Annotated in this window: 41 protein-coding genes, 1 tRNA gene and 1 pseudogene (2 of these 43 cut by a window edge); 19 read left to right on the top strand and 24 right to left on the bottom strand. The window is 68.1% G+C overall.

Features of this window, described 5'->3' with window-relative positions; genetic code table 11:
* The 5 genes in view from G6O54_RS10340 to G6O54_RS10320 are tightly spaced (at most 39 nt apart) and all read left to right on the top strand, a layout consistent with a single transcriptional unit that may run on beyond the window.
* Positions 1 to 24, top strand: the final stretch of a protein-coding gene (locus G6O54_RS10340) for a 2-oxo acid dehydrogenase subunit E2 (RefSeq protein WP_165224267.1). 1032 nt of this gene lie to the left of the window's left edge; 24 of the gene's 1056 nt are visible here — the last part of the coding sequence; the start codon falls outside the window, past its left edge; it ends in the stop codon at positions 22 to 24.
* Positions 25 to 54: 30 nt separating this feature from the next.
* Complete coding sequence (locus G6O54_RS10335; RefSeq protein WP_165224265.1) at positions 55 to 1062, top strand: thiamine pyrophosphate-dependent dehydrogenase E1 component subunit alpha; 1008 nt, start codon at positions 55 to 57, stop codon at positions 1060 to 1062.
* A gap of 13 nt (positions 1063 to 1075) precedes the next feature.
* Entirely contained in the window at positions 1076 to 2092 is a 1017-nt protein-coding gene (locus G6O54_RS10330) for an alpha-ketoacid dehydrogenase subunit beta (protein WP_165224263.1), read from the top strand.
* Between the two features lie 27 nt (positions 2093 to 2119).
* Entirely contained in the window at positions 2120 to 4195 is a 2076-nt protein-coding gene (locus G6O54_RS10325) for a hypothetical protein (RefSeq protein WP_165224260.1), read from the top strand.
* A gap of 39 nt (positions 4196 to 4234) precedes the next feature.
* Positions 4235 to 6841: an alpha-mannosidase gene (locus G6O54_RS10320; protein ID WP_165224257.1), complete on the top strand. Its 2607-nt coding sequence runs from the start codon at positions 4235 to 4237 to the stop codon at positions 6839 to 6841.
* Here G6O54_RS10320 and G6O54_RS10315 read toward each other — a convergent pair.
* Both G6O54_RS10315 and G6O54_RS10310 read right to left on the bottom strand, forming a co-directional pair.
* Entirely contained in the window at positions 6801 to 7652 is an 852-nt protein-coding gene (locus G6O54_RS10315; protein WP_165224254.1) for an SDR family oxidoreductase, read from the bottom strand. The two genes, G6O54_RS10320 and G6O54_RS10315, sit on opposite strands and share 41 nt — an antisense overlap.
* Complete coding sequence (locus tag G6O54_RS10310) at positions 7653 to 8033, bottom strand: cupin domain-containing protein (protein ID WP_165224251.1); 381 nt, start codon at positions 8031 to 8033, stop codon at positions 7653 to 7655.
* Positions 8034 to 8229: 196 nt separating this feature from the next.
* On the opposite strand from G6O54_RS10310, the gene G6O54_RS10305 reads away from it, so the two are divergent.
* Positions 8230 to 9396 (top strand): Gfo/Idh/MocA family protein, encoded by a 1167-nt coding sequence (locus G6O54_RS10305; protein ID WP_165224248.1) that lies wholly within the window; start codon positions 8230 to 8232, stop codon positions 9394 to 9396.
* Positions 9397 to 9421: 25 nt separating this feature from the next.
* Positions 9422 to 10138, top strand: a complete 717-nt coding sequence (locus G6O54_RS10300) for a Uma2 family endonuclease (protein ID WP_165224246.1) — start codon at positions 9422 to 9424, stop codon at positions 10136 to 10138.
* A 178-nt stretch (positions 10139 to 10316) separates the two neighbouring features.
* Here G6O54_RS10300 and G6O54_RS10295 read toward each other — a convergent pair whose 3' ends face one another.
* From G6O54_RS10295 to nuoB, 12 genes and pseudogenes are all read right to left on the bottom strand, one after another.
* On the bottom strand, positions 10317 to 13163 hold the full coding sequence (locus G6O54_RS10295) for a sigma-70 family RNA polymerase sigma factor (RefSeq protein WP_165224244.1): 2847 nt from the start codon (positions 13161 to 13163) through the stop codon (positions 10317 to 10319).
* Between the two features lie 288 nt (positions 13164 to 13451).
* Positions 13452 to 13859 (bottom strand): hypothetical protein, encoded by a 408-nt coding sequence (locus tag G6O54_RS10290; protein ID WP_165224242.1) that lies wholly within the window; start codon positions 13857 to 13859, stop codon positions 13452 to 13454.
* 92 nt (positions 13860 to 13951) lie between these two features.
* Entirely contained in the window at positions 13952 to 15949 is a 1998-nt protein-coding gene (locus G6O54_RS10285) for an NADH-quinone oxidoreductase subunit N (RefSeq protein ID WP_205678730.1), read from the bottom strand.
* Positions 15950 to 16035: 86 nt separating this feature from the next.
* Positions 16036 to 16371 (bottom strand): NADH-quinone oxidoreductase subunit NuoK, encoded by a 336-nt coding sequence (nuoK, locus tag G6O54_RS10280; RefSeq protein ID WP_165224240.1) that lies wholly within the window; start codon positions 16369 to 16371, stop codon positions 16036 to 16038.
* A gap of 75 nt (positions 16372 to 16446) precedes the next feature.
* Entirely contained in the window at positions 16447 to 17124 is a 678-nt protein-coding gene (locus G6O54_RS10275) for an NADH-quinone oxidoreductase subunit J family protein (protein WP_165224238.1), read from the bottom strand.
* 73 nt (positions 17125 to 17197) lie between these two features.
* Positions 17198 to 18493 carry an NADH-quinone oxidoreductase subunit NuoH gene (gene nuoH, locus G6O54_RS10270; protein WP_250846805.1) on the bottom strand — a complete coding sequence of 432 codons (1296 nt, stop codon included), beginning with the start codon at positions 18491 to 18493 and terminating at the stop codon, positions 17198 to 17200.
* On the bottom strand, positions 18484 to 18843 hold the full coding sequence (locus G6O54_RS10265) for an NADH-quinone oxidoreductase subunit A (protein ID WP_165224236.1): 360 nt from the start codon (positions 18841 to 18843) through the stop codon (positions 18484 to 18486). Before G6O54_RS10265 ends, nuoH begins: the two co-directional genes overlap by 10 nt.
* Positions 18844 to 18957: 114 nt before the next feature.
* A complete protein-coding gene (locus G6O54_RS10260; protein ID WP_165224234.1) occupies positions 18958 to 19230 on the bottom strand; it encodes a hypothetical protein in 273 nt (90 codons plus the stop codon).
* 190 nt (positions 19231 to 19420) lie between these two features.
* Complete coding sequence (locus G6O54_RS10255; protein WP_250846807.1) at positions 19421 to 20830, bottom strand: Calx-beta domain-containing protein; 1410 nt, start codon at positions 20828 to 20830, stop codon at positions 19421 to 19423.
* Between the two features lie 378 nt (positions 20831 to 21208).
* Positions 21209 to 21916, bottom strand: coding sequence for a 4Fe-4S binding protein (locus tag G6O54_RS10250; protein WP_165224230.1), 708 nt, complete (start codon positions 21914 to 21916; stop codon positions 21209 to 21211).
* Positions 21917 to 22000: 84 nt separating this feature from the next.
* On the bottom strand, positions 22001 to 23092 hold the full coding sequence (locus G6O54_RS38765; protein ID WP_369432133.1) for an NADH-quinone oxidoreductase subunit D: 1092 nt from the start codon (positions 23090 to 23092) through the stop codon (positions 22001 to 22003).
* A gap of 234 nt (positions 23093 to 23326) precedes the next feature.
* A pseudogene (nuoB, locus tag G6O54_RS38760) lies at positions 23327 to 24688 on the bottom strand (NADH-quinone oxidoreductase subunit NuoB); the annotation flags it as partial.
* Between the two features lie 279 nt (positions 24689 to 24967).
* Between nuoB and G6O54_RS10240 the strand changes: the two are divergent.
* From G6O54_RS10240 to G6O54_RS10230, 3 genes are all read left to right on the top strand, one after another.
* Positions 24968 to 25240, top strand: coding sequence for a hypothetical protein (locus G6O54_RS10240; protein WP_165224225.1), 273 nt, complete (start codon positions 24968 to 24970; stop codon positions 25238 to 25240).
* A gap of 79 nt (positions 25241 to 25319) precedes the next feature.
* Positions 25320 to 25841: a response regulator transcription factor gene (locus tag G6O54_RS10235; RefSeq protein ID WP_165224222.1), complete on the top strand. Its 522-nt coding sequence runs from the start codon at positions 25320 to 25322 to the stop codon at positions 25839 to 25841.
* Positions 25842 to 25960: 119 nt separating this feature from the next.
* Entirely contained in the window at positions 25961 to 26485 is a 525-nt protein-coding gene (locus tag G6O54_RS10230) for a hypothetical protein (RefSeq protein WP_165224219.1), read from the top strand.
* A gap of 158 nt (positions 26486 to 26643) precedes the next feature.
* Here the strand turns inward: G6O54_RS10230 and G6O54_RS10225 are convergent.
* Positions 26644 to 26717, bottom strand: a tRNA-Ile gene (locus tag G6O54_RS10225).
* Positions 26718 to 26859: 142 nt separating this feature from the next.
* On the opposite strand from G6O54_RS10225, the gene G6O54_RS10220 reads away from it, so the two are divergent.
* Complete coding sequence (locus G6O54_RS10220) at positions 26860 to 27294, top strand: putative signal transducing protein (protein WP_165224217.1); 435 nt, start codon at positions 26860 to 26862, stop codon at positions 27292 to 27294.
* Between the two features lie 224 nt (positions 27295 to 27518).
* On the opposite strand, the gene G6O54_RS10215 is transcribed toward G6O54_RS10220, so the two are convergent.
* Positions 27519 to 28253 (bottom strand): Uma2 family endonuclease, encoded by a 735-nt coding sequence (locus G6O54_RS10215; RefSeq protein WP_165224215.1) that lies wholly within the window; start codon positions 28251 to 28253, stop codon positions 27519 to 27521.
* Between the two features lie 237 nt (positions 28254 to 28490).
* On the opposite strand from G6O54_RS10215, the gene G6O54_RS10210 reads away from it, so the two are divergent.
* A complete protein-coding gene (locus tag G6O54_RS10210; RefSeq protein WP_165224213.1) occupies positions 28491 to 31481 on the top strand; it encodes a RecQ family ATP-dependent DNA helicase in 2991 nt (996 codons plus the stop codon).
* 607 nt (positions 31482 to 32088) lie between these two features.
* Here the strand turns inward: G6O54_RS10210 and G6O54_RS37315 are convergent.
* The 5 genes from G6O54_RS37315 to G6O54_RS10185 all read right to left on the bottom strand — a co-directional run bounded on the left by G6O54_RS37315 (position 32089) and on the right by G6O54_RS10185 (position 42788).
* A complete protein-coding gene (locus G6O54_RS37315) occupies positions 32089 to 32814 on the bottom strand; it encodes an EF-hand domain-containing protein (protein ID WP_205678732.1) in 726 nt (241 codons plus the stop codon).
* Between the two features lie 170 nt (positions 32815 to 32984).
* Positions 32985 to 34769, bottom strand: coding sequence for a single-stranded-DNA-specific exonuclease RecJ (gene recJ, locus G6O54_RS10200; protein WP_165224211.1), 1785 nt, complete (start codon positions 34767 to 34769; stop codon positions 32985 to 32987).
* Positions 34770 to 34967: 198 nt separating this feature from the next.
* Positions 34968 to 37631, bottom strand: coding sequence for a protein kinase domain-containing protein (locus G6O54_RS10195; protein ID WP_165224209.1), 2664 nt, complete (start codon positions 37629 to 37631; stop codon positions 34968 to 34970).
* A gap of 24 nt (positions 37632 to 37655) precedes the next feature.
* Positions 37656 to 38723: a Gfo/Idh/MocA family protein gene (locus tag G6O54_RS10190; RefSeq protein ID WP_165224207.1), complete on the bottom strand. Its 1068-nt coding sequence runs from the start codon at positions 38721 to 38723 to the stop codon at positions 37656 to 37658.
* A 162-nt stretch (positions 38724 to 38885) separates the two neighbouring features.
* Positions 38886 to 42788, bottom strand: a complete 3903-nt coding sequence (locus G6O54_RS10185) for a hypothetical protein (protein ID WP_165224206.1) — start codon at positions 42786 to 42788, stop codon at positions 38886 to 38888.
* Between the two features lie 215 nt (positions 42789 to 43003).
* Here G6O54_RS10185 and G6O54_RS10180 point away from each other — a divergent pair, with 215 nt between their 5' ends.
* From G6O54_RS10180 to G6O54_RS10165, 4 genes are all read left to right on the top strand, one after another.
* Positions 43004 to 43456, top strand: a complete 453-nt coding sequence (locus tag G6O54_RS10180) for a hypothetical protein (RefSeq protein ID WP_165224204.1) — start codon at positions 43004 to 43006, stop codon at positions 43454 to 43456.
* A gap of 158 nt (positions 43457 to 43614) precedes the next feature.
* On the top strand, positions 43615 to 44028 hold the full coding sequence (locus G6O54_RS10175) for a hypothetical protein (protein WP_165224202.1): 414 nt from the start codon (positions 43615 to 43617) through the stop codon (positions 44026 to 44028).
* Between the two features lie 153 nt (positions 44029 to 44181).
* Positions 44182 to 46545: a DUF1592 domain-containing protein gene (locus G6O54_RS10170; RefSeq protein ID WP_165224200.1), complete on the top strand. Its 2364-nt coding sequence runs from the start codon at positions 44182 to 44184 to the stop codon at positions 46543 to 46545.
* Positions 46546 to 46596: 51 nt separating this feature from the next.
* Positions 46597 to 47943: a DUF1552 domain-containing protein gene (locus G6O54_RS10165; RefSeq protein WP_165224197.1), complete on the top strand. Its 1347-nt coding sequence runs from the start codon at positions 46597 to 46599 to the stop codon at positions 47941 to 47943.
* Between the two features lie 190 nt (positions 47944 to 48133).
* On the opposite strand, the gene G6O54_RS10160 is transcribed toward G6O54_RS10165, so the two are convergent.
* The 3 genes from G6O54_RS10160 to G6O54_RS10150 all read right to left on the bottom strand — a co-directional run bounded on the left by G6O54_RS10160 (position 48134) and on the right by G6O54_RS10150 (position 53077).
* Positions 48134 to 50458, bottom strand: coding sequence for a serine/threonine-protein kinase (locus G6O54_RS10160; protein WP_165224194.1), 2325 nt, complete (start codon positions 50456 to 50458; stop codon positions 48134 to 48136).
* A 17-nt stretch (positions 50459 to 50475) separates the two neighbouring features.
* Complete coding sequence (locus G6O54_RS10155) at positions 50476 to 51117, bottom strand: sigma-70 family RNA polymerase sigma factor (RefSeq protein WP_165224191.1); 642 nt, start codon at positions 51115 to 51117, stop codon at positions 50476 to 50478.
* Between the two features lie 145 nt (positions 51118 to 51262).
* The gene (locus tag G6O54_RS10150; RefSeq protein ID WP_250846804.1) at positions 51263 to 53077 is read right to left on the bottom strand and encodes a MutS-related protein; all 1815 of its coding nucleotides are present in this window, start codon (positions 53075 to 53077) and stop codon (positions 51263 to 51265) included.
* Positions 53078 to 53270: 193 nt separating this feature from the next.
* Between G6O54_RS10150 and G6O54_RS10145 the strand changes: the two genes are divergently transcribed.
* The 3 genes in view from G6O54_RS10145 to G6O54_RS10135 are tightly spaced (at most 2 nt apart) and all read left to right on the top strand, a layout consistent with a single transcriptional unit that may run on beyond the window.
* The gene (locus G6O54_RS10145; protein WP_165224185.1) at positions 53271 to 53939 is read left to right on the top strand and encodes a hypothetical protein; all 669 of its coding nucleotides are present in this window, start codon (positions 53271 to 53273) and stop codon (positions 53937 to 53939) included.
* Positions 53940 to 53941: 2 nt separating this feature from the next.
* A complete protein-coding gene (locus G6O54_RS10140; protein WP_165224182.1) occupies positions 53942 to 54181 on the top strand; it encodes a hypothetical protein in 240 nt (79 codons plus the stop codon).
* A protein-coding gene (locus G6O54_RS10135; RefSeq protein WP_250846803.1) for an FtsK/SpoIIIE domain-containing protein crosses the window boundary here: on the top strand, positions 54178 to 57671 show its 5' portion. The gene runs 508 nt beyond the window's last position; the window shows 3494 of its 4002 coding nt (coding positions 1–3494); the start codon lies at positions 54178 to 54180; its stop codon lies beyond the right edge, outside the window. Before G6O54_RS10140 ends, G6O54_RS10135 begins: the two co-directional genes overlap by 4 nt.

Raw genomic sequence — 57671 nt, 5'->3', positions numbered from 1 at the left:
GTCCGCGAGCTGGAGTCGTTCTGACCGTCCGAAACGGCAACCACGAGGCGCCGCATGCCCCACTCCATCGAGACACCCGAGCGTACAACGCCCCGCGAGTTCGGCCGGTACCCCGAGGGATTCCTCCTGGGACTATACGAGCGGATGGTCACGATCCGCGAGTTCGAGGACGGGGTGAAGTTCCTCTTCCTGGAAGGCTCGATGCCCGGCACGATCCACCAGTGCCAGGGCCAGGAGGCGACCGCCGTGGGCGTCTGCTCCGCCCTCAAGGAGACGGACTTCATCACCTCGACCTTCCGCGGCCACGGCCATGCGCTGGCCAAGGGGCTCTCGGTCGAGTCGCTCCTCTTCGAGCTCTTCGGCGCCTCGACGGGCTGCTGCAAGGGCAAGGGCGGCTCGATGCACGTCGGCGACATGGACAAGGGGATGGTGCCCGGCATCGCGATCGTCGGCGGCGGGATCCCGCTGGCGGCGGGCATGGCGCTCGCCTACAAGATGCGGAAGCTGCCGACCGTCGTCGCCTGCTTCTTCGGCGACGGGGCGGTCGCCGAGGGCGCCTTCCACGAGGGCGTGAACCTGGCGGCCATCTGGGACCTGCCCGCGATCTTCGTCTGCGAGAACAACCTCTACGGCGCCTCGACCCGGGTGGACCTGGTGATGCGGAACACCCGGATCGCGGAGCGGGCCGCCACCTACGGCATCCGCGCGGAGACGGTCGACGGGAACGACGTCCTGGCCGTCCACGAGGCGGCTCTCGCCGCCGCGGCCGATTGCCGGGCCGGCCGGGGGCCCGTCCTGCTCGAGCTCCTCACCTATCGACGGACCGGCCACTCCCGCCGCGACCCGTGCCACTACCAGCCCAAGGACGAGCGCGAGGCATGGCTGCAGCGCGATCCGATCGAACGGTTCGGGACCCAACTGATCGAGGCCGGGCTCGCCGACGCCGCGCGCCTGGAATCGATCCGCCGCGAGGTTCGGGAGGACTTCCAACGGGCCGTGACCGAGGCCAAACGCCAGCCCCTGCCCACGACGGACGACCTGACGACCGACGTCCTCGCCTAAGGACACGCCGAGAATGAGACGACTCAGCATCGCCGAATCGCTCCGCGAAGGGATCGCCGAGGAGATGAGACGGGACCCGACCGTCTTCTGCCTGGGCGAGGACATCGCCGTCCCCGGCGGCTGGGGAGGCGCCTTCACCGTCACGCTCGGGCTCGAGGAGGAGTTCCCGGACCGCCTCCTGAACACGCCGATCGCCGAGCTCGGCTTCTTCGGCGCGGCGGTCGGGGCCGCGATCGCCGGCATGCGGCCGATCGCCGACGTCCAGTACGGCGATTTCCTCTTCCTGGCCATGGACCAGATCGTCAACAACGCCGCCAAGCTCCGCTACATGTCCGGCGGCACGGTGAAGGTCCCGCTGGTGATGCGGGCCCCGGTGGGGGCGACGGGCCGCGGCTCGCAGCATGCCCAGAGCATGGAGCGTTACTTCACGGGCGTCCCCGGCATGAAGGTCGTCGCCGTCTCCAATGCGTTCGACGCCAAGGGGATCCTCAAGGCGGCCGTCCGCGACGACAATCCCGTCCTGATCTTCGAGCACAAGCTCCTGTACGGCTCGAAGGGGGCGCGGACCGAGCCGGGTGCCGTCGACGCCACGAGCGACATCCCGATCGAGGACTATACGGTCCCCCTGGACACGGCGGCCGTCCGTCGCGAGGGCTCGCACGTCACGATCCTCGCCTGGCTCCTGATGGCCCACTACGCCAGGCAGGCCGCGGAGGCGCTCGCCGACGAGGGGATCGACGCGGAGGTCATCGACGTCCGCAGCCTGGCGCCCATCGACTACGCCACGATCGGCGAATCCGTCCGCAAGACCGGCCGCGTCGTGATCGTCGAGGAAGGCCCGAGGACCGGCGGCGTCTCGGCGGAGATCGCCGCGGGCCTGATGGAGCATTGCGGCTCCGACCTGATCGCCCCGGTCGTCCGCGTGGCCTCGGCGGACGTCCCCGTGCCCTTCACGCCCGTCCTGGAGGACGCCTACCGCCCCGACGTGGCCAGGATCATCGAAGGCGTGCGGAAGGTCGTCCGCGATTGACGAAGGTGTCCAGGGGAGGGAACTGCGATGAGGACTGCCATTTTCATTCTCCTGTCGGCCGGGCTCTGGCCTGCGTCGGGCAGCCTGGGCGACGAACCCGCCGCGCCCCGGATCGTGGTAAGCCTCCAGCAGCCTCATCCGTGGCGGCCCCCGTTCGGCCTGAATCGCGTAGGCCGTCGCGCGGAGGTCCGGATCGAGGCGAGCGCGCGGCCCGCGGGCACCGTTCGGATCTCCGAGCAGGTCGATGGCGAGGCCACGCCGGGTCGCGAGGTCCGATTCCCCGACCAACCCCCGTTCGTTGCGATCGTCCCGATCGGCCATCGGGCGACCGAGGTCTCGATCCTGGCGGAGCGACGAGGCTCTCCGGTGATCGACAAAACGGTCCTGGTCATCGACCGGCCCCCCTTCGAGGCCGAGGCCGTCGCCGAGCCATCGAGCGTAATCAATCCGGTCGATCTCGGGACGATCCTCGTCCCCGAGGGCTGGCTCCTCCTCGGGCCGGGTCAACAAGCCAACCTGGATGTCGCCGCGATGTCCCGCGCCGGCGACCAGCCACGCGCCCGGCTCTCCGCGCGATTCGCGTCGCAGTCGGTGGAGACCGTGGCGCTCTTGCCCTTGACGCGAGGCGAAACGGCGACCGCTCATCTACGGCTGAACGGCCCCGCGGCCGACCGGGACCGCGACACGCTCGTCGTCGAGATCGTCGATGGTAAGGGCGCGCGACTCTGGTCGAAGGACATCCCCGTGATGATCGTCCGCAAGCCGCCGGCGTTCCCCGCCTTCGGCGCGACCTACACGACGCTCCGCTACGACGCGCCGATCTCGGTCCGTGATCCGGCCACCGGGGCCCATTCCTCGCTGGCCTACGAGAAGGGCTGGGACCCGTCCCTGCGGGACGTCGTCGTGACGCTCCCGAACGGCGGCCGGTTCGTCTTCTGGCGTGGCTCCAGCTACATCCCGTTCTGGGCCGGCTTGCACAACACGGGCGCCTGCTACGAGTGGGCCGAGGTCATCACCCGCCGCGAGGGGGCGGTGGACTGCGTCGAGCCGCTGATGGACAAGGAGCTGAAATACAGCCGGGTGGAGATCGTCGAGTCCACGGCCTCGCGGGTCCACGTCCGCTGGACGTACGAGTCGACCGACCTGAACTACAAGGTCTGGGGCGACCAGGCCGTCGAGGATTACTACTTCTATCCCGACGGTTTCGGCACCCGCGTCGTGACGCTGAAGACGGACGCGACGACGGATTACGAGCTCTGCGAGTTCATCGTCCTCACGCCCCAGGGGACTTACCCGTTCGACGTCCTGCCCGAGAACCTGGTCGACGCGCTCTCGCTCGACGGCTCGAAACGCTCGTACCGGTTCCCGCTCCGCGGCGACGTCGATGCGCCGAAGGGAGGGACCCCGCCCTCGATTTACCGGCTCCGCTTCAACCGGCACGAGGATCAGGCCGCCATCGCATTCAACCCCGGCGATCGCGCGTTCCCGAAGGTCGTCTACGGCCCGTTCGAGGACCAGGGGCAGCGAGTCACGCCCTGCTACTGGGGCAGCCACTGGCCGCTCGCCCGCGGGAATGCGACCGGCTCCAAGATCGACGACCGGGTTGCGCTGACCCCCTGCCACAACAGCGTCATGAGCTGGGCATCGGACCGACCGGAGCCGATCGACGAGCGGCATGTCGCGTCGATCGACACCCTCGGCAGGTCGCGCCCCATGGTCGTCCGCCGCTGGGCCTGGCTGATCGGGATGACGAACGAGGACGACGATCACCTGCTGGGGCGTGCCCGCGGCTTCGCCTCGGCTCCGTCGCTGAAGCTCGATGGGGCGGAGGTCGCCTTCGACGGCTACGCCATCGAACGACGGGCGACGCAGCTCCGCGTCCGTCGGCCCGACGTCGCGGTCACCATCCAGCCGGCGGTCGCCTGCGTCGATCCGGTCTTCGAGCTGGAGGATGCGCCTCGCGGCAAGCTCTCCCTCCGTCGCGATGGGATTCCCTGCCCCGATTTCGCCTGGGACGGCCGGACGCTCTGGCTCCCCGGGACGTACGCGAAGCCTACACGAATCGACCTGCATTTCGAGACCTCCGCGGCCGCGTCGAACTGATCCTTCCTCCCGCTCTCACCCATCCCGGGAGCCCGCACCATGACGTTTCGAAGCCTGGTAGCCCTGGCCGCCGCGATCGGAGCCGCGGCACTGCTCGCTCCCGGACCGAGCCACGCGGGGCCCCCCGACGACGGCCGGCCGACCTTCTGGGTCATCCCGCATTCCCACTGGGAAGGCGCCGTGTTCAAGACCCGCGAGGAGTACCTGGAGATGGGGCTCCCCAACATCCTCCGGGCGATGCGGCTGCTCGGCGAGCAGCCGGAGTTCCGGTTCGTCCTCGACCAGGTCGCGTATGTCCGCCCGTTCCTGGAGCGGTATCCGGAGCAGGTGCCGGCGTTCCGACGCTATCTGGCCGAGGGCCGGCTCCAGATCGCTGGGGGAGTGGACGTCATGCCGGACGTGAACATGCCCGGTGGCGAGACGTTCGTCCGCCAGATCCAGTATGGCAAGGGCTACTATCGAGAGAAGCTCGGCATCGACGTGACCACGGGATGGCTCATCGACACCTTCGGCCATCACGCCCAGATCCCTCAGCTAATGGCCCAGGCCGGATTCCAGTCCTACTGGACCCAGCGCGGGGTTTCTCGCCGCGACCATCCGGCCGAGTTCCTCTGGGAGGGGATCGACGGGACCCGGCTGCCGGTCTACTACCTGCCGGCCTCGTACGCGGTGATGTATGGCGCGCCCGGCGACCCGGCGAAGTTCCGTGACTTCGTCATCGACCGCTTCCACAAGCTCGACGCCAACGCCCCGGGCAAGGACCGGGCCGGTCCGGCCGGCGTCGACGTCGGCCTCCCGGAGCCGCAGCTCGTCCCGATGGTCCGGGCCTTCAATCAGCTCGCCGATCGGCCCTTCAACCTGAAGATCGCCACCCCCGCGGATTTCGAGAAGGTGATCTCGCCCCGGACCGATCGACCGGTCTTCCGCGGCGAGCTGAACCCGATCTTCCAGGGGACTTACAGCAGCCGGATCGAGCTGAAGTCGTGGATGCGGCGGATGGAGACCCGCCTGCTCACGGCCGAGAAGCTGACGTCACTCGCACGACTGCTCGGCGGCGACGTGAACGATGAGGGCCTCTGGCGGGCCTGGGAGCCCGTGCTCTTCAACGAGACGCACGACCAGGCCTCCGGCGTCATGACCGACCACGTCTACGACGATGCCATCCGCGGCTATGAATTCGCGGACCGCCTGGCCGGCGAGATCATCGACGACGGCTGGAACGCCCTGGCGTCGCGGATCCTCACCCGCGAGGAAGGAACTCACGTCGTTGTTTTCAATCCCCTGAGCTGGACTCGGTCGGACGCGACCGAGGTCACGGTCGGTTTCGCCGAGCCGGGAGCCCTCGGGATCGAGATCGTGGACGGGCCCGGCAAGACGCGCCCCGCCCAGCTCGTCGAGGCGACCTACTATCCGGACGGCGGCCTCTGTTCCGCCCGGGTCGCCTTCGTCGCGGCCGAGGTCCCCGCGTTCGGCTATCGGACCTACCAGGTCCGTCCCACGAAAACTCCGCTGAAGCCCCCGGCCCCGGCCCCGGCCCCGCCGTCGATCGAGAATGCGTTTCACCGAATCACGATCGACAGCCGCACCGGTGCCATGACCTCGCTCCGTTCCCGGCAAGGCGACTGGGAGGCGCTCCGGGGGCCGGCCAACGTCGTCGCTCGCCATCAGGACCGGGGGGACGTCTGGGAGCTCTACCGCGGCCTCGACGGCGGCAGCAACGTGGCGATGAGCAACAAGCAGCCGGTCCCGGCACGCGGCGATGCGAAGTTCAGCGACGAGGAGAAGGCGGAGCCGGCGACCCTGATCTCCGGTCCGGTCTTCACGGAGTACCGCGTCTCTCATCCGTTCGCGGGCGGGACCTACGCCGCTACGGTTCGGCTCTACGCGGAGCTCCCGCGAATCGACTGTGCGACGACCCTCGTCAACAACGAGAAATACGTCCGGTATCAACTCCTGTTCCCCACCGCGATCAAGGGCGGCAAGCGCTTCGACGAGATCCCCTTCGGCGCGATCGAGAGGCCCGAGGGGATCGAGTTCCCGTCCCAGAACTGGGTGGACCTGGGGGACGGCACGCACGGCCTGGCCGTCCTCAACGCCGGCCTGCCGGGCCATGTCGTCAGCGACAACACCCTGATGGTCTCAATCCTGCGCTCGCACAACCTTGGGGCCTACGGCTTCGGCGGGGGCTATGAGCCCGGGATGAGCTCGGAGGGGGCCTTTCAGATCGGCAAGGAGCGGACGGCCCACTATGCCCTCCTGCCCCATCTCGGCGACTGGCGAGATGCCGGGCTGGCGCGGGCCGGGCTGGAATTCAACCATCCCCTGGTCGCCCGCCTCATCGATTCTCACGCGGGCGACTTGCCCCTGTCGAAGGGCTTCCTCGAAGTCTCCTCGCCATCCGTGATCGTTTCCTCGATCAAGCCGGCGGACGACGGCGGGATCGCCCTCCGCCTCTACGAGTCGACCGGACGCCCCGCGCCCGGGACTCGGATCCGGCTCTCGGCCTTCGAGGCCGAGGCATCGGACGCCGACCTGCTCGAGACCGCGAGGAAGCCGCTGGCGATCGTCGACGGGGCACTCAGCGCGGACTTCGCCCCGTTCCAGATCAGGACGATTGTCCTGAAGCCGAAGTCAGCTCCTCGCTGACGTGCCAGAGTCGTTTCGCGGCCTCGTCATCGCGGGCGGCCGAGGATGTCTCGATCGGCCGCTTGCGATCGAAGTACTTGCCGCTGACACCTTCAACGTCGGGCGAAACGGCCAGGTAGATCGACGTCTCGGCGCCTCGTTCCGGCGTGATGGCGAAGAGCTCGGCGGCTCGGCGGAGGATCCATCCTCGAATCCCGTCCGCGCGGAAGATCTCCGTCTTCACGTATCCGGGATGGAGCGCGTTCACGGTCACGCCCGAGCTGTCGAGTCGACGGGCCAGCTCCCGCACGAACAGGAGGTTGGCGAGCTTGGATCGCTGGTAGGCCCGCCAGGGGCTGTAGCGTTTCTCGCCGTTCAGATCGTCGAACTCGAGCCGGACTCCCCGATGCGCGGCGGACGCCACGCAGACGATCCGCGCCGGGGCGTTCGCCTTCAGGTGATCGAGCAGCAGGTTCGTCAGCAGGAAGTAGGCCAGGTGGTTGAGTGCGAACGTCAACTCCAGGCCGTCGACCGTCGTCTGCCTCGTCAGGAAGATCCCGCCGGCGTTGTTGACCAGGACATCGAGCCGCGGGACCTTCGCCCTGATCTCGGACGCCAACCGGCGGATGTCCGCCTGCGAGGAAAGATCGGCGATGAGGTACTCGATCGCCCGGGAGCCCGTCTCCTCCCGGATCCGCCGGGCCGCGGCCTCGCAGCGTTCGGGGGAGCGGCCGACCCCGATGACCCTCGCGCCCTGCCGGACCAGCTCGCGGGCGGTGATGAAGCCGATTCCGGCGCTGGCGCCGGTGACCACGCACACCTTGCCTTGCATTCAGGACCCCTTGGCGACGGCCTCGTCGCGATGGACCGATTCCATGGTGAAGGCCGGCAGGCAGATGGCGACGTACTCTGCCCCGTCCGGATCCGGCGTGCTGTAGCGGACCCACTCGCCGCGGTGGACGACCACGGCCTGTCCGCCCCGGACGTCGATCGACCCGTCGCGATGCTCGACCCGCAGGAGCCCGCGCAGGACCAGCGTGTATTCGTCGAATTCCGGCGTCTGTCCCGGTTCGATCCAGCCTCCCGGGCTTCGCATGTGAGCGACGCTCAGCCTCGACTCGCCGGAATTGACGACCCCGACGTACTCGTCGATGAGCTTCGGCTTGGTCCCGGCGGCTTCCACGCGGCTTGGTGCGGGGATCAGTGTCGGCATTCGAGTTCTCGGTAAGTCTGGAGCTCCCTGAGGCTGTCTCGACCGATGCTAGGCCCCTCGCGAGAGGCGGTCAAGGCCCTCGGATCGCCCCGAATGCCGGTGCGCGCCTCGCTCCGGCGGCCGATTGGCGATAGAATGAGATGAGTTGCGGGGTCCTCCTCCGCGGCCGCGACGTCAAGACCCGGAGCGCATTCCAATGCCCCCGATCACCGTGAACCGCCGTCGATTCCTCGGCTGCTCGGCGGCGGCGAGCCTGGCGATCTCCCAGGCCGCGACCGAGGCCGCCGCGGCCGATGACACGGCGGCGGTGGTTCGGGTCGGACTCGTGGGCGTCGGCAACCGCGGGACGGCCCTGCTGCGGTCTCTGCTCGAGCTGCCGGGCGTCAGCGTGCCCGCGGTCTGCGACCCGGAGCCGCGGCATCGGCTTCGCGGTCAGGGAATCGTGGAGAAGGCAACCGGCCGCCGCCCCGAAGCCATCGAGGATCCTCGGCGGCTGATCGAACGCAACGATGTGGACGCCGTGGTCGTCGCCGTCCCGTGCGACCTGCACGAGTCGATCGGCAGCGACGCGATCCGTGCGGGCCGGCACCTGTACGTCGAGAAGCCCCTGGCGCTCACGCTCCCGGGCTGCGATCGACTGATCCTCGAGTCGGCTCGTCGTCCCGAGCTTGCCGTCCAAGTTGGCTTTCAGCGGCGGTCGAATCCGCGGTTCCGCGAGGGGGTGGAACGTGTCCGCTCCGGTGAGCTCGGCCCGCTCATCGAGGCGAGGGCCACCTGGACCAGCAGCAACGGCCCGCTAGTTGGCCACGACGGCTGGCTCGGCCGCCGCGACCGCTCCGGTGACTTCATGGTGGAGCAGGCCGTTCACGTCTGGGACATCCTCCACTGGCTCCGCGGAGGGCCCCCCTCGAAGGCCGAGGGATGGGGCCGGAAGGGCCTCTTCGCCCGGGTCGACTCCAGCCGGGATGTGACCGATCATTACTCCGTCGAGCTAGAGTGGCCCGACGGCTTCCGTGCCTCGTTCCTCCAGAGCTGGGTCTCGCCGGCCGACGATGGCTTCACGGGCACCACGCTCCGGGTCCTTGGCGAGGAAGGCGGTCTCGATCTCTCGACCGGCTCCCTCTCCTTCCGTGACCGCGGCCGACCCCGGCAGTCGATCCACCCCGGGCCGCAAAACGACACGAGGCTCGCCCTCATGGACTTCCTGGCCTCGATCCGGGCCGAGCGCCGGCTGCCTCCGCCGGTCACCCTGGCGGAGGCCCGCGAGGCCACGCTGACGGGGCTGCTCGTGCGGAAGGCGGTGGATGAGAGGCGAGCCGTGACGATGGGCGAGATCGTCGCGGGCCCGACCGACGTGGCCTGACGAATCCGACGAAGGAGGCCTTGCCATGGCGACCGTCGAGGATCTGGAGAAGAGCCAGGATCCGGGCGACGATCAGCCGCCCCCTCTGGAGAATGGCGATCAACTTTCGCGCGCGGAGTTCGAGCGTCGCTACGAGGCGATGCCGGGGCTGAAGAAGGCCGAACTCATCGAAGGGATCGTTTTCATGCCCTCTCCCGTTCGATTTCGACAGCACTCCGAACCGGACAGCCGGGTGAACTGGTGGCTGCAAAATTACGCGATCGCCACGCTCGGTATTCTCTCGGGTCAGGGCGCAAGCATACGACTAGACCTCGACAATGAACCCCAAGCCGACGCCGTGCTGATGATCGCTCCGGAACACGGGGGTCAGGCGAGCTTTTCCCCGGACGACTACATCGAAGGCGCCCCGGAGCTGGTCGCGGAGATTAGCGCCAGCACGGTTAGCATGGACCTCAATCTGAAGTTCCATGTCTACCTTCGGAACGGCGTTCGGGAGTACATCGTCTGGCGGATCCGAGATCGCGCCATTGACTGGTTCGTCCGTCGAGACGCCGATTACGTCCGACTCGAACCGGACGCCGAGGGTTGTTACCGCAGCGTGACCTTCCCCGGTCTTTGGCTCGACCCGAAGGCCCTTGTGTCCGGTGACATGGCTCGGGTGAAGATCATGGCCGAGCAGGGCCTGGCGAGCCCGGAGCATGCGGACTTCGTACGAAAGCTCGCCGAACGGGTGATCAGATAACTGCGGGTGGGCCGCCTCTTGCAGGGTGCGTCAAGCGCAGCGCGGACGCACCGGAGCGGCTCGTCCTCACCGGTTGCCGCTGAGGTACACGAAGGGGGGAGCTTTCCTTTCTTTCCTCTCATTCCCCATGACCCAGCGGTCCGGTGCGTCGGCGCTGCGCTTGACACACCCTACGAGATCACTCCCGGATTCGAGCCTCGCCCCAGTCCTGGGTCTCCCCGGGGGCGACGGTCCATTCATGCCTCGGCTTGCCTTTCGCATCACGGAAGTCGGCGGCCTTCTTGCCAAAGCTGAGGAAGCGGTAGGTGATCCCGGGGACCAGGTAGGGGATCCGGAACCGTCCGTCGCCATCGGTCGTCAGGCCCTCGGCAAGCGAGTATTTCAGCCAGCTCTCGCCCCAATCCTCATTCCTGCGTCCATACTCGAGAGCCATCGGGAAGCCGGCCAGGGGGCTTCCCTTCTCGTCCACGAGTCGGCCGACGATCGTCCCGGTCGGCCGAAGGGCGAGGTCCATGCGCTCGGGAGTCTCCGCCGTGACGTCCTGAAATCCCCCCAGCGCCCGTCCCCGGTGGATGAAGAGAAGCGTCCGGGCCCGGTCCTGCTCGGACCGAATGTAAGGAATCTCCGCCGTGGCCAGGTGCTCGATCGCATAGCCTCCCCCGACGACGCCAAGACCTTCCGCCCCCTCGACGGGCTGGCCGGCCCCGTCGACCAGCCGGATGAACCGCTTCTTGCCCGGGTTGAGTGCGATCGTGATTTCTGGAGCCTCTGTGTCGGCTGCAGGGTTGATCTCCTGGAATGCCGTCGCTCTTACCGAGAGCCAGCCCGAGGCTACCGGATTGACGAGTGTCTCCACCTCGTCGGGCCCCAGTCTCGCCCGCGAATAGCCGCGGGTCTGTCCCATGACGGCGAGCATCCCGGGGCCAGGAAGAACCACGGCGCGAAACCGCCCCTGCTCGTCCGTCCGAAACGAAGGCCCGTCTCCCGACAGCTCGTTCCGCCAGGTCTCATCCGCGGGCTTCTGCGCCGCGGGATTGTCGATCCGGGGGAGATACTCAACGAATGCCGAGAGCGGTTGACCCGTCTGACGATCCACGACCTTGCCCCGGAGCCAGACCCCACGCTTGAGACGAAAGTCCGTCCGCAGCGGACCGCCCGGTATCGCGCCCATGACCGTACGCCCAGCCTTGAGGTAAGGCTCATCCGGTGTTTCGACGAAGACATGTACGCCGCGCATCGGTTGGCCCGACAGGCGATACCGCCCCTTCGCGTCGGCCGTTATCCAACCGACTGTGCCGGAGAAAACCCGCGCCCCGGCGATCGGCGTCCCGCTCTCGAGGTCGAGGACCGCTCCCTCGATCACGCGTCCTGGCGACACCTTCAGCTCGAACCGCGGCCCGAGCACGAGTAACGCCGGCTCGATCTGCCGGCCGGGCTCCGGGCGATAGATCGGCCCGGCCTTGGTGAACACGAGCCGGTAATCGGTCTCGATCGTCGACCCCTCGAAGCGAACGCTTGCGACGCGATCCCGCCCGACGCCTCGAAGGGTGAATCGGCCGTCGGGGTCTGTCTTCGCACGGGCGATCAGCGCCTCCGGAATGGGCCGGAAAAAGTCCGTCAACTTTTCCAGAATGTCCCGGGTGGCTCGCCCGGAGGTCTTGCGAAGGTCGCGGGCGAAGTCCGCCGGATTCGCCAGGGCATAGATCTCTTCTGCAACAACCGAGGCGCCGGCCACGGGCTGGCCTTCCTGATCCAGGAGCCTGCCGACGATCGGCACATCATCCGGGCAGAGCGTGATCTTCAGGTCGTGATCGGCCGCCGTGGTATCCAGCGGGATCCAGGCCGGGCCGAATCCCTGGGCCTGCGTAGTGAGTCGGACTCCCGGGGCCTTTCCCCAGGGAGCGGCCCTGCCCCCGGCAAGCTCTTCGCGACTCGCGGGACATTGAAACCGGCCCTCCGCATCGGTTGTAGCCCGGACCTGCCCGTCGGGCCCCGTCGGCTGGCGCCGCGATTTCTCCGAGAGAGACACCCTGGCCCCTGCCACGGGCTTGCCCGAAGGATCGACGACTTGCCCGGTCAGGTTCACTTCCGCGACGACCTTTTTCGATTGGTCGGGCCCGGAAGGGGCTGCGACCTGCGATGCGGGAGTGGCGAGCAGCCAGAGTCCCCCCATCGCGGCGGGGACGGCGGCCGCGAGCAGGAATGCTCCGAGAACCTGGTGGCGAATCCGAGAGAGCCCATTGAGGGTCGCCGCGGCAAGTGTTGCCGCCCTGACAGACGCCAAGTCGCCGTTCAGGGATTCCGCCAGCCCGAGTGACTTGCAGGCGCGGACCGCGTTCGCCGCCAGGTCTCGAGGCAAGGCTCGACGCCGGAGACCTTCAAGGCCCGGAATGAGAATCCGCGATCCCAGCCGATTTTCCAGACGCGTTTTCAGCCGCTCTCGGGCCCTGGCGAGCCGGGAGAGGATCGTCCCCCGCCGACAACCGGTCCGCGCGGCGATCGCCTCGGTGGTCAGTCCCTGGAAGTAGTGGAGGACGATCGCCGAACGGAACGGATCGGGGAGACCCTCCACCGCTTCGAGAAGCTCGGTGGATCGCGATTCCGTCGCCTCGACGGGATCGGATCGTTCGGCCGCCTCGGATCGCTCCTCCAGCCTGGCCATCGCCGATCGATTCGCCTCAGCTTGCTTCCGGGACTGGCGCGCCACCCGCAACGCGATCCCGTAGAGCCAACTCCCCAGCGAATCGGGCTTGCGGATCGTCGAGGCCCGCTGGACCATCACCAGGAACGTGGCCTGGAACGCGTCCTCGGCGTCCGGCGTACGCCGAAGCACCTGACGGCAGACGTCCAGCACCATCGGTCCATGCCTCTCGACGATCGCCGCGCAGGCCGCATTCGATCCCTCGGGATCGTCGCGGTCAAGCAGGCGAGCGAGAAGTTCGCGATCCGACCACAGTCCGATCGTCCCCTGGCGTTGCAGGGTCCGAATCCCGTAAAGGACGCCCGAAGCTGTTCGAGGCCCCATGGCATGACTCCCCACAAACCGGATCACTCATCCTTAGAGGATGGTGGCGAGTCGAGCCGTCGCGATTCCGTGATAATCGATCGCCGATGTAATTTCCTCTTCAGCGAGGGGGAATGTGTCGATCCGATTCTCCGGAGTTGCAGGCTCTGCGGGCAAGCCTTGAGGGTGAACGGAGATCCTGGGGCATGCCCGGGGACGGCGTGGATCGGAATGCTGAAGCCGGTCCAAGGCGGCCTGAGAGGTGGCCCTGCGTCTTGCGACCTCACCGAGTCGGCTCGCCGCGGTTGCCTACTGGCCCAGCAGCTCGAGCGTTCGCTTTACGAAACCGGACGCCGCGGCGACGGCGTCGGCGGGCGAGAGTTTCAGGCGCTGGGCCAGCTCGAACTTGCGGAGATGGTCGGCGTCGAGATCGCCGGGCTTGACGTAAAGCCCCTCGCAGGCCAGCAGGAGGCAGCGAAGACCGTACTCGCGATAGCCCTTCGAGTAGACGAGCGCGCGGAGGCAGCAGAACATCGCCTCGTAGGCCAGGAAGACGATGTCCGCCGGATCGCCCTGGCCGGTCGTCTGGATGTTCACCGAGGCCTCGAGGCGATCGCCGGCCTTGGCGAGCAACTCGCCGATCTTCGCCTTCGCGTCCGCGTCCTCGACCAGGTACGGGCTTTCCAGGCACTTCTGGAGCGTGTTGATGATCGCCATGACTGTCTCTTCAGGTGTCGCTCGCGATGGGCGGAAAGCCGATGGAATCCCTGGTCAACGTCTCGAGTCGTGCCGACGGCCGAGGCGTCCGACTACCGAGGCGCCGCCTTCGGCGTGGCACCTGTGCCCGGTGGAGGTCCGCCGCCGGGTGGAGGTCCGCCGCCGGGTGGAGGTCCGCCGCCGGGTGGAGGTCCGCCGCCGGGTGGAGGTCCGCCGCCGGGACCGCCTGCCGCCTTCCGGGGCGCCCCCGGAGACTGGCCGGGTGGGAGCCCCTTCATCTGGTCCATGTTCTTGCTGTATGCGGCTCGCTCTTCGGGCGTCATCGCCTTCCGTTTGCGAATCGCGTCGGCGTCCCGGCCCGAGACGAACTCACGCCGATCTTGCTTCAGGGGCCTGTAATCGGTACCCGTGGGCGCGGAGACCGTGGCCGCGAACCCGCCTCCCGTGGCGGTGAGCATCGGCACGGCCGCGGCCTGCATGATCGACATCAGGCCCCCCTCGAAGGCGCTGCCGACGCCGCCCGGGAAGATGCCGACAATGATGGCGACGAGCGCCCCGACGACGATCGGGACCTGGATCGGGCCTCCCGCCGCGCGAAGCGGCTCGGTCTCCGACGGTTGGCGAAGGAACATCGCCTTCAGGACGCGGACGTAATAGAACGCCGACACCACGGAATTCATCAGGCCGAGCGCCACGAGCGAGATCAGCGTCACGCGGGTCCCACCGTGCGGCTGATTGAGGGCTTCCATGAACATGTAGAGCTTGCCGAAGAAGCCCGCGAATGGCGGCAGGCCGATCAGCGAGAGCATCAGGACGAGGATCGAGACGGCCAGCAGGGGCGACTGATACGCCAGGCCGTTCAGGTCGTCGATCTCCTCCGTCTTGCGGTCGCGGACGAGCCACGCCGCGACCGCGAAGGCCCCCACGTTGGTGAAGGCGTAGACGACCAGGTAGAAGAGGACCGCCCCGGCCGCCTCGGCGCCCCGGGTCGACACGCTCGCCGCGGCGACCCCCACGAGCATGTAGCCGGCGTGGGCGATCGAGGAGTAGGCGAGCATCCGCTTGAGGTTCCGCTGGCCCAGGGCGGCGAAGTTGCCGTAGGTCATCGTCACCGCGGCCACCACGGCAATCACGCCCAGCCAGCCGGGGCCCAGCAGGCTCGTGGACGGATACGACCACGGCTGCAAGGCGTGGATGAAGACCTTCATCAGGGCGATGAAGCTGGCCAGCTTCGACCCGGTGGCCACCCAGGCTGTGACGCCCGCGGGGGCACCTTCGTAGGCATCGGGCGCCCACTGGTGGAACGGCACCGCGGCGACCTTGAAGCCGAAGCCGACGAGGAGGAGCAGGAGCGCGGCCGCGCCGGCCACGTTGTGAGAAAGCCCGCTGGCCGACGGCGCCGCGCCGTCCAGGGCCCGGCGGATGGCCTCGAACTGGGTCGTCCCGGTGAGGCCGTAGAGCAGGCTGAGCCCGTAGAGGAAGAGGGCCGAGGAGACCGATCCGTAGACGAAATACTTGAGCCCCCCCTCCGCGGACCTCCGCCGCGTCTTCTCGAACGCGGTCAGCAGGTAGAGGCAGATGGTCATCGTCTCGAGCGTCAGGAAGAGCGTGACCAGGTCCTCGGACGCGGCCAGGAGCATCATCCCCACCGTGGCCCACATCATGAGGGCGAAATACTCGCCCCAGTTCTCGGTGAACGTCCAGGCCATCGAAAGCCAGGTCACCAGGGCCAGGAGGGCGAGGAAGAGGATGTTGAAGATCGCCGTCTGGTCATCGATCGAGATCGATCCCAGGAAGGCCACGCTCCCCGCATCGCGGAAGTAGGCCGCCAGGGAATCGCCGAGCCAGGCGGGAGGATTCTCGGACTGGGCCAGGCGGTGGACCGTGCCGACCCCGATCTGTGCGACGAGGGCGAGCACCACGCCCACGAGCGAGAGCTTGCCGATCCGGTCGCGGCGGTCGTCCAGCGACCATCGCCGGGCCGCTGCGAGGTCGGCGATGAGGACGACCAACCCCCAGACCGACAGCACGATGGCCGGCGACAGGAACCAGAAATCGCGAGGATCCACCGCGGGTAGGGGAGAGTCCATGGGGCGTCACCAGGTCGTTCGGCGGGGAAGGAGCGGTTCGAGGAGCCCGGCCCCGGCGATCGCGGCCGGGACGGAAACCATGATCATCAACCCGAGAGCGTGTCGTACTGGTCCACGTCGGCGACGCGCCAGCGGCGATAGCAAAGGAGGATCATGCCGATGCCCACGGCGACCTCGGCCGCGGCCACGGTGATCACGAAGATGGCCATCATCACGCCGGGGATCGGCCCCGCCGACGCGACGGTCGCGGGCGTCCCGTATCGCCAGAACGCCACCAGGTTCACGTTGGCGGCGTTGAGCATGATCTCGATCGCCATCAGCACGGCGATGGCGTTCCTCCGCAGGAGCACGCCGATGAGCCCGATCGAGAACGAGGCCGCGGCGAAATAGAGGAACCAGGTCAGCGGGATGTCATTGCTCATGATCGGCTCGATTCCCTCGCGATTCCGTCTGCCGTCCCCATCGTCCTCGAACGCCAGCCACCACGTCCGCCCGGCTCAGCTCGACGCCCGCCCGCCGCTGGCGGCGAGGCCGGCCTCCGCAGCAGCAGCCGCCGCCGGTTCAGTGCGGTCGGCGGCCCGGTCGCCGGAAGCGGCGGCACCCGGCTCGTCCTCATCCCGGTGCGCCAGCGCGATCGCCCCGACCAGGGCGGCGGTCAGGAGCAGCCCGGCGACCTCGAACCCCACGACGTACCGTTTCATCAGCTCGAGGCCGACCATCCGGCCCATGTTGTTGATCGAATCGCGACGGGCGGCGGTCCCCGGGGGGGACGTCATGTCCTCGACGATCGACGGACGCTCGGCCCGGCCCTGCCAGCTCGGCTGGCCGGGCGGGGTCACCGCGTTGTTGATCCCGAAGACGAGCACGCCGAACAGGAGCAGGCCCGCCACCATCGCCGGGGCCCGCCATCGGCCGACGAGGATGGTCGTGTCGTCCCCCTGGATATTCCGGGTCAGCATGATGCCGAACATCAGGATGATCGCCACGGCGCCGATGTAGACGAGCACCTGAAGCGCCGCCAGGAATTCCGCCTCGAGCAGCACGAAGACCGCGGCCACCGCGAAGAAGTAGCCGACCAGGAACAGGCCGGCGTGGACGAGATTGCGCGCGAGCACGGCCCCGAGCGCGGCGAGGAGCCCGAAGCCCGCGATCACGAAGAAAACGATCTGGAGCACGACCACCCCTCCGGTCCGCCCGGCTAGCGGGCTCATTCGTCTCAATGGCTGCGAAACACGCCTTCCGGCCGCCTCACGCACGCCCCGAGGGGACCACGCCGCCGGCCTGGGGGACGGTCCGGACCGTCGGCCAGTCCGCCCCCAGCGGCTCGCCGGCGGCGAGCCGGCGGTTGATCGAGAAGACCAGGAAAATCAGCACGACCACGATCGGCCCCGTCACCGCGACCCCCTTGAACCAGTTGGCGGCCGTCAGGTCCCCGGGACGGATCACCAACTCGTACCAGATCGCCGCGACCAGCACGTTGGCGATGCTCAGCGGGACCAGGTATTTCCAGGCGAAATTCATCAGACGGTCTACCCTCATCCGCGGCAGGGTCGCGCGGACCCAGAACATCACGAAGATGAAGAACAGGACCTTGGTCAGGAAGACCCCCAGCAGGATCGCGTCGGCCACGATCAGCGACACCGTCGACTCGGGGCTCACGATGTTCGCCGGGAAGGCCATGAAGGGCAGGATCGTCCCCCCGCCCAGGAAGAGCACCGTCGCCAGGCAGCTCACGGCGAAGACGCTCAGGTATTCCGCCAGGAAGAAGAGCCCGAACCGCATGCTCGAGTATTCGGTGTGATAGCCGGCGATGATCTCCGACTCCGCCTCCGGCAGGTCGAAGGGGGTCCGGTTCACCTCCGCGATGCTGGCGATCAGCAGGATCAGGAAGGCCAGGAATCCAGGGGGGGAGAAGAGGAACCAGCCGAACTCGAGCTGCCGCTCGAAGATCGTCACCAGGCTCAGGCTCCCGGCCCAGAGCACGATCGGGATCGTCGAGAGGACCTGGGGGACCTCATACGAGACGAGCTGCGCCACGGCCCGCATCGCCCCCAGGAGCGAGTACTTGTTCCGGCTCGACCAGCCGGCCAGGAAGATCCCCAGCGGGCTGAGGCTGGAGACCGCGATCAGGTAGGCCATCCCGGACGGCAGGTTCACCGGGGCCAGGCCGATCGCGAACGGGATCACGGCCATGACCAGGAACGACGACGTGATCACCACCACGGGCGCCGCGAGGTGCGCCCAGCGGTCCGCGTTCCGGGGGACGATGTCCTCCTTGGTGATCAGCTTGATCGCGTCGGCGATCGGCTGGAGCAGGCCCAGGGGCCCCACGCGGTTGGGGCCGATCCGGTCCTGGAACCGCGCGGCCACCTTGCGCTCGAGCCAGACCATGTAGGCGACGATGCCCGGGAAGACCCCGAAGAAGCCCACCAGGAGCCAGAGCACCCAGCGGACCTTGGTGAAGAAGCTGAGCTCGACGAGCGGCTGCTGGGAGAGGAGGGTCGGGACCGCCCAGGCCCCGGCGCAGAGCCAAGTCAAACCCACCGCAGGACCCCCTTGGCCCAGGCGTAGGCCAGGCCGATGAAAAGGATGACCAGGAAGACGATCATCTCGACCAGGGCGAAGAGCCCGAGCTCGCCGTAGGCCGCGGCCCAGGGATAGAGGAACACCGTCTCGATGTCGAACACGACGAACATGAGCGCGTAGATGTAATACTGGATCCGGAATCGGATCCAGGTCTCGCCGTAGGTCCTCACGCCGCATTCGTACGTGTCCGCCTTGGCGTGGGACCGCTTCCGGGGCGCCACCACGGCCACGGCGATCAGCGGCAGGAGCCCGAAGGTGATCCCCAGGAGGAGCAACAGTCCGATGAAAATGTAATTGTAAATAACCATCGACGTGTCACCTGGGTTCTGGCCTCGGTTAGGGCGGCCAAGGCGGGGCCGCCCGGACTCCGTTCGCTCCCCGGGCCGGGAGAGGCCCCGCGGATCGACACCGGAGTGCCGCGATCAGGTTGCCGGGGCCGGCACGGCCTCGACCTTCGTCTCCTCGTCCACGGCGATCTCGACCAGCTCGCCGTCGGTCCGACGGAGGCGGATGGTCGGCTGCTGGCAGTATGACGCCTTGCCCCCCATCTCGATCCCCCCGACGGGTCGGCGACCTTCCCCTTCCACCAGCCCCTCGACCCGGGTGAGCCAGCGGCGATGGCCGACGCGGACGAACTGGGTCACGCGGAGATGGGTGCCTGGTGCGTACTTCGGCGGCGGCGGTGTCGGTATCATGCTCGGATTCGCGTGGCGTCGCGCGGAGCGGGACGGCCGACCGGCGAGAAACGCTTTCCCGGGACCGGGATCGGCGCGACGGGCTCGCCCGACTAGGACCATGGAGCGATCATCTTAAGGGGGCGGTCGTGATGGAGCAAGACCCCACCACGACGTGGATTCCTCGACGCCCCGCTCGCGCCGGCTCGGCTCAGATCCGGACCGTCAGCAGGGCGTCGGTCCCCGCGGCCCCGCCGCTGCCGGCCAGGTAGGTTCCGGTCGTGTTCCGGATCCCGGTCGGGGGCGTGCCTCGCACCAGGATCTGGAGGACCTTCGGCAAGTGGATTCGCCCGAGGGCGCCGCGGCTCAGCGTCACCACGGTCCCCGTCGGGTCGAGCGTCGCCTGGGCGAACGAGTAGGTCTGCTGGGCGGCGCGGGCGGTTCGCACGCGGCTGCTCCGTGCCGCCGTCGACGGGAAGATCATCGCGTAGTTCGCCACGTCCTGCGCACTCGCCGCGTCGAGGGACTGGCTGAACGTGAGCCGGAATCCCGTCACGCGATGGGTCCCCGCCCTGTAGACCTTCGCGACCGTGGGCGAGACGGTCGGCGGGACGGGGTCGGTGTTGACGATCGTCAGCGTCGATACGATCGGCGGGACGAGCGGCGCCGTCAGGGTCGGATTGCTGAGATAGAGCTGGACCGTCCTGTCGCTCCCGGCGACCCCGTCGTCGATGAGCGGGATCGCCACCACGGCCTGGGTCTGTCCGTCCGCCAGCGTGATCGGACCGGCTACCGACTGGTAATTCACCCCGTTCCGGGCCGTCCCGTCGGCCGACACGAAGCCGATCGTCACGGAGCCGGACGATCCTCCCGTACGGATGATCGTGATGAAGGCCACGCCGTCCGACTCGTTGGCCGAGAAGTTGGCCGCACCGAAGGAGACGGACCCGGCCAGTCGCTGGCCGGTGTACTGGACGTTGACGTTGTCCAGGTCGAAGTCCGCGAAGGCCGCCGCCGTGTTATCGGCCTGGAAGGACACGCGGGACTGATAGGGGCCCAGGTTCGGGATGTCGACATCGCTGAAGACCGTCGTGGCGGGCCCCGAGATCGACGGCGTGAGGGTCAGCGAGATCGTGGAATGCTGGAAGTCGATCGTGGCCGACGCATGGATGAACTGGCCGCTCGCGAGGTCCACCGACGCGGGCAGGCTGGCGGCGGTGACGACGGCGCTGTTCAGGCTCGCGTAGACGACGTTGCTGGTCGTGTCGAATCCGAACGCGAACGATCCGTCGTAGATCCCTTGCTGCGGGGCGAGGCTCGCCGCGCCGCCGCTGGTCCCGAAGTTGTTCGTGTTCAGGAGGGCGAACGACAGGCCGACCCCCTTCTGGCCCGCGACGGTCTGCGTCACCCGGAAATCCCAGTTGGCCTGGACCGAGTTGTACAACCCGGCATCACTCGTCACGAACGAGATCGAGTTGTTGTTCCCCGCGATTGGACTGGCCGGCGAGGTCGCCAGCCTGAGGAAGCTCCCGGTCGGTCCGCCGGACTGGATCGATGCCTGGGGCGGCCCGGCAATCTGCTGCAGGGTGTAAGTCGTCCCGCCGCCGTCGAAGGTCTGCACGGTGCTCAAGAGCTGGCGATCCTCGAGCAGCTCGACCGCGACCCCAGGACGGATCGACCGCAGCCTCGCCCTATGCCCCACGGGCGACAGCGAGCCCCCCTTTTCACCATTCCGACCCGAAACTCCCAATCGACGGAATATGTTGATCATGAGGAAGCTCGTCTGAGAGGCTCAAGTAGCGGAACAAGCCCATTCTAAACCCCGCCTTTTATCTATGTTACCAAGAAACTCGCCTCATGCCACTGAACTTGGGTCTGTTCCGCGGATTTTCGGCATGCCGTGGAGGGAAGCACTTCCACGACGCGAACCGGGACGGGACGGGACCAGCGGCGCCGGCGCCGTTGGTCCCGTCCCGGATGGAGAGGCGAAGCTCGTGGCTCAGGCGCCGGCGGGTTGTGGAGATGGCTTCGCGGCCGGGGCTGAGCGGCCGGCCGACAGGGCTTTCTGGAGGCGCTGGTCCTTCTTCTTCGCGACCTTGCCACGCTCCGCGACCTGTTCGGCGCTCGCCCAGGCGTCCGGGTGGGTCTTCGAGTAGTACTCGCTCGAGACGAGCAGATCCTGGAGCGAATAGATATGAGTCTGATGCCGTTCGTAGTTCGACAGCTCGAAGTTCTGATCCATCTTGATGGCGTCGAACGGGCAGTACTCGGAGCAGAGGCCGCAGTTCATGCAGACGTCCATGTCGATGTAGAAATCCTCGGGCAACGGGACGACGGTCCCCTTCGGGCTCTTCGCCTGGGTCATCCAGATGCACTGGGGGGGGCAAACCTTGGCGCAGATGTTACACGAGGTGCAGCGGACGTTGCCGTCCTCGGTGTCGTAGACGAGCATCGGGAGGACGCGGAAACGCTCGTAGACGGGCAGGCGCTCGTCGGGATACTCGACGGTGAACAGCCCGTCGGTGGTGAAGTCCTGGGTCACGGTAGGCTCGTGACCGCGCTCCGGCTTCTGGAAGAAATCGAAGGCGCCGTGTCCCCCTCCCCGGCGGGCGAAGGCCTTGCCCAGCCGGAAATCGCGCCAGAAGGTCAGGACGAAACGTCGGAGAGTGATCGCATGGCCGCGGATGACGCCCTGTCCAATTCCCATGGAAGCCTGCCCCGACTGGTAGGATGTCGCCGGAACCCCGGCGCGATGGTCTGAAGTCAACGAGTCTCCGCCCTTGCCGCCCGCCTAGCGATCCACCTCGCCGAGGACGATGTCGAGGCTTCCCAGGATGCCGACGACGTCCGCCACGGTATGTCCCAGGCACATCGCCTCGAGCGCGGTCAGGTTGATGAAGCTGGGGCTCCGGACGTGATAGCGATAGGCCGTCCCCGACCCGTCGGAGACGACATAGTAGCCGAGCTCCCCCTTGGGATTCTCGACTCGCGAGTAGGCCTCGCCGGACGGGACCTTGATCTGGTAGCTCTTCTTGCCCGGGAGGATCGGGCCGTCCGGGATGTCGCGGACGGCCTGCTTGAGGATCTTGACGCTCTCGCGCATCTCGAGCAGGCGGACGTAATACCGGTCGTAGAGGTCGCCGTTGGGGCCGGTGACCACGTTGAAGTCGAACCGGTCGTAGATGCTGTAAGGCGCCGCCCGGCGGACGTCATAGGCGACGTTGGAGGCCCTCAGCACCGGCCCCGCCGTCGAGTAGTTCACGGCCTGCTCGGGGCTCAGGATCCCCACGCCCTTGCACCGATCGAGGACGATCTCGTTCTCGGAGAGGTATCGGTCCAGCTCGTCGATCTTGGCGTCGATCCGATCGTTGACGATCCCCCGGCAGCGCTCGATCCAGCCCTTCGGCAGGTCGAAGGCCACCCCGCCGAATCGGAAGTAGTTGCACATCATCCGGCTGCCGGCGGCCCACTCGAAGAGGTCCAGGATCAGCTCACGCTCCTCGATCGCGTAGAGCGCCGGGGTGAAGAACGCGCCGAGGTCGTTGAGCAGGAAGCCGACCGACCACATGTGGCTGGCGAGCCGCGTCAGCTCGGCCATGATCACCCGGATGTACTCGGCCCGCTCCGGGGGCTTGGCGTCGTCGCCCATGAGCTGCTCGACGGCCAGCGCGTAGCCGAAGTTGTTCCCCATGCTGGTGAGATAATCGAGCCGGTCGGTGAACGGGAAGTTCATGAGGAACGTGTTCCGCTCGCCGATCTTCTCGTGATTGCGGTGCATGTAGCCCATGACGGGCTTGAGGCCGACGATGGTCTCGCCGTCGACCCGGAGGTTCAGCCGGAAGACGCCGTGGGTGCTCGGGTGCTGCGGCCCCATGCTGATCATGTACTGATCGGTGCCGAGCTCCTCGACCTCCACGCCGGCCGGGAGCAGCGGCTTGCCCTTGGGGTCGGAGCCGCTCGAGAGGCTGGCCCAGTCCTTGAAGCCGCGCGGGACCTTGATGTTGGTGCCCAGCGGGCTGAGCTCCTCCGCGCGGACCTGCTGGCCGAAGCCCTCGTCCACGCGGCTCGGATAGACCTTGGCGGGCGCCTCGTAGTAGGGTTCGAGATAATCCTTGCGGAGCGGATAGTACGCGTACCCGTCCCACATCAGGATCCGCTTCAGCTCCGGATGTCCGGTGAACCGGACGCCCATCATGTCGTAGACCTCGCGCTCCTGGAAATCCGCCCCGCGATAGACGTCGTACAGGGACGGGACCTCGCCCTTCCCCTCGGCCTCGTCGGTGCGGACCCGCAGGGCGATGAGCGAGCCGGGGGTTGTCGTGCTGTCGAGCTGGTAGTTGACCTCGATGCAATCCTCGTAGTGGACGCTCTGGAGGCTCGCGAGGTAGTCGTAGCGGATCGGGTTCCGGTCGCGAAGATAGAGGGCCGCGGCAACCAGCTTCTCCGCGGGGATCAGCAGGCCCGCCTCGACGATCACGGCGGCACCCGCCCCGAGCTCCCGGTTCAGTCGGCCGGCGAGCTCGCTGAGCTTCTCGGCCCCCAGCCAGACCAGGCTCGGCCGCTCCTCCGCCTTCTTGGGCTTCTTCCCGGGCTTCGCGGCCGAAGCTGCAGCGGGGGCCGGCGCCGGCGAGGCCGCCGAGGGGGTGGGAACCGCCTCGCCGCGCGCCTTGGCCCGGATCATCTCGATCTTGCTCATCGGCCTCGCCGCGGGGGCCGCGGCGGGGGGCGGCGCGGGCTGACCGTCGGCCGGCGCGGCCTCGGGCTCCGGCTGCGGAGCCGGGATCTTGGGGGGCTTCGGGAGGTCCGCCTCGCGCGCCTCGAACGCCCCCTGGGCCGTCTTCTCGGCGGCGATCTCCACCGTCCGCAGGTCGATCAGGTCGGGGCCCAGCACCGGGATCGGGATGTCGCGATCGACGTCCCCTCGATACCAGGGCGCGTTCACGATCTTCTCGCCGTCGATCTTCTTCTGGAGCATGATCAGGCCGTTGATCAGGGCCTGCGGCGTGGGCGGGCAGCCCGGCACGTAAACATCCACGGGCAGGTACTTGTCGATCCCGGAGACGACGTTGTACCCCTCCTTGAAGGGGCCCCCGCCGGTGGCGCAGGCCCCCATCGAGATCACGTATTTCGGCTCGGGCATCTGGTCGTAGAGCCGGGCGATCATGGGCATCATCGTCTTGGTGACGGTCCCGGAGACGATCATCAGGTCCGCCTGCCGCGGCGAGCCCCGGAAGACCTCGGCGCCGAAGCGGGCGATGTCGAACCGGCTGGACGCCGTGCAGATCATCTCGATCGCGCAGCAGGCCAGCCCGAACCCCAGCGGCCAGAGGCTGGACCTGCGCCCCCAGTTGTAGATCGGATCGACCAGGCCGATCAGCTTGTCCCACGTCGTCACCACGACGTGCCTCTCGAGCTCCTTCTGGAGCACGGGGTCGATCTCGGTGCACCATTCCGGACGGATGATCGTCGAATTCGCCATGATGGATCCATCACTGCCTGGGACGGGTTCCAAGGAACCGTGACCGCGTGAAGGCTCGGTCGATCGCCGCACGTACGATCATCGGGTGAGCCGGCCGTCGCCGCCCTGGCACGGGACCGGCATGAGAATTGACCATCGGCGAGCCCCGCTCGATGGGAGATATCCTAAACGCGCCAATGGCCTTCCGCCAGGGGGCACCCGGGGCCGCCCGGGTCGGCCTCGGGCCCGCTTTCGAATGGACCGGAGTGCCACCCCGCGGGGACACTTCCCGAATCCCGGGTGGCGTCCCATAATCACGAGATGGACCCCTCTCGCCCCCAGATTTCGATCGCCGCGCTCCTCGGCCTGGTGGCCTGCGTCGCCCTGAATTTCTGGCTCTTTCGGCTGGGCGTCCTCTGGGGCATCCTCGGCCTCAACATCACCAAGCACGTCGGCATCGCCCTCCTCTGCCAGGGGCTGGGGGTCGACCGGGCGACGCAGGGGTCAGATCCGGACCCGAGTGCATCGGCCGGCCCGGCAACTCGCGTGGACCGCGCGGACTCCATCGGATAGCATCCGGCCGCCCGGGGGCGCCGCCGACCCGAGGATCTCGCTCGTCTCAGGGATGAGACCCGGACTCACGGAGGACCCTATGGAAAATAGCCCGCCCCCCCGAATCCTGCTCGTCGAGGATGAAGCCCGCCTCCGCACGCTCGTCGCCCAGTTCCTGAGGGGAGAGCATTTCGACGTGACCGAGGCCCCGGACGGGCCGGAAGGCGCGCGGTCCTTCGAGGAAAGGGGCCCATTCGACCTGGTCCTCCTGGACCTGAATCTGCCGGGGTTGCCCGGGGTCGAAGTCTGCCGGCGGATTCGCCGCCTCGAGCCCTCGCAGCCGGTCATCATCTGTAGCGCCGCGATCCTGGATTCGCACGCCGAAGTCCTTGCCGCGCTGGGCGTGCATCAGTTCCTCACCAAGCCCTATCATCCCGAGGAGCTCCTCCGCCGCATCCGAATCGAGCTCGAGCAGGCTCGGCGGGCTGTCGGCGAGGAGGGGCATGTGAACACCGGATCCATCTGCACCCCTCGGCCCCACCTCGACACGCTCAAGGGCCGGGCGACGCACGGGCCGCGAGCGGCATCGCGCGTACTATCCAAGCGCGAAGCGATCGATTAGAATCGTGGGCCGGGCGAGCAGGCCCTTTCCGCGATCGGAACGGGCTGCGCCGCAGGGAGATCCGACCATCGGTCCGGATCACGCGAGTTCCTGTTCCAAATGATGAGAGGGACGGTTTCATGGCTGGGAAACCGCAGAACCGGCTAGAGCTGAGGCGCCAGTACGAAGCGGCGGAGCCGCCGGATCCGATGGAGGACGAGACCGAGGAGGCCGCCCCGGAAGCCGATGAGGAGGAAGTCGTCGACCGGAAGCCGAAGAAGAAGGCCAAGGCGCCGGCCAAGTCCAAGGCCAAGTCCAGCCGTCCCGCCAAGCCCGCGGCCCGGATGCGGATCGTCTGGGTCGTGATGAACGACGCCTTCAAGCAGGTGGCATCCTTCGACTACACCCAGAAGGAGGCCGCCGAGGCCCGCGCCGCCGAGCTCACGGCCAAGGGGCGCGGGACGCACTTCGTCCAGCGCACCAAGGAAGCCATGCCCGACGATGCCCCCGGGCTGGGCGCCATCATCCCCCGGCCCGAGCCCGCCCCCAAGAAGACGGCCGCCGCCGTCAAGGAAATCGAGGCCGCCGTCGAGGACGACGAGGATCTCGAGGAGGAGGAAGAGGACGTCGAGCCGGACGACGAGCCCGAGGACGACGACGAGTGACCCTCGCCCGGTAGCTCGTCCCCCCGCGCCTGAGTTCGCCCGGCGACACGATTCGAAAACAGAACGAGCCCGGGTCGATGAATCGATCATCGACCCGGGCTCGTTGCATTTCACCGTCGAGCGGTCGGACTGTCCGTCCGGCCGAAAGACATCGCGAATGGGCGCATCAGGATTCGAACCTGAGACCTCGTCGTTATCAGCGACGCGCTCTAGCCAACTGAGCTATGCGCCCTGGCGAGTCACGAGAGAACATTCTAACCGGAAGATCCAGGGAGTCAACCATGTGCCGCCACTTGAACGGGCCACGATGCTCCGCGATGATGAGCGCGGCGTCGTGATCCTGGTTGCGACCGGTTCGGATGGGAGGGAGAACGATGTGGACGTGCCCCGCTTGCCACTCGCGCGTCGACGACTCCTTCGAGGTTTGCTGGTCCTGCGGGACGACCCAGGATGGGGTCGAGGATCCCGACTTCGTCACCGCCGACGAGGCCGAGCCCATCCGGGATGAGCCCATCGAGAAGGGCCCTCCGGTCGACGATCCGCTCGCCGACTTCGCCGGCACCCCCCTGCCCGACCTCGTCGAATGCTACAGCGCGGCGGACACGATCGAGGCCAAGTTCGTGGCCGACCGCCTGATGGAAGAAGGGATCCCTGCCGTCGCCGATCACGTCGACATCAACATGGTCATGGGCGGACTCCGCCCCCAGTTCTGGGGTCAGGATCCGAAGGTCCGGGTCCGGGCCGAGGACCTGGAGAAGACCCGGGCGTGGCTCGCGGAGTTCGAACAGCGGCGGAGGCACCGTTCTTGATCCCGGTGGCCGACCTCGGTCCACTCCGGGATGGGGACGACTTCGACCGACGCGCCGGCCGACTCGAGGTCATGGATGATCCGTTCGACAGTCATCCGGGGTCCCCGAACCACCTCGACTCGATCCGACAGGAGGCGGGCCCTGGCCTGTGCGGGCGTGACACCGAGTCGCTCTCGATAAAGTCGAAAGACGCTGGAGGAATTCATACGGGTGAGCGACCTTGCTCAGTCCGCGTCCAGGCCCAGGGCGCGAAGCCTCGCGGCGAGCCGATCGGCGCGCTCCCGCTCCGACTCGGCACGCTCCCGCTCCGACTCGAGCAGCTTGCGGTCGCGCTTTCGCTGGTTCGCCATCTCAACGGGGGAGATGAAAACCTCGCCGTCGGGGCCGATGATCCGCAGGCTATCCGGCCCCTTCCCGGGCTCGAAACGGATGCCAAGCCGAGGACTCATATAGCCGTTGAGGTCGGGGATGGGGCGAAGCTTGCCTCGGCTCCGCCGCCAGCCGGTGAGCTTCCCGTTGTCGGGATTGTAGTAATAGTATTCCTCGACCCCATGATCCTCGTAGAAGCGGAACTTGCGCTCGTTGGTGGCGCGACGATTGCCCGGAGAGTGGACCTCGAAGACCACCTGCGGGGCGATCCCTTCCTCGACCCATTGCATGTAGGACCCGCGGTCCCCCTTGGGGCGTCCGAACACCACCATCGCGTCGGGCGCCATTCGAACCTTCGGCTTCCCCTCCTCGGCGTACCAGAGGAGGTCTCCGGCGACGAAGACGTCCTGGCGGTCGGCGAAGAGGATATCCAGACCCTCCTTGATGATCACGATCCACCGAAACTGCCGCGTGTTATCCGCAATGGGCCGACCATCGCTGTCGGGGTAGACAATCTTGCGAGACCTCTTCGCAACGTCGCATGGCCTCTTCTCGTCGAGTCCCTTCTTCGGGGTGAACGCGGTGCTCATGACGCCCTGAACTCCGTGGGTCGCCTCGGGATCTCCGCAAGGCCCCGTTCTTCCAGGAAAGCCGCATCGAGGCCAGGTCGGCAGGGCAGCCAGCCCAATTCGCGGCTCCGGGAAACCGGAACGGAGCGATCTCCCCGGGTGACCCGACGACGAAACCCGGGACAGAGGTCTCCAACCGTACACTGATCCTATCCTATAATGGGACGTGACGCGAGCACGACAAGGGGACGACGGCCCATGAGCCTGGCGGGTGCGGAATTCGACCTGGAGAAGACGCTCCGCGAGCAGTTCGGACTCGTCGGGTTTCGGCCCGGCCAGCGCGAGGCGATCGAGCCGGCTCTCGCGGGACGCGACGTGCTCTGCGTCATGCCGACGGGGGGAGGCAAGAGCCTTTGCTACCAACTGCCCGCGCAGCTCCTGCCGGGCGTGACCCTGGTCGTCAGTCCGCTCATCGCCCTCATGAAGGACCAGGTGGACGCGCTCACCCAGCGAGGGCTGAGCGCCACGCTCATCAACAGCACCCTCGACCTGGCCGAGCAGCGAGCCCGGCTCATGGAGGTGGAGGCGGGCCGGCACCGGATCATCTACGTCGCCCCGGAACGATTCCGTAGCTCTCGGTTCGTCAGCCTGATGGCGCGGCTCAAGCCGAGCCTGCTGGCCATCGACGAGGCCCACTGCATCAGCCAGTGGGGGCACGACTTTCGCCCGGATTACGCGCGACTGGGGTTTGCCCGGAAGCAGCTCGGCTCGCCGCCGTGCATCGCCCTCACCGCCACCGCCACGGATGCGGTCCGGCGCGACATCTCGGACCAGCTCCAGCTCAGCGACCCCGAGCTGATCATCACGGGCTTCGATCGGCCGAACCTCCGGTACTCGGTCGTCGAGGCGGGCAAGGACGAGGCCAAGCTCCAGGAGCTGGCCCGTGCGCTCCGGCAGAACCCGGGCGCGGCTGTCGTGTACGCATCCAGCCGGGCCCGTTGCGAGATGGTCGCGGCTTACCTCGCGGCCGAGCTGGGGCGCGAGGCCGTCGTCTATCACGCCGGGTTGACCCGCGAGCAGCGCAACGAATCCCAGGACCGGTTCATGAGCGGCCGCGCCGAGATCGTGGTCGCCACCAACGCCTTCGGCATGGGCGTGGACAAGAGCGACATCCGTTCCGTGATTCACTTCAACCTGCCCGGGACGCTCGAGGCCTACTACCAGGAAGCCGGCCGCGCCGGCCGCGACGGCCAGCCCGCGAATTGCTTGCTGATCCACTCCTACGGCGATCGCTACCTGCAGGAGATGTTCATCGAGAACGAGTACCCTCCGCGAGGCGCGGTCCATCAGGTCTACGAGTTCCTCCGGAGGCTGGATCAGGAGCCGATCCAGTTGACCCATGCCGAGATCCGCGAGGAGGCGCGGCTCGACCTCAACGAGTCGGCGATCGGCTCCGTCCTGAAGATCCTCGACAACGCGGGGGCGATCGAGAAGTTCCTGCCGCGCGAGAACCAGGCGATCGTTCGAATCAACCTCGAGCCGGAAGAGAACGGGGAGGTGCCCAGCCTCGTGAATCGCCTCAGCCCCCAGGCCCATAACCAGCAGATCGTGCTCCGCGGCCTGGAAGGGCTCGTCCGCGGTCGTTACGGCGAGGCGGTCTACTTCCGCCCCGACGACCTGGCAGAGGCGTTGGGACTGGAACGCGCCGCACTCGGGAGGGCGATCAAGTCGCTCACCGCGGAGCTCCCGATCGATTACGTCCCCCCCTTCCGGGGCAATGCGATCCGGGTCCTCGACCGCTCGAAGCGTCCCCGCGACCTCAAGATCGATTTCACCGAGCTGGAGAAGCGGAAGCAGCATGAATACGCCAAGCTCGAGCGGATGATCGAATTCGCCAGGACGAATCAGTGCCGTCGGGCGTTCGTGCTGAGATACTTCGGGGAGAAGGCCGAGCTGGCGGCAACCGGCGCCTGCGGCAACTGCGACAACTGCCGGCCCGGGCAGGGCCATGCCGCGGAGGGCCTGAGTGCGGCCGGCTCCGCCACCCCGATCGACACCCCGGGCGGGCGTGAGCTGCTGCTGAAGATCCTCTCGGGAGTGGCTCGGGCGAAGGGGGGATTCGGCAAGACCACCGTCGCGATGATGCTCACGGGCTCGGATTCGGAGAAGATGTCCAAGTCCCGGCTCGACCGCCTGAGCACGTTCGGCATCCTGAGAGACAGCGGGCTGACCCAGAAGGAGGTCGGAGACATCCTGGACGCGCTGGCGAAGGCCCGGCTGCTCGAGTCGCAGGAGGTTGACCGGTTCAAGCCGGTCCTGACCATGACGGATGCCGGATGGGACTACCTGAGGAATCCCGAGGCCACGGCCCCTCGACTCGACCTGCCCGACCACCTGATCGCAAAGCTCCGCAGGGGCGGGCAGGGCCGCAGGCCGGAGCCCGTGCGTGCGGTCCCCTCGACGTGGGAGTCCCGGGAATCCAGCCTCGAATCCGCGGCCTCGCCCCGCTCCGCGGCAAGGCCAGCCCCGGCGCTCGAGGCGGCCGAGGAGTCCGTCGAGGACGCCTCGAACCTGCCGCCGGATCCGCTCCGCGACCGGTTGAAGGAGCTGCGGTCGAGCTGGGCTCGCGAGCTGAGGCAGCCCGCCTACTGCATCTTCACGAATGAGACCCTCGAGGCCCTGGTTCGGGACCGCCCCTCGACGCCGGCCGAGCTCGCGGGCGTGAAGGGCCTCGGGCGAGCACGAGTCGAGAGACATGGCGGCGCGATCCTGGAGGCGATCTCCGCGCACCCGCGCATCGGAGCCTCGCCGGAGAAGGTCGCGGCCCGATCGGAGGCCACTCTCGGAGAGGCCCCGAGCGTGGTGAAGCCGCCGGCTGTGGCTGCTGTCAACCACCGCACGAGGCCCGTCGAGGCGTCCGGAACGTCGCCGGACGCTACGAGGGTTCCCGCGGCGACTCCGTCCGCGCACGTCTCGACCGAGGAGTGGAGTTACCGCCTGATCGCCAAGGGTTTCACCGTGACCGACGCGGCGGCCATCCGCGGCCTCGAGGTCGCGGCGGTCATCCGTCACCTGACCTGGATGGTGCGCCGGGGGATGGCCCTCGAACCGTCGTCGCTGGCGTCCGCCGAGAGCCTTGATCGCTGGGAGCGCTGGCGAGCCGATCGCGGCGACGACGCTCCCCCTCCGGACGACGATCTGCCCGCTGGCCTCTGGGGGCTCTACCTGCTCTGCCGCCAGAAGTCGTGACCACGCTCATGGCGTCGACAAAAACGGTTCATCCGGCCGAAGCGTGCGCCGGATGAGCGGCGGGGCAGTTCACCTCCCGCCAGGGAGTCTCTCCTCAGGGTGAGACCGTCCTTTGTAGGGTGCGTCAAGCGGAGCGCAGACGCACCGGATCGGATCGGCACCAGGATGGCGAGGATTCCCCATTCGGGCAAGGCACAGGGACCTCAGATCGCTCGCTCGTCCACCATGCCTCGGCGGTCCGGTGCGTCTGCGCTCCGCTTGACGCACCCTACGAAGGGCTCATCCGGCGGACGCGCGCGAGCTTCAGGACGAGGCCAAATCCGGCTCTCCCCCTTGGTAAGCGGGGAACGATTTCTGTCTCGGCCCGCCTCGGCAAGTGAGACCGAGACGGCCTCGGGACTCGCAACGATCACCTATCGTCGCTCGAGCCCAAGGCCCCGGCCCGCTTCCCTCACCTGGCCACCCGCTTCTTCCCGCAAGGCCGTCTTGCCCCTTCGGCCGTGAGCCTCCGATCGGGCGCACGCTCCTTCCGGATGAACCACAAAAACGCCCCGGACGTCTCGAGGTCGACGGCCGGGGCTTCTGTTCGTGGTTCGGCGTGGGACGCTCAGCTCGTCGCCTTCGTCTTGCCCTTCGCCTTGTTGACCTTGCCTTCCCGCGCCTTCTTGACGTCCTCACGGTCGAGATAGCCGTCGTGGTTCGTGTCGAGTCGATCGAACTGCTTGGGCTTCCCGGTGAACTCGGTTCGGCTGATCCGGCCGTCGCCGTCCTTGTCCATGGCCTTGAGCTTCTCTCGGATGACCTGGCGGCGTGCGGTCGGGGTGGCGGCAGCCTCGGACTTCGATTCGGACTCGGCGGGCTTGGCCGCGGTCTCGGCGGGCTTGGCCGCGGGCTCTGAGGGCTTGGCGGTCTCGGCGGGCTTGGCCGCGGTCACGGCGGGCTTGGCCGGCTTGGCGGCCGACTCGGTTGCCTTCGCCTTGGTCTCCTTGGCCTCGGACTTCGGCTTCTCGGCCTTCAGCTTCTTGAGGACGTCGCGGTATTCGGCGGCCTGGAGCTTCTCGTCGTGGTTCGTGTCAGCGTACTTGAGGACGGCGTCGAACGCCTTGCGGCCCCCCTCGGGGACTTCCTGGCGGTCGAGGACCTTGTCGGAATTCACATCCAGGTCGCGAAAGAGCCCCTGGAGCGCGGGGGCGGCCAGGGCCTTCTTCGCGGCCTTCTTCTCCGGCTGCTTCGCGTCGTCGGCGGCGACGGTCGCCGACGCGGCGGTCATCAGCATCGCCGCCATGGAAAGACCGGCGAGCCGCCGGAACATGCTCGAATCAAGAGCTGTCATCTTGGGTGGACCTCAGTGGGAGGGACGGATCGTCGCGAGGACCCTGCCTCGGACGGCGTCGGCGAGGACGCATCTCTTCCCATTGAACACCGGGCCGGCGGAAAAGTGCCGTCCGGCCTCGCCAAAGGAGCGTGCGGTTGCGGTCGAATGGTCGCGAGGTCGAGAGACACTCAGGCGGATGCGGGGGCCGTTGCCATCCGCTCCGGGGCGGAAGCCGCGGCCGCTTCGACGTTCACGTCCCGCAACTCGAGCTGGACCTCGCGGCGACCGTTCCATTCGTTGATGCTCGAATGAAAGACGATCGAACAGACCGCATTGGGGGTGAGCTCGCGAGCCTTCTCGGCCAGCCCCCAGCCAATCGCCTTGATCTGGAAGTTGCCCTGGAGGAATCGGAGCTGGAGGTGGTTCCGCTGGGCGCCGACGACCCGGGGCTCGCCGGCGACGCGGACCTGACTCGCCAGCAAGAGGGGCCGAGGGTTGCCCATCCCGTGCGGCTCCAGCCGCTCGATGTCCTCGACCGTGGCGAGCGTGAGCTGGCTGAGCTGAACCTCGGCGTCCACGGTGATGCTCTTCTCGAGCTGCTCGGTCGTCAGCACCCCCTGGCAGTGGGCGTTGAATCGTTCGGCGAACGTGGGGAAGTGATCCTGAGTCATCTTGAGCCCGGCGGCCGCGGCGTGGCCCCCGAAGGCGATCAGGCCGTCCGAGCATTCCCGGATCGCCTCGTAGAGATTGAATCCCGGGATCGAGCGGGCGGAGCCCTGGCAGACCTCATCGCCGAGAGCGACCACGATCGTCGGGCGGTGATAGAACTCGACGAGGCGGCTGGCGACGATCCCGATCACCCCGGGATGCCAGCCCCGCTTGCCCACGACAATCGCCCCCTTGCCCGTCGAGCCGCCGGCGCTCCGGACCATCTCCTGGGCCTCCTGGACGATGGATCGCTCCACCTCCTGGCGCTTGGCGTTCAGCTCGTTGAGCTCGCCGGCGATGACGGCCGCGAGGTCGGCATCCTCGGTCGTGAGCATCTCCACGGCGCGCATCGCCCGCTCCAGGCGGCCCGCCGCGTTGATCCGGGGGGCCAGGCCGAAGGCCACCGTCCCGGTGGTCAGCTTCGATTTGTCGAGGCTCCCGGTCACGGCCATCAGGGCCTTCAGGCCGACCATCGGCGCGGCGGCGATGCCGGCCAGGCCGTGGCGGACGATGATCCGGTTCTCAGAGGTCAGCGGGACCACATCCGCCACGGTCGCCATGGCGACGAGCCCGAGCGAACGGACCAAAAAGTCTCGCAGATGCGGAGAAGCCTTCTTGCCGTCGCCGAAGCTCTTGCAGATCTGCCAGGCGAGCTTGAACGCCACCGCCGCGCCGCAGAGGTCGCCGCACGGGTATGTGCTGCCGGGTAGCCGCGGGTGCACCAGGACGTCGGCCCCGGGGAGGTCGTGCCCGATCGTGTGGTGATCGGTCACGATCAGCTCCAGCCCGAGCTCGCGGGCCCTGGCGGCCTCCGCCACGGCCGAGATGCCGCAATCCACCGTGATCACCAGCGCGTTTCGGTGGGCCTGGGCCAGCTTGACGAGGGCTTCGCCGTTGACCCCGTAGCCCTCCTCCACCCGATGCGGGATGTAGTAGTGCACCTGGCGGGCACCGGCCAACCTCAGGCAGGCCCAGAGGACGCTCGTGCCGCAGACTCCGTCCACGTCGTAATCGCCGTAGATGACGATCGGCCTGTCCGCGCGGATCGCGCGGACGACGCGTTCCGCCGCCTCCGTCACGCCGGGCAGCGTCTCCGGGTCGTTGAGCTCGCTCAGCTTCGCCTGCATGAAGGCGACGGCCTGCTGAGGATCGGTGATCCCCCGGTTGATCAGCAACTGGGCGACGAGCGGCGAGACTCGCGCGCCTCGGCTGAGTGACTGGATCTGCGCGGAGTCGAAGGGCCGGAGCCGCCACCTGGTCGCCATCCCGCTCGATCCCCCGTCACGCGGCCACTCTCGCCGAGGTCGGGACGGTCCACCGCGCCATGGATCGCCGTTCGGTCGTTTCAATTATTCCATGATCCCAGTCGGACGCCGCCCGGACAAGCCGCGTCGGCACCCCTTCGGGCGCAAGCTGGTGCTGTCGATCCTCCTCTTCGGCTTCGGGGAGCGGCCTCCGACAGGCTATTCGTCGCGGGCTTTTCGCCGAGGCCAGAGAACCCCCAGAACCAGCAACGCCACGCCGAGAAGGCAAGCTCGAACGGCACGCGGGGTCGCGTCGACGGGCGCCAGCTCAGGTCCCCAGGCGGGCACGGCGAGTGCCAGGGACGCTCCGAGCAGGGCCAGCAGGGCCGCCAGCCGGCGCCCCGAGAAGCATGAGAGGAGGAGGACGCCCGCGGCCGTCGCCAGATTCAACACCGGGATCCGGCCGCGGATCGGCTCAGGGATCCAGGGCCAATCCGGGCCTTCGAGGAACCGCGGCCAGTTGGGGTGAATCGACCACCTGATCTCGCCCAGGGCTCGCGGATTGGCGTATCGAACCGCTCGAATCACGGCATGGCCGAGTTCGACCACCTGGTCCTTCACCTGTTCCAGGGTCAAGATCCCCTGCCGGTCGAGCCAGACCAGGGCCAGGGTGGCGAGGACCATCCCCAGGCTGAAGCGGAGAAACCCTCCCAGCACGACCGACCCGAGCCGGTCGACACTCCGCGCGAGGCCGGAGCGAGCGGGCTCGTGGGGTTCCAGGACCGGCTCCGGCTCCGTCGCCGCGCGGTCGATGCGTTCCAGCAAGACGGGCCCCTCCGAGGCCGCCGAAGTCCCCTCTCGCTGGAACGCGGACTGCTCCGCGAACCACTGAACGGCGACCAGGGTCATCGCCTTGGCAGATCGCCGGGCCCGCCGACGGGCCGTCAGCAGGTTCAGGCCACCGGCCTCGAGCCGACCTTCCTCGCACGCCTCGAGGAGTCGCCGGTGGCGACGCTCGTTCCGCCCCACGCGCCGGGCGTGGACGCTCCGATCCGCATCGACGCCGAAGAGCTGATCCCCGAGCATGCCTCGATACCGCCCGGCCTCGCGGACCACGACCTCGCGGAGGGCGACTTCATCGTGGCCGCGGGACCGGAGGCGGAGCAGGAGCTCGCGGATCGGCTCCAGCACACTCCTCCGCTCGTCGGCCACCGGCCGATCCAGGAAGACGTGAAAGGCCATCGCGAGCCCCCCCGCGACCGCCGCCAGGAAGAGCGAGCCGAAGAAACCCCGGGACAGGACCGCGAGCGCGACCGGAAGCGCGATCAGGCCGACCGCGATCCAGGTCTGCCACCCGCTCTGGAGGACGGCCTCGGCGAGCCGTCGCGGCCAGGCCGATGCATGAAGGCGAGCGGAGGACGCCGCGACCAGGACGGCCGAGAGCAAGCCCAGCTCGAAAATCCCGAGGGCGGCGGAGCCGACTCCCAGCGCCAGCAGGGTCAGCACGAACAGCATCCAGATCCCGGCGGCGATGAAGAGGACGTTTCGTCGAAGCCGCGTCTCGGCAGAAGACCCGACTCCCTGGATCGCGCGGACAGCCTGCGCCAGTTCCTCTCGATCGGCCGCGGCCCGGTTCGATCCGCCGTCGCGAAGCCCGAGTATCCCCTCGAGGACATCGACCACGACGGCCATGGACGGATACCGCTCGTCGAGCCGCTTGCCGAGCATGGCGGCGATCGCGTCGCCGATCGGCCGGGGCAGTCCCTCGACGAGCTCGGCCGGAGGAGTGGGCGATTCCTCGCGATGCTTGCGGCCGAGCTCGACGGCGTTCTCGCCGAGGAATGGAGGCCGGCCCGTCACCATGGCGTAGTAGGTACAGCCCAGGGCGTATACGTCCGCCCGAGCGTCCGCGTGCAACGGATCCGCGGCCTGCTCCGGCGCCATGAACATGGGCGATCCGGCGGCGGCGGTCGGCGGCGGTTCGGGCGGATTGACGACGTCGAATGTCTCGACTCGCTTCAGTTTGGAAGCCGGGTTGCTCGAACCCGCCCTGGCCGCGACGGTCTCCTCCATGGCGGAGGCCAGCGACGGCGTCATTTCCAGGCCGAGGTCGTCCACCTTGACCCGGCCCAGCGCATCGACGCGGATGTTCTCCGGCTTCACATCGCGATGGACGAATCCCTGGGCATGACCCGCGCGCAGGCCGCGCGCCGCCTGGAGCGTCACCACGGTCGCCAGCCAGGGATCGAGCCGGCCCCGCGCTCCGATCAGGTCCGCGACGGATTTCCCCGGCATCCACTCCATCACGGCGAAGTCATGTCCGCGGGCCGTGCCGATGCCGCGGTTCGCCACCAGGTTCGGATGGTCGAGGTAGCTCGCCGCCAGGGCCTCGCGAGCCCACCGGGCGCGGAAGACCCGATCCGCGCGGCGGTGGTCGTCGACCAGCTTGAGGACCTCCAGAGGGCCGATCCCGGCCGGCATGGCCAGGACCGCGATCCCCCGTGGACCTCGACCCAGGAGTTTCATCAGGACGTGAGTGCCGAGCAGGCGGGGAAGGCCCGGCACGAGCGGACCGGGCCGCGGCATTCCCGGAGTCGTCAGGTCCGCCGGCCAGGCTATTTCCGGGACGTCGGCGACCAGGTCGGCGCCCTCCCTGGCGCTCTCCGTGTCCGGAGGCAACCCGCCGGTCCGGAGATCGACGGCGGCCACGGGCTCGGCGAAGACGCTCGGCTCGATGGCCTCGACGACCGGCGACCGGCCACGCTCCTCGGGGATTGTCACCTGGAAGGTCGCCCGGCACTTGGGGCAGACCGGCCGGAACCGACCCGCATGGACATCCACCAGGCGGATCGCGTGCCGGCAGCTCGGACAGACGATCAGCACGAAGGGTGCTCCGTGAATCGGGACTCAGCGGCGAGTCGTCGAGGGGGTGACGTCGCCCCAGGGGCCTTCCACGATGGAATGCGTGCGCGAGGACTCCACGGCGGCCTCGAGGATCTTCACCACCTCCCTCGCCTGCTCCGCCGTGACGGCGAGCGGCGCGTTGCGGAGGAGATGATCCGCGATGTTCCGGTAATACCCGTCCCAGTGTGGACGGTCGGAGGGGACGCGGCTCTCGTGGACCTGGCCGGATGCGTCCGCCGTGCGGAGGATGGCCTGGTGCGCCTCCGGCTCGTTCGCGCGGTCGATGTCCCCCGCTCGAAGGGCGGCCTCCTGGGGATCGATGCCGTACTTGGCGATCCCCCCTTCCCGGCCGACGATCCACCACCTGGGCCGATCGATCCGGCAGATTCGGCTGGTCTCGGCCTGGAAGATCGTGCCGTCGAACTCCATCAGGATCCGCCCGTGGCCGCCGTTGTCCACGCCCTCCCAGGGGGCGTCGATGAGCCACGACGAGAGCCGCCGGCAGGGCCCGAGGCCGAGCTGCAAGGCGTGATCCACCAGGTGGGCCCCCCAGTCGTGGAGGATCGTCCCGGAATCGCGCTCGCGTCCCCGCCAGGATCGCGGAGGCGAGAACCGGCAGACCGAGCTCTCGACGAGCAGCGGCTGCCCGATCCGGCCCTCGGCGATGAGCCTCCGGATCGTGGCGAAGTCCCAGTCCCACCTCCGGTTGTGGAAGACGCTGAGCATCCTGCCGGATCGATCGCGGGCGGCGATCATCCGATCGGCCTCGGCGGCGGTCAGCGCCATGACCTTGTCGACGACGCAATCCCGCCCCGCGTCCAGGACCTTCTCGGCCATCTCGGCATGGGTGTTGTGCGGCGTGGCCAGGACCACGAGCGTCACGAGGGGATCGTCGAGGGCCTCGTCGAGGCTGGCGAATCCCCGGGCTTCCTGCTCCCGGACGGCCTGGGCGCGGACCGCCGGGTCTCGCGCCACCACACCATAGAGATTCAGCTCCGGCTGCCTGCGAATCAGCTCGCTGTGGAATTCCTTCCCCGCCAGGCCATAGCCGACCACCACCGTCTTGATCATGACACGTTTCCGTAACCTGGGGAGGGCGGATGCCGGATCCGGGCGTGCATCCCGACCGGGTTCATGATAGGTAAGGTGGCGGCGGACCGCCAGTTGGCAGCCACGGCCACCGGTCTTATGTCACCGCGATCGGCCCATGGTCGGCGTGAGCCTCATGCCCCTTCACGACGACTCCCGCTCCTCCGCGCAACCGATCCGGATGACCCGGACCTCGATCTCCGCCGGCTCGAACCGCGCATCCGGACCCTTCGCGGGGATCGTGCGGAACGGCCAGAGCTCGATCCGGTTCGTCGCACCCGGGCGGATCGCGGCCGTGACGTTGACCTCCGCGCGCAGGCCGAACGGATGCTGAAATCCGTTGTAATTGATGGGTCGTCCATTGACGACGATGCTCCCGAGCCATTGCGTGCCGGTCTCGACGTGGATCAGGACCGATCGTCCCGCCCAGGAGGCGGGGATTTCGACCTCACGCGCGAGGTGCTCTCCCTTCGCGGTGCCCGGCAGGTCGAATCGCCTCGGCGGACGTCCCGGGGCCTCGTGGATCTGCCATCCCCTGGAGAGGTCGGTCACGGGATCGAGTCGCTCTTCCGCCTGGATCCAGATGCCCCCGGAGAGCCCCGCGAACTCCTTGCCCGGCCTGACTCGAACGGCCAGGACGTTCTCACCGGGGACGATCTGGTCGGTCACGTCGTACTGATACATCTGGCTCCAACCGTGGGCGCGATACGTCGTCACCGGACGGCCGTTGAGGAGGAACTCGCCCTCGTCGTGGACGATCGGCGTGTCGAAGCTGGATAGACAGAGGACGACCCGGCGACCTGCCCATGATTCGGGGACGTTGAAGGAATCCCGATAGAGCCCGATCCCTCGGTAATCGCGGAGGTCATCGCGGTCGATGTTCCAGGGAATGGGCGAGAGCTCGATCCACTTCGCGTCATCGAAGTCCGGTCGCAGCCAGTCCGTCGTGGCGGACGTGCGACCGTCGCGATCGGCCAGGAACCGCCAGGACTCGAAGACGAGCGTTCGAGGCAAGCGTACTGGCTGTGAAGTGCCATGTGCTTCCGGGGTCGCGATCCTCGGTCCGTCCCGACGGGCCCAGTATTTGACCTTCTCCGCCCACCAGAACGGGATCGCGGCGGCAAAAACGCCCCGCCGAACCGAGAAGGCCCGCGTTCCCTGCGGCTCGAACGACATGCCCCGGATCCGGATCCAACCGTCCTCGCTCCAGTCGAATTTCACCGGCACGCGGCCTTCCAGGTCGAGCACCACGTCCGGCCGACTCGACACGCGGAAGGAGACGTCCGCCGTGACGGGCCCGTCCTTCGTGTTCATCGCCAGCAGCCATTCCTCGAGGCCGTTCTTGGTGATCGACTTGCGAGCCCAGACGTCCGGCGTGCTGGCGACGGCATTGCGGACGACGCCGGCCTCGGCGAACAGCGTCTCGAAGGTCATTCGCTGATGATCTCGGTTGCCCCGCCAGAACGTATTGCCCAGGAGGATGACGCGTCCCTTGCCGATCGACCGGCAGCCGACCGCGGCGTGACCGTCGCTCCACCGCGCCAGGACGGTCGCGCCGTCGGCCGCGGGCTCCAGGTCCAGCCCGTCCCAGCCCTGGAACGTCCTCCCCTGCCAGCTCTTGAGAATTGGCAGGGTCTTCCCGAAGGTGACCGGCCCGCTCCGCTCGCGCCCCCGGACGCGGAAGCCCGAGAGGCGGGACATCGGGTCGCATTCCGGGGAAGCCGAGGTATGCCGGCCGGTGTTGTGAAGGGCCAGGAATGTCCCCCCGCGGCTCACGTAGCGTTCGATCGCCCGGACCATGTCATCGTCCAGGAACTCGGTGCCGGCATCGAGGAGCACGGGGTAACCGTCGACCTGACCGTTGAGGACTTCCCGCTCGGTCGCGTACACGTTGTCGATGTGGGCCGCCTGGAGATCGCCACGCCCCATGTCCCAGGACCAGGGCGCGGAGCTTCCCAGCCGATGCGTTCGCCCCGAGTGGAGGATCACGACACCCGGCTTCTCGCGGGTCGACTTCCCGACCAGGTGGAGCAGCCGCTGGTGCTTCTCGAACCAGTGGCTGGTCTTCTCGTCGCGGATGTAGTCCTCGATGTCCCAGAAGAGGTTGTGGTTGCTATCGCCGTCGAGCAGGATCCAGCCGAGCATCCGGGTCAGGCCCGTCCCCAGGACGGTCGCCGACGGCTCGCTTGCGCCATAGAAGCCCGCCACGTAGCCGACCCCGGAGCACCACGGGTAATACCACGCCTCGCGCCCGGTCATCTGGATCGAGCCGAAGTGGCGGGCACACAGATCCGAAACCAGGTCGCCCCAGGCGTCGAGCCCCCCCGACAGGACGAACGGCCGGTCCGGGTCGATCCCTCGAGCCTCCTGGAGGACCGACTCGTGGTAGCGGATCACGCTGTCGTATTGCCATTCCTTCACGTCCACGAAGCGAGCGTTGGCCTGCTCGCCCAGGTGGGGGAAGGAGCGGGGCGTCGTCCTTGTCAGGAAGACCGGGCCGAATAGCTTTCCTTCCTCGCCGGGCCGTCCGCCCGAGGGAACTCGAAGAATGAGCTCGTTCCGCCCTGCCCGCAGGACCGCGGCCACCTCAACGGCGAACGGAGCCGGGTCGGGGGACTCGGGTTTGCGGGGACCAAGGGCCTTGCCATTCAACCAGAGGCCGATCGGACGACCGGAGCGGATCATCGCGGCACAGACGAGGTAGACGGCCGCCGACTTCTCCTTCCGCAGCCATTCGGACGGATCGAACTGCACCCGGTAGAAGCTCGCTCCCCAGGGGAGAAGCAACTGGCCGGACGACGGCGGCATGGCGACGGGCCTCCAGCCCGCGTCGGGGCCGGGCGGAGCCTCGTCGTCGGGGCCGGTCGCGGCACGCCACTGCCAGCCGTCCTCGACCCGCAGGCCGCCCTCGTCGAGGGCCCCGAAGAAGCCCTGCACGTCGGGCAAGGCCACCTGATCCCAGCTCTTGAACCGGGACGCATCGCCGTGCCAACGTCTTCCGAGCGTCGCCAGATCGTACTTCTTGACGTTCTGAAGCCACCAGCGGAACCCGGCCTGGCCGGCGGGGGAGTAATCCCAGAATTCCCCGGTGCGCTCGTGGAACCCGAGCTCCGCCCCGGGGGAGCCCGCGTACACGTGCCAGCCCCCGACGGCCGGGCTCCTCGTGAAGCGCGACATCGCCAGCCGGAGCATCCCGAGCGAGCCGGCCCGGCGCTGGTCGAGCGGCATCCACCAACTCTCGTAATGAGCGCCCGCCGCGCCGAGGCCGCCCCAGGCACCCAGCAGGCTCGTCGGCGACGGCTCCGCCATCGACGACGCGAAGGCGTTGTGGATCCAGAGCGGCACTTCTCCCCCGGCGGTGATCCCGACGCTGACCATTCCCCCCTGCCGCTCCGCCTCGCGGACCTCATACTCGGTGGATGCCAGCGTCAGCACGCCCGGCGCGGGGTTCTGGGTCCAGACCCCCAGGTCCTGAAAACCGAGCCCGCCCAGGCCATACTTGCGCACGAACGGCCAGTGGCTTGCGAGCCCCTGGCCGTGAACCGACCGCATCGCGTGAGTGTACAGCTTGAACGCCCTGATGTCGTAGAAATCGAGGTAGCTGGGATACGTGCCGCTCGACTCGAAACAAGCGGACGCCCCCAGGAGCTCGGGCCGGCGTCGGACGTTCGCGACCAGCTCCGCCTCAGTCGATCCCCCGACCACGATCACCCGCTCGCCCACTCGACCGACGGCGATCGATCCGAAGGGCTGCCAGGCATGCGCAGTGACGACCTGCGCGTCCACCGCGATTCGCTTCGTCACGACCTGGCCCGTCGCGTCCCAGAGGAAGTCGGCGAGGAGTTTGCCCATGAGCCAGTCCGCGTGCTTCACGTCCTCGCAGTCGAACGTGGCCCCTGTCGGGCCGAAGGCCGCGGCCACCCGGCCGAATCCGTGCAGAGTTGACGGTTCGCCGGCCTCCGCAAGGCTGTTCGGCAACAGGCAGAACGCCGATAGACAGACCGTCACGGATACAAGCTTGCTCCATTCCAGACGCAGGAATCTCATCGTCGAACTCCGCGGATGGCAAGCGTCGACAGGCGGCCGCATCGACGCGCGACTGGGACACCCCACTTCACGCTACGTCGCGCGCATTTGATCCGCAATCTGGGGCTCGGCCACGCTGGAGCAAAGGCCGCCGGGCGAGGGCTTGCCTGGAACCAACTCGCCATGCCGAATAGAATACGGGATGGTGAGATGTGCCCGGATATGGGGACAGTCCAATGGGTGAGAAACTCGCGAAGCTGATCGACAGAAAAAGGAAGCAGTCGGCCGACGGTCCCCGAATTAACTGGGATGATCGCCGCGATGCCTACGTGACGGCCGTCGATCATCTGTATGCCCTGATCGAGAATATTCTGGCGGCCCCCCTCAGGGATGGTGCGGTTCAGGTTCAAAGACGCCCCAAGAATCTGGAAGAGGCTTACATCGGAAGCTACCGGATCGAGGATCTCGTCCTGTTTTTTGGCGACGAGCAGGTCCGCTTCTCTCCGCAGGGAAGGAACATCCTGGGGGCCGAAGGTCGAGTTGACGTCCTCGGGGAGCGGGGCACCGCGACCTTGATCCTGAACGGAGGAACCTGGAGCAGGCTCCTGACTCGACAGCCGAGGGTGACGACCGAACAGATCGATGAAGAAGTGGTCGTGGATATGCTCAACGCCATCATGAGAGATTAAACGTGATTCGCGCCTCGCGTCCAGGCCATCCGGAGCCGCAGAGCCTGGACGAGATCCACGACTGGAACGAGGGCGTCCACGAGGCCATCAGCTTCCAGCGAACCCGGGTGCTCCAGGCGTTCAACGGGGGCGGAGTCGTTCCCGCGCGGTTTGTCGGGATGACACTCGATGATCTCGAATCCTATATCGAGAGCTTGCGCAAGGAAGTCGATTGGCTCACGGTCTTCAATTTCGTCGCCAGCGTCGAGGCGTCGATCCGCATGGATTTCGATCGCCGGATCACGGCACGGCGAAAGGACCCCTTGTCGAGATCTTACAGGAAGTGGCTTAAGGGTCTCTCTCCCCGAAAGAAGAAACGTCTGTCCCTTGACGAAGGCGGGATTCTGGAGATCGTGAAGGTCCATGCGGACCGTGGCCTGAGGGCGCTGATCGGCAGCTTTCGAGAATGCCTGCCGGCTCGCCATTGGGTGGGACACGGCCGCTACTGGAACAGGCCCGAGCGGATGGACCGACTTACTCCCGGGATCGTGCTCGCCCGCTGTCGCGATCTCCTTGACGCGTGGCCGGACTGAGCCGTAGCCCTCAACGATGGACGGCACGCCCAGGATCGATGCCTCTCAACCTGGGGCGAATTGATCTCGGATCTGATGGCCTCGCCTTCAAGGTTAAACTTTCGTACAATTTCCGGCCTGCCGACCCACCCCGCCTGGCCTGGAGTTGCGACGATGCCCACTCGAATCATCCGCCGTCGTAGCGCCTGGGCGTTTGTCTGGTTGCTGTCCGTGTCGTCGCTGAGCCATGGCGATGACAAGGGGCCCGTCATTCCCCCGAAGGGAGTCGCCAAACCCGACTTGGCCGGGTTCGACTCCGCGGTCCGGCCTTTCCTCAGCAAGCACTGCGCGGGCTGTCACGGCGAGACGAAGCCGAAGGGAGGGATCTCGGTCGCGGGACTGCTCAAGGATCCGGACGCCGCCTCGGCGCGGAAGCTCTGGACCCGGGTCAAGGAGAGCGTCGAGGGGACCATCATGCCTCCGGAGGATCGGCCCCAGCCGTCCCGGCCGGAGATCGAGGGCCTCGTCCGATGGATCGAATCCGCACTCAACCAGACGGATTGCGGGCGCACGGTGGATCCGGGCCGGGTCACGATCCGTCGACTGAACCGGGCCGAGTACAACAACACCATCCGCGACCTCGTCGGGGTGGACTTCCACCCGGCTGACGACTTCCCGTCCGATGACGTGGGCTATGGATTCGACAACATCGGCGACGTCCTCTCCGTCCCGCCCCTCCTGATGGAGAAATACCTGGCGGCGGCCGAGCAGGTCGCCCAGCGAGCCATCGTCGCAAGCGGATCGTCCGCCAAGCCGCCCCTCAAGGCCTGGGACGCGGAGGCCCTGGACGGGGCCCCCATCGGCGGTGATGGCGAGGCGCGAATCCTCGCGAGCGAGGGCGAGGTTGGCGTGTCGCACTTCTTCCCGCGCGAGGGCGCGTACATCCTTCGAGTCCGGGCCTATGGCCAGCAGGCGGGTCCGGATCCGGCGATGATGGCGATCCAGATCGACGGCAAGACCCTGAAGACGTTCAAGGTCCCCGCCGTTCAAGGTGCACCGGGCGTCTATGAGCTCCGCGAGACGCTCCGCGGCGGCAATCGTCGCATCGGCGCCGCGTTCCTGAACGACTATTACCAACCCGACGACCCCGACCCGTCGCGCCGGGATCGGAACCTCGCGGTCCTCGGCATCGAGGTCGAGGGGCCGATGAACGCCGCCGGCGCCGAGCTGCCTGAGAGCCACCGGCGGATCGTCTTCCGGACGCCGAGGAAGCCGTCCGAGTTCCAGGAATGCTCGACCGAGGTCATGCAACGATTCGCGTCGCGTGCCTATCGACGGCCCGTCACCGGGGGCGAGCTCGCGAGGATCCTCCGGTTCGTGGACCTGGCCCGCGAGAACGGCGACTCGTTCGAGCGCGGCATCCAGCTCGCGGTCGAGGCGGTCCTCGTCTCTCCCCAGTTCCTCTATCGGGCGGAGCTGAACCGCGGCCGCAAGAAGGGCGCGGCGAAGGATGCCTCGGGCGTGCCCCTGACGGACTTCGAGGTCGCCTCGCGGCTCTCCTACTTCCTCTGGAGCAGCATGCCCGACGACGAGCTGACCAGGCTGGCCGTGGACGGCCAGCTCCTGGCGGGCGACAACCTGGAGAAGCAGGTGCGGAGGATGCTCCGCGACCGCAAGGCGGAGGCGCTCGTCGACAACTTCGCGGGCCAGTGGCTCCAGCTCCGCAACCTCAAGGCCGCGAATCCGGACCGCCAGCAATTCCCGTCGTTCGACGAGCCGCTCCGCAAGGCGATGGTCGACGAGTCCGAGGCGTTCTTCGCGTCGATCATGCGGGAGGATAAGAGCGTCCTGGACTTCCTCGATTGCAATTATACTTACCTGAACGAGCGTCTGGCGAAGCACTACGGCATCCCCGGGGTGACCGGCGACAAGATCCGCCTCGTCCGGCTGACGGACAGGGGACGTGGCGGGCTGATCACCCAGGCGAGCGTCCTCACGGTGACGTCCAATCCGTCGCGGACCTCGCCGGTGAAGCGCGGCAAGTGGGTGCTCGAGCAGATCCTCGGCACGCCGCCGCCGCCGGCCCCGCCGAACGTCCCTCAGCTCGCCGACGACAAGAAGGAGCCGCTCAAGGGGACGCTCCGACAGCGGATGGAGCAGCATCGATCCAACCCCTCGTGCGCCGTCTGCCACAGCCGGCTCGACCCGCCCGGGTTCGGCCTGGAGAACTACGACGCCATCGGCGCCTGGCGCGACAAGGAGGGGGGAGCGACCATCGACGCCTCCGCGACCCTCCCCGGCGGCGAGAGCTTCCGCGGCCCGGCGGAGCTCAAGGCCATCCTCAGGTCGAGGAAGGATCAATTCACCCGCTGCCTGGCCGAGAAGCTGCTCACCTACGCGCTGGGCCGCGGGCTGGAGGACTTCGACGACTGCACGGTGGACCGGATCGTGAAGTCGACGGCGGAAGGTCAGTACAAGTTCACGCGGTTGGTGCTCGAGATCGTCAAGAGCGACCCGTTCCTGAAGCGCCGCGGCTGAGACGCCGGCGGCCGGCGCGACTCCCATGCTGGACCCGAAGAGGAGATGACGATGACCCACGGCCGATCGATCCATCGCCGCACCGTCCTTCGCGGGCTGGGAACGGCCATCGCCCTCCCCTGGCTGGAGGCCATGGGCCCGCGGGCCTTCGCCGCCCCCGCGGGGGGAGTCGAGCGGGTCAAGCGGATGGCCTTCCTGTACGTCCCCAACGGCGTCCACATGGCGGCCTGGCGGCCCACCGAGGAAGGCGCGAAGTTCAAGCTCCCGGCGACCCTGGAGCCGCTCGAGCCCTTCCGCGAAAAGCTGATGGTCCTCTCCGGCCTGGCACAGCACAACGGCGAGGCGCTCGGCGACGGCCCCGGCGATCACGCGCGGGCGCTCTCAACCTTCCTGACCGGCGTCCATCCCCTCAAGACCGACGGCGCCAACATCCAGGCCGGCATCTCCGCGGACCAGGTCGCGGCCCAGGCGATCGGCGAGCGGACGCGGCTTGCGTCGCTGGAGCTGGGGGTGGAGCGAGGAGGGCAGTCGGGGAATTGCGACTCCGGTTACAGTTGCGCCTACTCGTCGAACATCTCGTGGCGTTCCGCGAGCACGCCCATGGCCAAGGAGGTCAACCCGCGGGCCGTCTTCGACCGGCTCTTCGCCGGACGTGGCCAGGCGGGCTCGGAGGGGGAGCGGCGGAAGGACGACCTCTATCGGAAGAGCATCCTCGACTTCGCGCTCGAGGATGCCCAGCAACTGCGCAACCGGGTGGGGATGAACGACCGGCGCAAGCTCGACGAGTATCTCAGCTCGCTCCGCGAGGTCGAGAAGCGGATCGGCCGGGCCGACCTCGGCAAGGTTGACCTGCCGGCCGGGACCTCGCGACCCGCCGGCGTCCCGCAGGATTATGCCGAGCACGTCCGGCTGATGTTCGACCTGATGGCCCTGAGCTTCCAGACCGACACCACGCGGATCGCGACGTTCATGTATGCGAACGAGGGATCGACCCGACCTTACCCCTCGATCGGGATCGCGGAAGGCCACCACGACCTGTCCCATCACGGCGGCGACAAGAAGAAGCACGAGAAACTCAAGAAGATCAACCGCTTCCACATCGAGCTGCTCGCCCACCTGCTCGGCAAGCTGCAGGCGACCCGGGAGGGAGAACACTCGGTCCTGGACAACACGATGCTGGTTTACGGCAGCGGGATCAGCGACGGCGATCGCCACAACCATGACGATCTCCCGGTCCTCGTCGCCGGCAAGGGCGCCGGGACGCTCAAGACCGGGCGGCACATCGCCTACTCGCCCCAGCCGCTCAACAACCTCTACCTCTCGATCCTGGATCGCGCCGGCGTGAAGGTCGACCGGATCGGCGACAGCACGGGGCGTCTCCCTCACCTGGACGGCTAGTGCCCTGTCAGCACCAGGGATTTAATTGCAGGACAGGCGGGGATGCCTGCCGCCGGTTTTCGAGCAAGGCGAATCGAAGGATTCGGAGGACAGGCATTCCTGCCTGTCCCATTGCCAACCCCGCAGAGGAACTGTGGCAAAGCACCAGCCAGGTTCGGCGGATCGGGCTCCGCTCGCCCGATCCGTCCGATCAGGGGGCCAGCCAGGGGAGCGACTTGAGGGCCGGCCCGGCTCCCTGCAGCGCGGTGGATTCCGGCTTCAGGAGGCGGCGGGCCTCGGCCTGGAAACGAACGATCTCGGCGTTGGTGGCCATGGCCGGGTGGACCGCCTTCCAGGGCTCGACTCGGCCGAACCAGCGCAGCGCCGCCTCGTGGAACCCCTGCTGCTGCTTGACCATCGCCAGGAAGAGCCAGTCGAAGGGATCTCCGCCGTCGCGGTACTTCATCGATTTCTCGAAGGCGTCCACGGCCCCGACGAGGTCCCCCGTACGGTAGCAGCAGACCCCCAGCGTGTTCCAGAAAGTCCCCTCCTCCGGGATCCGCGCCAGGGCCTCTCGGGCGAGTTCCAGTGCCATCCCCGCATCCTGGGGCAGCGCCCCCGCGCGGGACACCAGCTCCCAGGCGAGGTTATTCCAGAGCCTGGCATTGCCCGGCTCGCTCCGCAGCGCCCGGAGATAGTTCTGATGGAAGACGGGCCGGAGCGCGTCGGCCTCGGCGCCCCGGCCGGCATCCTCCAGGAGCTGGAGGAGCTCTCCCTGACGGTAGCTCAGGCAGACGGAGTACTCGGAGGACTTGGGGTAATCCCTGATCAGTTGCTCATTGATCGGTAAGAGTCGCTCGAGCTCACGGATCGCCCTGTCGAGCCGCCGGGTGTTGCGGAAGTGGAAGGCGCGATCGGCGAGGAGGATGCAGAGGTCGACCCGGAGGTCGCGGTCCTTCGGTGGGCTGCAGAGGGTAGCGTCGTAAAGCGCGAGGGATCGATCGTAAGCCTCGTCCGTGCCGGGCTCATCCAGGAGCAGCCGGATGAAGCCCACGCGATGGACGGCGGCCGCCGCGACCCAGCGCATCTCCGCGTCGCTGCAATAGCGTTCGGAGAGCGACGCGTAGTAGTCGAGCGCCTCGCGGCAGAACTCCTGCTCCTTCTGGCTCAGCTTCGACCCGGTCGTCGCCATCATGGAGAGGGCCCGGGAGGTGATCTGATCCGACGCGTCGAACGTGAACAGATGGGCCTGGTGCTCACGCAGCCGCGCCTCCCTGGCCTCGGCCAGGGCGGACTGTGCATGCTGCCTCGCCTTCCAGAGGACGGCCAGGCCGCCGACCAGGGCGATCGACAGCATCGCCAGCAGCACTCCACCAACCACCATGCTCCGGTGGTGCTTCCTCGACCATCGCGATGCGCGTTCCGCCACGGTCGGCCGCCTGGCCCGGATCGGTCGGTCCCCCAGGAATCGGTCCAGGTCCTCCGCCAGGTCGGCCGCGGACGCGTACCGATGGGACGGCTCCTTGGACATCGCCTTCTGCACGATCGTCTCGAGGTCGCGGGGGAGGCTCGGATCCCGCTGGCGAATCGGGACGGGCTCGTCGTGGGCGATCTGTCGGAGGAGCTCCTGACGGTCCGCTCCATCGAAAGGAGGCCTGCCCAGCAGCATCTCGTAGAGCGTCACCCCGAGGGAGTAGACGTCGGTCCGGATGTCGAGGATCCGGCCGCCCGACGCCTGCTCCGGGCTCATGTAGCGGAGCGTCCCGAGCATGTCGCCGGTCATGGTCAGGTCGCTGACGCCCTGCAGGCGGGCCAGCCCGAAGTCCCCGACCCACAGGTTGTCGGCGCCGTCGAGGAGCAGGTTGCCCGGCTTCACGTCGCGATGGAGGATCCCCAGCGAATGGGCGTGCTCGAGGGCGTCCGCCGCCTGCTTCGCCATCCGGGACGCCTTGCGGCATTCGATCGGGCCGGCGGAGGGTCCCGGCCCGGCCCCGGCCTCGCGGCCGCGACCGCGACCGCGACCCCGGCCTCGTCCCCGGAGCAGCTCCGCGACCGATGGGCCCTCGATCAGCCGCATCGCGTGGAAATGCACCCCATGGTCGCAGCCCACGGCATAGATCGGCACGATATGCGGATGGTTCAGGACCGCGGCGACCTGGGCCTCGATCTGGAACCTCGCGAGCTGTTTCCCGTCGAGGCCCGGGAGGACCGGCAGGACCTTGAGGGCTACCCGCCGATTGAGCGAGATCTGCTCGGCCTCGTACACGATCCCCATGCCGCCACGCCCCAGTTCCCGCAGGATCTGGAAGTCGCCGAGCCGTCCCCCCTCGGCGAGGTTCGCCCCATTCGCCGTGGAGGCCGGTTCGAAATTCTGGAGCATCGAGAGGACCGGGAGGATCTGGGGAAGGACCTCCGCGATCTCCGGATACTGACGGGCGAACGCCTCCGGGTCCGGCGACTCTCCCCGGTCCAGCTTCTCGAGGAATTCGTCGGCGGCGTGGGCCACCAGGGCGGAGACCGACGTCGAACCGATCACTCGGGATTCCAAGGGGCTCATAGGCAGGACTCCGTCAGTCCGTCGGCGACGAGGATGCCGCGCAATCTCAAGAGCGCCCGGCCAAATCGCTTTCGCGCCGCCGCCTGGTCTATACCTAGTCGTGCGGCGACCTCCGCAAAAGACAGCCCCTGATAGGTACGAAGTTCGAGGATCGCCCTGTCGGAGGCGGAAAGTTGACGCAAGAGCTGCCCGAGCCTGGCCGATCGCTCCCGTCGGGCCGCATCCTCCGAAGGCGATGGGCCGTCGTCCTGAACGGCGAGCGTGTCCTCGCCGTGGGGGTGCCAGTCACCCACGCCGACACCCGCCTCGCGGATGACGCTTCGACGGCCGGCGAGTGCCTGGTTCCGCAGCTTGACGAGGCGCTGGACGGCCGTGCGTACCAACCAGTTCCGAAATGACATCGGCCTCCTCGCCAGGAATTCCGGCATCCTTCGGAGGATCTCGACATGGGTCTCCTGGACCACGTCGGACGGGTCCAGCCTCCCGCGGAGGCACGGATCGAGCCTGCGGGCGATCACCCGGCGGAGCGCCTCGCGGTGCCGGCCGAAGACCCGATCCAGGGCGCCGGGATCGCCCTCGCTGGCCCGTTGAACCAGTTCCGCCGTCAGGTCGCCGGCGGGTGAGTCCGCATTCACCATCGCGCGCAGTCCTCCCAGGGAATACCTCCCAGGGCCCGACCGATGTGACACGACGATATCATCGAATTGTCCTTCGGCCGGCGTCAATCGCGTTTTCCCGAGACGTGGCGCCCCGGGCCTCGGGGCCGAAGCGTGCCGACGAGCCTCAGACGTCCAGGCCGACGGCCCGCATCAGCGCGAGTGCGTTGGAATGCTCCACGACGCCCGGTCGCATCGTGTAGTCGAAGTGCATCTTCCCGCCCTCGAAGCGATCCTCGAAGTGCACGTTCTGGGCACTGCCGTCGAGCCCCCCCACGATGGCGGCCAGGGCCAGGTCGTGGGTCGTGATCAGGCCGATGGCATCGCGCTCGAGCAGGCCGCGGAGGACCGCCTCGGCGCCGATCGTCCGGTCGTGAGAATTGGTGCCGTGGAAGATCTCGTCGAACAGGAAGAGGAGCGGCGTCGGCCCTCGAGACAGGTCCACGACCTGCCGGACGCGGGTGATCTCGGCGAAGAAGCGGGACTTGCCGGCCTGGAGCGAGTCCTGGATCCGGAGCGTGGCGCCGATCGCCAGCGGGCTCACCCGCAGGCCGACGGCCCGGACCGGGATGCCGGCGAACGACATGACCGCCCCGACCCCGACCGAACGGAGGAGCGTGCTCTTCCCCGACATGTTCGATCCGCTGACCACCAGGGCGCGGACCTCTCCGCCGAGCGCGACGTCGTTCCGGACGCAGGCCTCGGGCGGAAGCAACGGATGCCCCAGGGCCTTCGCTTCCAGCCGGGCCGGCCCCGGGACGATCTCCGGCCAGGGATCATCCGGGTTCTCGGCAGAGTAGGCGGCGATGGAGCAGAGGGCCTCGAACTCGCCGACGGCCGCCAGCCAGTCCGCGATCGACGGGCCCTCGCGGCCCCGCCAGGCGTCGATGGCCATGGCGAACTGAGTCCCCCACAGGAGCACGGCGGTGAATGGGGCCAGGAACTGGTTCTTCCTGTTCTCGAGGAGCCGGACCAGCCTCGCCAGCCGGCGAATCTCGACGGACGCCGGCCGGCCGCGGGTCTCGAGCGCCCGCTGCAACTGTCGAAGCCGTTCCGCCTGGAATGGCTCCTTCTCCAGTCGATCGAGCATCGACCCGAGCAGGTCCAGGTCGTGCGATCGACGATCGACGGTCGCCAGGACCCGCCGGACTCGCTTCGTGAGCCCGTAGGCAAAGGCGGCCTCGAGGCCCAGGACGCCCAGGAAGAGGTAGATCCCAGTGCCCAGGAAGAGCCAGCCGACCAGCGTCGCAGCCCCCGCCGCCGCCAGGATCGCCGCCAGGAGTCGCAGCGGCGTGCTCTCGAGGAGTCGCGGGGACCTGCCCCATTCGGCGAGCCGTTCCGGATCGATCCCGGAGCGGACGTCCGAGCCCAGCAGCTCGAGGTCCTCGCGCAGGTCCAGCCGCGGGCGAAGCTCGTCGATCGCGGCCTGCCGCCGCGCGATCTCGTCGGGCGGGGACGGGCGAAGCAGCCAGCCGGCCAGCGTCTCCTCGCCCGACCGCGTCCTGGCGGTGCAGAGCCGCTCGTAGAGCGATCCCGCGCCGAAGAGGTCCAGGTCCGCGGCGTAGGGATGGTCCAGGTCGAGGAATTCGAGCCCCGCCACGCCCTTGCCGGCCCATCGCCCGGCCATCCGGTCAAGGCCCCGGTCGTAGAAGTCGACGGCCCGCCCCATCCGACGGCTCCGGCGGCGGAGCGGTTCGTGGATCAGCACCAGGACCAGGAACACCAGCCCGATCGGGACCAGCCAGAAAGGGCTAACCCGTTTCATCCAGAGCGAGAGCACCGCGACCGCTACCGCCGCGCAGAAGATCAGGAGCCGGACGTCCGCCACCCGATCCTCGAGCCGGCTCCAGCGGAGGTGGGCGATCTTTCGCTCTTGCCGGCGCCGTTCGTAGTCAACCCGCACCTCGGCCCGGGTGGGCCGATTTTCCTCGGCTTTGGACACGTCGCATTCCACCTGCGGAACGTAAGTTCGGAAAAGGCATAGGGTAGCGAAGGCATGCTCCGATCTCAAGCGGTTCGCGCCCGATGATCCCGCGTCCTTTACAGGCCCCCGCGCGTCTGATAGTCTCGCGCAGGCGGTCATGTCAGCGGCGAGGACACCGCTTCCCGTTGCCTCGGGTACGAGACCGACGCCCATGAGCTCCCAGGCGGATGTCCGATCGATCGACGCGCTCAAGAACTTCCGATCGGTGCTGGCGCTCTACTCGGAAGACACTCTGGCCGCCCTCGGGGCCGTCGATGCGGAGGTCCGGCGCACCGTCCGCTGGCTGGTCGAGGATCGACCCCAGTTCTGGCAGGACCAGATCAAACGCCGCCGCGAGCACGTGGCCTCGGCCAGGGCCGAGGTCTACAAGAAGAAGCTCCAGAAGAAGCCGGACTATTCCCCCGCCATGAGCGAGCCGATGGAGCTGCTCCGGAAGGCGGAGGCCAGCCTGGCCGATGCCGAGAACCGGCTGGTCCTGGTCCGCAAATGGCAAACCAGGTTCAATCAGGCCGTGCTCGAGTATCACGGGGCGACGCAACGCCTCAAGGACCTGTCGGCCTCCGACGTCCCCCGCGCCATCCAGGCGCTGATCCGGATCATCGACGCCCTGGAGGCCTATCTGGCCGTGGCCCCGCCGTCGGGATCCGGCGCGGGAGCCTCCGAGGAGTCCGCCGCGCCGACCAGGGCTTCCGGGACCCTTGAATCGATCGCCGCTCGCGTGCTCGACGAGGAGCCTCCGCCCCCGGATGAGCCGGTCGTCGAGGGGCCGGCCCGGGCCGACGACGAGGAGAAACCCGAGACGCACCAGGGAGGCGGGTGAGCATGCCTAATTCCAGGGTCATGGCGGGTGCCGCCCGCCTGAATCAGAGCATTCGCGTCCTCAAGGACGACTGGTTGATCACCGAGGCCACGTGGGGCGACGTCGTCCGCCGCCGATTCGAGGAGCGTTACCTCGCACCGCTCGGCCCGGCCGTGGACGCGGCCATCATCGGCATGCAGAAGATGGCGGAGGTCCTGGACCAGGTCCGCCGCGATTGTTCCGACCGGAGCGAGTCATCGTGAGCACGAGCCCGTCCACGTCCCTGCACACGAACGAGGATACCCCGCCCGCTCCCTCGGCCCCGCCCCCAAGCCCGACGCCGCCGGGCGGCGGCCCCCCCCGGGACCTGATCGCTCGCGAGCACGACGCCGTCCGCCAGCTCCTCTCCCTCGTCGAGGATCGGGCACGCGCCGAGGCCGAGATCACCGAGGGCCGCCGGTCGCAGGACGCCAAGGTGGACGCCGAGTATGCGAGGACCCGGCAGGGCCTGGTGGACAAGTTCACGACCCAGGACAGGGACGCTCGCGCGGAGGATGAGGCCCGCCGGGCCGCCATCGTCAGGGCCGCCATCGACGGGGAAGAGAAGGCCAAGTCCGAATTCGCCTCGTCGAGCCGTCGGATCGCCGCCGACTTCGACAAGCTCCGCGAGACCGCCAAGAACTCCTACAACCGGGCCGTCCGGGACGCCGGCAGCCAGTTCGAGAACGGCAAGCGCCAGGCCGACACGGCGTACAACGAGGAGCTCCGGCCCCTGAGCGAGGCTCGCGACATCGCCGACGGCTTTCGCGAACGGCTCGCGGACCTGCCCGCGAGCTATGCCAAGCTCAAGCTCGATTCCGATCCTCCCGCCCCCGTCGCCGAAAGCTACGACAAGATCCCCGAGCCCGTGGACGAGCTTTTCGACCGCCTCGCCCGGATGGAAAGGCCGCTCAAGATCCTGGAAGGGTTGATCATCCCCAGGTCGATCAAGGGGGCCAACGAGGCCTGGACCTTGATCGTCCCGCTCGTCGCGGCGGTCGCGGCCGCGGTCGCGATGGGGCTGGACCTGACCGGCACCATCGGCCTGAGCGTGGCCGCGCTGGCGGCCGGCGTGGCGCTGCGGTTCAGCCTCGTCCGGCTGGCGAAGCAGCAGATCGAGCATCTCTACAATCCCCTCCGCCAGTCCCTCTCCGACGCCAATGGGCTCCTCCTCTTCTGCAAGGCCGGCGCGGACGCACGCCATGCGGCGGCCCGCAAGCAGGTCACGACGCGCCACGAGGACGAGCTGAAGCGCGCGAAGGAGGCCCACGCGGCCAGCATCTCCACCGGAGAATCGATCCGCGACGAGCGACTCCGCGAGATCAACGACACGTATGGCCGGCAGCGGGTCGAGGTCCAGACCAATCAGGCACGGGCCATGCGTGCCGCGGTCGACGGGCACGACTCTCGGATGGCCGAGCTGCCGGCCCAGTCGGAACGCAAGCTCGCCCAGCTCGACGAGGGATACCGGGCGCTCAAGGAGCAGATCAGCACGCGCCATGAAGCGCGATGGAACAACCTCGCCTCGCGGTGGCGCGAAGGCATGGCGAAAATCGCCGCCGAACTCTCGTCCGTGAATCGTGCCGTGGACGTCATCGGTCCCGCGTGGGACGACCCGACCTGGACCGACCGCCCCTTCCCCGCGACGATCCCGCCGGCCATCCGGCTGGGCGCGATCCGGATCGGGCTGGATGCGCTTCCCGCCGGGGTTTCGAACGACCCGCGATTGATGGCGGAGATCCCTCGTCGCTTCACCCTGCCGGCCCTGCGTCCGTTCCCCGCCGGTACCAACCTGCTCATCGAAACGCCGCCCGAGGGCCGGGCCGCGGCCTCGGCCGTCTTGCAGGCCGGGATGTTCCGAATCCTCACGAGCCTCCCCCCGGGGATGGTCCGGTTCACGATCATCGACCCGGTCGGCATCGGCCGCGGCTTCGGTGCGTTCATGCACCTGGCGGATTACGACCCCGCGCTCGTGTCCGGCCAGGTCTGGACCGACGCCCGCCAGATCGAGGAACGGCTGGCCGAGCTCGAGCAGCACATGGAGACCGTGACCCAGAAATACCTGAGGAACGAGTATCCCACGATCGAGGCCTATAACGCGGTGGCCGGCGAGGTCCGCGAGCCGTACCGGGTCCTCGTCATCGCCGATTTCCCCAGCCGGTTCGACGAGCGTGCCGCCGGCCGACTGGCCGCGATCGCGGCCGGGGGCATCCCCTGCGGCGTGATCGTCCTGATGGCCGTCGACGTCAGCCGGCCGATGCCGCCGGGATACACCATGGAACAGGTCCGCCCCTACTGTGCCCTCATGGGCTGGGACGGCGGCAAACTCCTCTGGGACGATCCGGAGCTCTCGGCGTACCCCCTCGATCTCGATCCGCCGCCCCCCGGGGACTTCGCCACTCGCGAGATCCAGCGCGTGGGCGCCGCGGCGAAGGCGGCCAAGCGCGTCGAGGTCCCCTTCGAGTACATCGCCCCGGCCGAGGACGCGTGGTGGACCGAGGACACGCGGGCCGGGATCGACGTCCCGCTCGGCAAGTCGGGCGCGACCAAGTTGCAGGACCTGATGCTCGGCCAGGGGACCAGCCAGCACGTCCTGGTCGCCGGCCGCACCGGCTCCGGCAAGTCCACCCTGATGCACGCCCTGATCACCAATCTGGCGCTCCGCTTCAGCCCGGACCAGATCGACCTCTACCTGATCGACTTCAAGAAGGGCGTCGAGTTCAAGGTCTACGCCACCCATGCCCTGCCCCACGCCAGCGTCGTCGCGATCGAGTCCGAGCGCGAGTTCGGCCTCAGCGTCCTCCAGCGGCTCGACGGCGAACTACGCACCCGCGCCGATCGGTTCCGCGAGGCGGGCGTCCAGGACCTGAACGGCTACCGCAACGCGCCGGGGACCCCGCCGATGCCCCGCGTGCTGCTGATCGTGGACGAGTTCCAGGAGTTCTTCGTCGAGGAGGACAAGCTCGCCCAGGAGGCCGCGCTCCTGCTCGACCGCCTGGTCCGCCAGGGCCGGGCCTTCGGCGTCCACGTCCTGCTGGGCTCCCAGTCGCTGGGCGGCGCGTTCACCCTGGCGCGGAGCACGCTCGGCCAGATGGCCGTGCGGATCGCCCTCCAGTGCAGCGAGGTCGACTCGCTGCTGATCCTGGCGGAGAACAACCTGGCCGCCAAGTGGCTCTCGCGCCCGGGCGAGGCCATCTACAACGACGCCAACGGTGCCCCGGAGGGCAATCATTTCTTCCAGGTCGTCTGGCTCTCCGACGAGAAGCGCGAGGATTACCTGAAGCGGATCGCCGCCCTGGCGGCCGAGAGGAGACCCGCCCTCGCGCGGACGCCGCTCGTCTTCGAGGGCGACGCTCCGGCCGACCTGGACGCCAACCCGCTGCTCCGGCTGCTCCTCGAACAGCCGGCGTGGCCCTCCTCGCTCCGGTCGGCGAACGCCTGGCTCGGCGACGCGGTCGCGATCAAGGACCCGACCGCCGCCCTCTTCCGCCGCCAGGGGGGGAATCACCTCCTGATCGTCGGCCAGAACGACGAGGCCGCCGCGGGGGTGATGGCGGCCTCGATCCTGAGCCTCGCCGCCCAGCATCCCCCGGCGGCGGCCGACGACGCTCGCGGCGGGGCGAAGTTCTATCTCCTCGACGGCACGCCCGAGGACGAGCCTCGTTCCGGCGTGCTGCCGGGGATCGTCTCCGGCCTGCCCCACGGCGTGAAGGT

The organism is Aquisphaera insulae (assembly GCF_011064615.1).
Classification (GTDB): domain Bacteria; phylum Planctomycetota; class Planctomycetia; order Isosphaerales; family Isosphaeraceae; genus Aquisphaera; species Aquisphaera insulae.
The sequence above is the reverse complement of the archived record's forward strand: the minus strand, read 5'-3'. Positions and strand labels throughout refer to the sequence as shown.

Coding starts and splice junctions, on each gene's coding strand:
- G6O54_RS10335 (WP_165224265.1), top strand. CDS start 55: ATGCCCCACTCCATCGAGACACCCGAGCGTACAACGCCCCGCGAGTTC.
- G6O54_RS10330 (WP_165224263.1), top strand. CDS start 1,076: ATGAGACGACTCAGCATCGCCGAATCGCTCCGCGAAGGGATCGCCGAG.
- G6O54_RS10325 (WP_165224260.1), top strand. CDS start 2,120: ATGAGGACTGCCATTTTCATTCTCCTGTCGGCCGGGCTCTGGCCTGCG.
- G6O54_RS10320 (WP_165224257.1), top strand. CDS start 4,235: ATGACGTTTCGAAGCCTGGTAGCCCTGGCCGCCGCGATCGGAGCCGCG.
- G6O54_RS10315 (WP_165224254.1), bottom strand. CDS start 7,652: ATGCAAGGCAAGGTGTGCGTGGTCACCGGCGCCAGCGCCGGAATCGGC.
- G6O54_RS10310 (WP_165224251.1), bottom strand. CDS start 8,033: ATGCCGACACTGATCCCCGCACCAAGCCGCGTGGAAGCCGCCGGGACC.
- G6O54_RS10305 (WP_165224248.1), top strand. CDS start 8,230: ATGCCCCCGATCACCGTGAACCGCCGTCGATTCCTCGGCTGCTCGGCG.
- G6O54_RS10300 (WP_165224246.1), top strand. CDS start 9,422: ATGGCGACCGTCGAGGATCTGGAGAAGAGCCAGGATCCGGGCGACGAT.
- G6O54_RS10295 (WP_165224244.1), bottom strand. CDS start 13,163: ATGGGGCCTCGAACAGCTTCGGGCGTCCTTTACGGGATTCGGACCCTG.
- G6O54_RS10290 (WP_165224242.1), bottom strand. CDS start 13,859: ATGGCGATCATCAACACGCTCCAGAAGTGCCTGGAAAGCCCGTACCTG.
- G6O54_RS10285 (WP_205678730.1), bottom strand. CDS start 15,949: ATGGACTCTCCCCTACCCGCGGTGGATCCTCGCGATTTCTGGTTCCTG.
- nuoK (WP_165224240.1), bottom strand. CDS start 16,371: ATGAGCAATGACATCCCGCTGACCTGGTTCCTCTATTTCGCCGCGGCC.
- G6O54_RS10265 (WP_165224236.1), bottom strand. CDS start 18,843: ATGGTTATTTACAATTACATTTTCATCGGACTGTTGCTCCTCCTGGGG.
- G6O54_RS10260 (WP_165224234.1), bottom strand. CDS start 19,230: ATGATACCGACACCGCCGCCGCCGAAGTACGCACCAGGCACCCATCTC.
- G6O54_RS10250 (WP_165224230.1), bottom strand. CDS start 21,916: ATGGGAATTGGACAGGGCGTCATCCGCGGCCATGCGATCACTCTCCGA.
- G6O54_RS38765 (WP_369432133.1), bottom strand. CDS start 23,092: ATGATCAGCATGGGGCCGCAGCACCCGAGCACCCACGGCGTCTTCCGG.
- G6O54_RS10235 (WP_165224222.1), top strand. CDS start 25,320: ATGGAAAATAGCCCGCCCCCCCGAATCCTGCTCGTCGAGGATGAAGCC.
- G6O54_RS10230 (WP_165224219.1), top strand. CDS start 25,961: ATGGCTGGGAAACCGCAGAACCGGCTAGAGCTGAGGCGCCAGTACGAA.
- G6O54_RS10220 (WP_165224217.1), top strand. CDS start 26,860: ATGTGGACGTGCCCCGCTTGCCACTCGCGCGTCGACGACTCCTTCGAG.
- G6O54_RS10215 (WP_165224215.1), bottom strand. CDS start 28,253: ATGAGCACCGCGTTCACCCCGAAGAAGGGACTCGACGAGAAGAGGCCA.
- G6O54_RS10210 (WP_165224213.1), top strand. CDS start 28,491: ATGAGCCTGGCGGGTGCGGAATTCGACCTGGAGAAGACGCTCCGCGAG.
- G6O54_RS37315 (WP_205678732.1), bottom strand. CDS start 32,814: ATGACAGCTCTTGATTCGAGCATGTTCCGGCGGCTCGCCGGTCTTTCC.
- recJ (WP_165224211.1), bottom strand. CDS start 34,769: ATGGCGACCAGGTGGCGGCTCCGGCCCTTCGACTCCGCGCAGATCCAG.
- G6O54_RS10190 (WP_165224207.1), bottom strand. CDS start 38,723: ATGATCAAGACGGTGGTGGTCGGCTATGGCCTGGCGGGGAAGGAATTC.
- G6O54_RS10185 (WP_165224206.1), bottom strand. CDS start 42,788: ATGAGATTCCTGCGTCTGGAATGGAGCAAGCTTGTATCCGTGACGGTC.
- G6O54_RS10180 (WP_165224204.1), top strand. CDS start 43,004: ATGGGTGAGAAACTCGCGAAGCTGATCGACAGAAAAAGGAAGCAGTCG.
- G6O54_RS10175 (WP_165224202.1), top strand. CDS start 43,615: ATGACACTCGATGATCTCGAATCCTATATCGAGAGCTTGCGCAAGGAA.
- G6O54_RS10170 (WP_165224200.1), top strand. CDS start 44,182: ATGCCCACTCGAATCATCCGCCGTCGTAGCGCCTGGGCGTTTGTCTGG.
- G6O54_RS10165 (WP_165224197.1), top strand. CDS start 46,597: ATGACCCACGGCCGATCGATCCATCGCCGCACCGTCCTTCGCGGGCTG.
- G6O54_RS10155 (WP_165224191.1), bottom strand. CDS start 51,117: ATGGTGAATGCGGACTCACCCGCCGGCGACCTGACGGCGGAACTGGTT.
- G6O54_RS10145 (WP_165224185.1), top strand. CDS start 53,271: ATGAGCTCCCAGGCGGATGTCCGATCGATCGACGCGCTCAAGAACTTC.
- G6O54_RS10140 (WP_165224182.1), top strand. CDS start 53,942: ATGCCTAATTCCAGGGTCATGGCGGGTGCCGCCCGCCTGAATCAGAGC.